44 protein-coding genes and 1 pseudogene (1 of these 45 running past the window's edge) are annotated in these 57671 nt (G+C 63.0%); 27 read left to right on the top strand and 18 right to left on the bottom strand.

Going from position 1 to position 57671, the window contains the following annotated elements; all coding sequences use genetic code 11:
- The first annotated feature begins 357 nt into the window (after positions 1–357).
- Positions 358–1047, top strand: coding sequence for a DNA-3-methyladenine glycosylase 2 family protein (locus tag JSS27_15465; protein MBS0210343.1), 690 nt, complete (start codon positions 358–360; stop codon positions 1045–1047).
- A gap of 10 nt (positions 1048–1057) precedes the next feature.
- On the opposite strand, the gene JSS27_15470 is transcribed toward JSS27_15465, so the two are convergent.
- Positions 1058–2092 carry a site-specific DNA-methyltransferase gene (locus tag JSS27_15470; protein MBS0210344.1) on the bottom strand — a complete coding sequence of 345 codons (1035 nt, stop codon included), beginning with the start codon at positions 2090–2092 and terminating at the stop codon, positions 1058–1060.
- Between the two features lie 139 nt (positions 2093–2231).
- Here JSS27_15470 and JSS27_15475 point away from each other — a divergent pair, with 139 nt between their 5' ends.
- From JSS27_15475 to JSS27_15485, 3 genes and pseudogenes are all read left to right on the top strand, one after another.
- Positions 2232–2441 (top strand): helix-turn-helix transcriptional regulator, encoded by a 210-nt coding sequence (locus JSS27_15475; protein ID MBS0210345.1) that lies wholly within the window; start codon positions 2232–2234, stop codon positions 2439–2441.
- 32 nt (positions 2442–2473) lie between these two features.
- A pseudogene (locus JSS27_15480) lies at positions 2474–2968 on the top strand (restriction endonuclease).
- 244 nt (positions 2969–3212) lie between these two features.
- Complete coding sequence (locus JSS27_15485; protein ID MBS0210346.1) at positions 3213–4091, top strand: enoyl-ACP reductase; 879 nt, start codon at positions 3213–3215, stop codon at positions 4089–4091.
- 272 nt (positions 4092–4363) lie between these two features.
- Here JSS27_15485 and JSS27_15490 read toward each other — a convergent pair whose 3' ends face one another.
- On the bottom strand, positions 4364–5281 hold the full coding sequence (locus JSS27_15490) for a bifunctional riboflavin kinase/FAD synthetase (GenBank protein MBS0210347.1): 918 nt from the start codon (positions 5279–5281) through the stop codon (positions 4364–4366).
- 268 nt (positions 5282–5549) lie between these two features.
- Between JSS27_15490 and JSS27_15495 the strand changes: the two genes are divergently transcribed.
- Positions 5550–7133 (top strand): Ppx/GppA family phosphatase, encoded by a 1584-nt coding sequence (locus JSS27_15495; protein ID MBS0210348.1) that lies wholly within the window; start codon positions 5550–5552, stop codon positions 7131–7133.
- A gap of 149 nt (positions 7134–7282) precedes the next feature.
- Here the strand turns inward: JSS27_15495 and JSS27_15500 are convergent, their stop codons facing one another.
- The 4 genes from JSS27_15500 to ltaE all read right to left on the bottom strand — a co-directional run bounded on the left by JSS27_15500 (position 7283) and on the right by ltaE (position 11522).
- Positions 7283–8155 carry an NAD(P)H-hydrate dehydratase gene (locus tag JSS27_15500; GenBank protein MBS0210349.1) on the bottom strand — a complete coding sequence of 291 codons (873 nt, stop codon included), beginning with the start codon at positions 8153–8155 and terminating at the stop codon, positions 7283–7285.
- Between the two features lie 14 nt (positions 8156–8169).
- Positions 8170–9552, bottom strand: coding sequence for a magnesium transporter (gene mgtE / locus JSS27_15505; GenBank protein MBS0210350.1), 1383 nt, complete (start codon positions 9550–9552; stop codon positions 8170–8172).
- A gap of 101 nt (positions 9553–9653) precedes the next feature.
- Complete coding sequence (locus JSS27_15510) at positions 9654–10433, bottom strand: class II glutamine amidotransferase (protein ID MBS0210351.1); 780 nt, start codon at positions 10431–10433, stop codon at positions 9654–9656.
- A 6-nt stretch (positions 10434–10439) separates the two neighbouring features.
- Positions 10440–11522, bottom strand: a complete 1083-nt coding sequence (gene ltaE, locus JSS27_15515; protein MBS0210352.1) for a low-specificity L-threonine aldolase — start codon at positions 11520–11522, stop codon at positions 10440–10442.
- 234 nt (positions 11523–11756) lie between these two features.
- On the opposite strand from ltaE, the gene hisD reads away from it, so the two are divergent.
- Entirely contained in the window at positions 11757–13154 is a 1398-nt protein-coding gene (hisD, locus tag JSS27_15520; protein ID MBS0210353.1) for a histidinol dehydrogenase, read from the top strand.
- A gap of 269 nt (positions 13155–13423) precedes the next feature.
- On the opposite strand, the gene JSS27_15525 is transcribed toward hisD, so the two are convergent.
- Positions 13424–15049 (bottom strand): GNAT family N-acetyltransferase, encoded by a 1626-nt coding sequence (locus JSS27_15525; protein ID MBS0210354.1) that lies wholly within the window; start codon positions 15047–15049, stop codon positions 13424–13426.
- 133 nt (positions 15050–15182) lie between these two features.
- Between JSS27_15525 and JSS27_15530 the strand changes: the two genes are divergently transcribed.
- The 3 genes from JSS27_15530 (at position 15183) to JSS27_15540 (ending at position 16621) form a co-directional block, all read left to right on the top strand.
- A complete protein-coding gene (locus JSS27_15530) occupies positions 15183–15782 on the top strand; it encodes a tyrosine-type recombinase/integrase (GenBank protein MBS0210355.1) in 600 nt (199 codons plus the stop codon).
- Positions 15779–16015, top strand: a complete 237-nt coding sequence (locus tag JSS27_15535) for a hypothetical protein (GenBank protein MBS0210356.1) — start codon at positions 15779–15781, stop codon at positions 16013–16015. Before JSS27_15530 ends, JSS27_15535 begins: the two co-directional genes overlap by 4 nt.
- A 156-nt stretch (positions 16016–16171) precedes the next feature.
- Entirely contained in the window at positions 16172–16621 is a 450-nt protein-coding gene (locus tag JSS27_15540) for a hypothetical protein (GenBank protein ID MBS0210357.1), read from the top strand.
- A gap of 701 nt (positions 16622–17322) precedes the next feature.
- On the opposite strand, the gene JSS27_15545 is transcribed toward JSS27_15540, so the two are convergent.
- The 4 genes from JSS27_15545 to pepT all read right to left on the bottom strand — a co-directional run bounded on the left by JSS27_15545 (position 17323) and on the right by pepT (position 22755).
- Positions 17323–18969, bottom strand: a complete 1647-nt coding sequence (locus JSS27_15545) for a hypothetical protein (protein MBS0210358.1) — start codon at positions 18967–18969, stop codon at positions 17323–17325.
- A 40-nt stretch (positions 18970–19009) separates the two neighbouring features.
- A complete protein-coding gene (locus JSS27_15550) occupies positions 19010–19771 on the bottom strand; it encodes a glycosyltransferase family 2 protein (GenBank protein ID MBS0210359.1) in 762 nt (253 codons plus the stop codon).
- Between the two features lie 393 nt (positions 19772–20164).
- On the bottom strand, positions 20165–21187 hold the full coding sequence (locus tag JSS27_15555) for a glycosyltransferase family 2 protein (protein ID MBS0210360.1): 1023 nt from the start codon (positions 21185–21187) through the stop codon (positions 20165–20167).
- A 329-nt stretch (positions 21188–21516) separates the two neighbouring features.
- Positions 21517–22755, bottom strand: a complete 1239-nt coding sequence (gene pepT, locus JSS27_15560; GenBank protein ID MBS0210361.1) for a peptidase T — start codon at positions 22753–22755, stop codon at positions 21517–21519.
- Between the two features lie 314 nt (positions 22756–23069).
- On the opposite strand from pepT, the gene JSS27_15565 reads away from it, so the two are divergent.
- The 6 genes from JSS27_15565 to JSS27_15590 all read left to right on the top strand — a co-directional run bounded on the left by JSS27_15565 (position 23070) and on the right by JSS27_15590 (position 34123).
- The gene (locus tag JSS27_15565; GenBank protein MBS0210362.1) at positions 23070–23924 is read left to right on the top strand and encodes a 3'-5' exonuclease; all 855 of its coding nucleotides are present in this window, start codon (positions 23070–23072) and stop codon (positions 23922–23924) included.
- 417 nt (positions 23925–24341) lie between these two features.
- Positions 24342–25853: a circularly permuted type 2 ATP-grasp protein gene (locus tag JSS27_15570; protein ID MBS0210363.1), complete on the top strand. Its 1512-nt coding sequence runs from the start codon at positions 24342–24344 to the stop codon at positions 25851–25853.
- Positions 25854–25891: 38 nt separating this feature from the next.
- Entirely contained in the window at positions 25892–26905 is a 1014-nt protein-coding gene (locus tag JSS27_15575; protein ID MBS0210364.1) for an alpha-E domain-containing protein, read from the top strand.
- 12 nt (positions 26906–26917) lie between these two features.
- On the top strand, positions 26918–30367 hold the full coding sequence (locus JSS27_15580; protein MBS0210365.1) for a transglutaminase family protein: 3450 nt from the start codon (positions 26918–26920) through the stop codon (positions 30365–30367).
- A gap of 298 nt (positions 30368–30665) precedes the next feature.
- Complete coding sequence (locus JSS27_15585) at positions 30666–33233, top strand: circularly permuted type 2 ATP-grasp protein (GenBank protein MBS0210366.1); 2568 nt, start codon at positions 30666–30668, stop codon at positions 33231–33233.
- On the top strand, positions 33230–34123 hold the full coding sequence (locus tag JSS27_15590) for a transglutaminase family protein (protein MBS0210367.1): 894 nt from the start codon (positions 33230–33232) through the stop codon (positions 34121–34123). Before JSS27_15585 ends, JSS27_15590 begins: the two co-directional genes overlap by 4 nt.
- 170 nt (positions 34124–34293) lie before the next feature.
- On the opposite strand, the gene JSS27_15595 is transcribed toward JSS27_15590, so the two are convergent.
- A complete protein-coding gene (locus JSS27_15595) occupies positions 34294–36423 on the bottom strand; it encodes a hypothetical protein (GenBank protein MBS0210368.1) in 2130 nt (709 codons plus the stop codon).
- A complete protein-coding gene (locus JSS27_15600) occupies positions 36395–37207 on the bottom strand; it encodes a hypothetical protein (protein ID MBS0210369.1) in 813 nt (270 codons plus the stop codon). Before JSS27_15600 ends, JSS27_15595 begins: the two co-directional genes overlap by 29 nt.
- A gap of 630 nt (positions 37208–37837) precedes the next feature.
- Here JSS27_15600 and JSS27_15605 point away from each other — a divergent pair.
- The 6 genes from JSS27_15605 (at position 37838) to JSS27_15630 (ending at position 42664) form a co-directional block, all read left to right on the top strand.
- The gene (locus JSS27_15605) at positions 37838–38824 is read left to right on the top strand and encodes a DoxX family membrane protein (protein MBS0210370.1); all 987 of its coding nucleotides are present in this window, start codon (positions 37838–37840) and stop codon (positions 38822–38824) included.
- Complete coding sequence (locus tag JSS27_15610; GenBank protein MBS0210371.1) at positions 38821–40476, top strand: Gfo/Idh/MocA family oxidoreductase; 1656 nt, start codon at positions 38821–38823, stop codon at positions 40474–40476. The genes JSS27_15605 and JSS27_15610 overlap by 4 nt, the downstream gene beginning before the upstream one ends.
- Positions 40477–40550: 74 nt before the next feature.
- On the top strand, positions 40551–40778 hold the full coding sequence (locus JSS27_15615; protein ID MBS0210372.1) for a hypothetical protein: 228 nt from the start codon (positions 40551–40553) through the stop codon (positions 40776–40778).
- Positions 40779–40789: 11 nt separating this feature from the next.
- Positions 40790–41314 (top strand): hypothetical protein, encoded by a 525-nt coding sequence (locus JSS27_15620; GenBank protein ID MBS0210373.1) that lies wholly within the window; start codon positions 40790–40792, stop codon positions 41312–41314.
- Between the two features lie 42 nt (positions 41315–41356).
- Positions 41357–42199 carry a sugar phosphate isomerase/epimerase gene (locus tag JSS27_15625; protein ID MBS0210374.1) on the top strand — a complete coding sequence of 281 codons (843 nt, stop codon included), beginning with the start codon at positions 41357–41359 and terminating at the stop codon, positions 42197–42199.
- Positions 42200–42346: 147 nt separating this feature from the next.
- Positions 42347–42664: a polyhydroxyalkanoic acid system family protein gene (locus JSS27_15630; GenBank protein MBS0210375.1), complete on the top strand. Its 318-nt coding sequence runs from the start codon at positions 42347–42349 to the stop codon at positions 42662–42664.
- A gap of 69 nt (positions 42665–42733) precedes the next feature.
- On the opposite strand, the gene JSS27_15635 is transcribed toward JSS27_15630, so the two are convergent.
- Positions 42734–43732, bottom strand: coding sequence for an STN domain-containing protein (locus JSS27_15635; protein ID MBS0210376.1), 999 nt, complete (start codon positions 43730–43732; stop codon positions 42734–42736).
- Between the two features lie 342 nt (positions 43733–44074).
- Here JSS27_15635 and JSS27_15640 point away from each other — a divergent pair, with 342 nt between their 5' ends.
- The 3 genes from JSS27_15640 to JSS27_15650 all read left to right on the top strand — a co-directional run bounded on the left by JSS27_15640 (position 44075) and on the right by JSS27_15650 (position 47468).
- Positions 44075–44737 carry a tetratricopeptide repeat protein gene (locus tag JSS27_15640; protein MBS0210377.1) on the top strand — a complete coding sequence of 221 codons (663 nt, stop codon included), beginning with the start codon at positions 44075–44077 and terminating at the stop codon, positions 44735–44737.
- Positions 44738–45011: 274 nt separating this feature from the next.
- Positions 45012–46163, top strand: coding sequence for a type II secretion system protein (locus JSS27_15645; GenBank protein ID MBS0210378.1), 1152 nt, complete (start codon positions 45012–45014; stop codon positions 46161–46163).
- A gap of 96 nt (positions 46164–46259) precedes the next feature.
- Positions 46260–47468 carry a type II secretion system protein gene (locus JSS27_15650; GenBank protein ID MBS0210379.1) on the top strand — a complete coding sequence of 403 codons (1209 nt, stop codon included), beginning with the start codon at positions 46260–46262 and terminating at the stop codon, positions 47466–47468.
- A 131-nt stretch (positions 47469–47599) separates the two neighbouring features.
- On the opposite strand, the gene JSS27_15655 is transcribed toward JSS27_15650, so the two are convergent.
- The 3 genes from JSS27_15655 to JSS27_15665 form a co-directional block, all read right to left on the bottom strand.
- On the bottom strand, positions 47600–48997 hold the full coding sequence (locus JSS27_15655; protein ID MBS0210380.1) for a DUF1501 domain-containing protein: 1398 nt from the start codon (positions 48995–48997) through the stop codon (positions 47600–47602).
- A gap of 501 nt (positions 48998–49498) precedes the next feature.
- Positions 49499–50974 carry an MATE family efflux transporter gene (locus JSS27_15660; GenBank protein MBS0210381.1) on the bottom strand — a complete coding sequence of 492 codons (1476 nt, stop codon included), beginning with the start codon at positions 50972–50974 and terminating at the stop codon, positions 49499–49501.
- A 231-nt stretch (positions 50975–51205) separates the two neighbouring features.
- Positions 51206–52111 carry a metallophosphoesterase gene (locus JSS27_15665; GenBank protein MBS0210382.1) on the bottom strand — a complete coding sequence of 302 codons (906 nt, stop codon included), beginning with the start codon at positions 52109–52111 and terminating at the stop codon, positions 51206–51208.
- Positions 52112–52144: 33 nt separating this feature from the next.
- Between JSS27_15665 and JSS27_15670 the strand changes: the two genes are divergently transcribed.
- The 3 genes from JSS27_15670 to JSS27_15680 all read left to right on the top strand — a co-directional run bounded on the left by JSS27_15670 (position 52145) and on the right by JSS27_15680 (position 56552).
- Positions 52145–53116 carry a D-2-hydroxyacid dehydrogenase gene (locus JSS27_15670; GenBank protein MBS0210383.1) on the top strand — a complete coding sequence of 324 codons (972 nt, stop codon included), beginning with the start codon at positions 52145–52147 and terminating at the stop codon, positions 53114–53116.
- A 348-nt stretch (positions 53117–53464) separates the two neighbouring features.
- The gene (locus JSS27_15675; protein MBS0210384.1) at positions 53465–54568 is read left to right on the top strand and encodes a serine/threonine protein kinase; all 1104 of its coding nucleotides are present in this window, start codon (positions 53465–53467) and stop codon (positions 54566–54568) included.
- Between the two features lie 448 nt (positions 54569–55016).
- Positions 55017–56552, top strand: coding sequence for a Gfo/Idh/MocA family oxidoreductase (locus tag JSS27_15680; GenBank protein MBS0210385.1), 1536 nt, complete (start codon positions 55017–55019; stop codon positions 56550–56552).
- A gap of 272 nt (positions 56553–56824) precedes the next feature.
- Here JSS27_15680 and JSS27_15685 read toward each other — a convergent pair whose 3' ends face one another.
- Positions 56825–57671: the 3' portion of a Gfo/Idh/MocA family oxidoreductase gene (locus JSS27_15685; protein ID MBS0210386.1), read on the bottom strand. Its footprint extends 164 nt past the window's final position; 847 of the gene's 1011 nt are visible here — the last part of the coding sequence; its start codon lies beyond the right edge, outside the window — the gene reads right to left on this strand; it ends in the stop codon at positions 56825–56827.

The raw sequence follows: 57671 nt of genomic DNA on the forward strand, positions 1-57671 counted from the left end.
TGACCCCCAGCTTGTCGAGCTGGTGCTCTAACCAACTGAGCTAATCGCCCGGGTCGTGTCTCAAAGGATACTGCGGCAAACGGCGGAAATCACACCCCGCGGTTGAATCCCGCCGGTGGGAGGAAATCGCTGCCGTCGTACCGTGGCACACCCAGCCCAGCGGCAAACTCGCCGCCGTGCCGGACATACCAGTCTGCCCCAGCATTCGCAGTCCGTCAAGGGCGTACCTCGCCAGGCGCGCGATTCATCGCAATTCCCGGCCGCCGGGGACGCTGTCACGACCGGCGCATTTGCTAGAGTAATCGTTCCGTGTCCTCCCATCCCGCACGATCCCACGCCGCCAGGTGCCTTTGACCGATGCCGCCGGCCTTTGACCCACAACACGCGACCGACCATCTTTCCGCCGTCGACCGGCGATTGGCCAAGCTGATCGAACGGGTCGGGCCGTTCACGCTGAAGCCGCAACGGCTGCACAACCCGTTTCAATCGCTGCTGCGGGCGATCGTCTATCAACAACTGTCGGGCAAGGCGGCCGCCACCATTCACGAACGATTGTCGAACATCGTGTCGAACGAGCGCGGGCCGCATCCCGAGCTGATCATGGCCGCGCCCGACGCCCAGTTGCGCGGGGCGGGCTTGTCGCGGAACAAGCTGCTGGCGATTCGCGATCTGTCGACCAAGACGCTCGATGGCACGGTGCCGTCGCTCGTGGCCATGCGCAAGATGACCGATCAGGAGATCGTCGATCGACTGGTCCAGGTGCGCGGCATTGGCCCGTGGACGGTCGAGATGATGTTGATCTTCCGGCTGGGGCGACCCGATGTGCTACCGGCTCACGACCTGGGCGTGCGCAAAGGGTTCATGTTGACCTACGGGCTGAAGGAGCTGCCGGCGCCGATGGAGTTGAAGCAGCGCGGCGAACGCTGGCGGCCGTACCGCTCGGTGGCCAGTTGGTACATGTGGCGGGCGTGCGAGGTGTATCAGAAGAAAGAACAGCCGGCCGTGAACCCGCTGGTGAATGGTGCTAAAAAAACGAAGCGCGGGTAGGGCGTGATTCTTAGAAGCCCGCCAAACTGCGCTGCGCTTCCATCGCGGCGACCCTAAGTCCATTAACGCCTGCTTTAGCGGCGTCGACAAACTCGGCAACCCTCTCGGTTGACCACCCCTCCATGAATCGGAAGGCCGAACCGATCGCATAATCACGTTCGCAATCAATGGCAATCCAGTGGCGTTTGGCGTCTTCCGCCGCTGCGCCGGTCGTGTTCGAACCGGCAAAAATATCCACGACCATATCGCCTTCATCGGTCAAGAAGTCGATGAAGAACTTAGGCAGTGCTTTCGGAAACCGGGCGGGGTGCGGTTCCAGTCCGAAAGCTTTGCAATTGCGGATATGCAACGAGTTGCTTTCGGTGTTCGAATATTGGAGCAAATTCGAACAGATGGCGCCGCCATTGTCCCGGCCGAACTTGGCGCTGATGTCGTGCCCCGAAGGTCGTCCTTTGGGCTTGTAGAACTTCTCGGGGTCTTCAATCAGCTTTTTCATTCGATCGCTATATGGCGTCAAGACGTTGCGCACATCGGCCTTTGGATTCTCGGACTTTGAAAGCCACCAGACAGTGTTGACCGAATCTTTTGCCCGAATCTTGCGCTTATTAACCCACTCAATCGGCGAAGGCAACTTCGCAGGGTTGTGCCAAAAGAACTCTTCGGCCAGATGAAAGCCGTGGCCATCGCACAGTCGCAAGAGGACGCGGAAGTTGTAGAGCGATCGAACGGGCTTGCCGCGCTGATATGCGCCGCCCAGGTCAATCACGAATGAGCCTGATTCTTTCAGCACGCGATGTACTTGTGGGCCAAACGAGACGAGCCAATCCACGTAATCGATTTGATTAAGGTTGCCGTACGACTTTTGCCGCAGCAACGCGAATGGCGGTGAGGTCATCACCAGATCGACGGACGCATCCGGCAAGGACGAAAGGTACTCTTCCGATCGCCCGACAATCATCTGGCCAAGATTGGTTCGATAGAGTTCAACCCATGACAGAGACACGCGACGAATTCTCCGGCGCTTGACCAGTGCTGCCTGCTTCATATCTGCCACCACCTTACCAGAGAAGTCTATCGCGGTATGTAGACCATCAGACACGTAACTCACAGTCTGTAGAGCTATGAATTACCCCCATTTAGACTGATTGTCAATCCGATCGGGCCGCAGTTGGTGGTAAATCAGCGTGAGCAGCCTCCATACACGATTCGGCGACAATTTGCGCAAGGTGCGAAAGAGCAGAGGCCTTTCGCAAGAGGGCTTGGCTGATAAAGCCGCGCTCCACCGCACTTACATTAGCAGCGTCGAACGCGGCGAGCGCAACGTCACCCTTGAGACGATCGAGAAGCTTGCCAAGGCATTGGGCGTGCCGATGACAAGACTCATTCCTGACTGAACGAGGGCTACGGCTTGTCTCCTCGACGGCGCATTCCCGCGTTTAAGCAGCACGCCGATAAGGCCCAACTCGACAAGATTTTTCCGCATTTGCGTCTGCTGCAGGTGCTCGCCAACAAGCATGGCATACGAGATATCTTCCAAGACAACGGGGGCAAATATCTTCAGTTGGCGCTAGTAACGGGCTTGACGCTATTGCAATCACGCGAAGGCAACGACGCGGTTGATGAGACGGGGCGAGAATATGAACTGAAAACGCTCAATGCAGACGTTGTTTCCAGCTTCACGACTCACCACCATCTCAACCCCGTCATTCTCGCCAAATATCGGCAGGTCGACTGGATCTTTGCGGTCTATCGTGGCATTGAATTGGAGGCGGTGTATTACATGCCGGTTTGAAAGCTCGAATCGCTGTTCGCTGCTTGGGAAATAAAATGGAATCGTGATCGCAAGGACATTAACAACCCCAAGATTCCGTTGAAGTTTGTGCTAGAACAAGGAAAGAAGATCTATCCTGCGCAAGAATAGCGATTTCGCAAATCTGGTTGAAGGTATGCTGCGACCCTGTTGTGCGTGCTACCCGCCAAGGTGCATCGATAGTTGAGTCCCCGGCTTTGGGCGGGTATTCTGCCGGTTTCGGCCGCTGGTCTGCCGGCGGTCGAAACCTTGTCAACCGGTCACTCGTTTCAGTCAGCGTTACACACGTCAGTCATCACGCGCCGCGCACGCCGCGCTGGCGGTTCGCGTTCATTGAGCCACGGAGATTTGGTCCATGGGATTGTTCGACGGCAAAAAGGGTTTGATTCTCGGCGTCGCTAACGATCGCTCGCTCGCTTGGGCCATCGCCGAATTCGTCATGCAGCAAGGAGCCGTCTGCGGCTTCTCGCACTTGCCCGACCGGCCAGACGACGAGAAGAAAAAGAATCGTCTCCGGGTTTCAAAGTGTACCGACAAGTACCCGCAGAACGCCAAGATTCTCGGGCCGATGGACGTGCAGCGCGACGACGACATCAAGGCGATCATGACCGCCGCCGCCGCCGAGTACGGCAAGATCGACTTTTTGGTCCACGCCATCGCTTATGCCAAGCTCGACGATCTGAAGGTCGACACCGTGCAAACTAGCCGCGATGGTTTCAACCTGGCCATGGAGATCAGCGCCTACAGCCTGATTGCCGTCGCGAACGCCGCGCGCGTGGCGGGGATCCTCAAGGAAGATCCTTACGACCGCGCTAGCAAGTCGGGTGGCAAGAACGGCACCTCGATCCTCACGCTGACTTACTTTGGTGGCGAGAAGGCGGTGCCGGGCTACAACGTAATGGGCGTTTGCAAAGCCGCGCTCGATTCGATCGTCAAGTACCTGGCCTACGATCTGGGCCCGCAAGGCGTGCGCGTCAACGCGGTCAGCGCCGGCCCAGTCCGCACGTTGGCCGGCAGCGCGGCCGGCGTGGACGATATGCAGAAGCTGTACGAGCTGATGGCGCCGATCGGCCGCAACATCGACCACGAAGAAGTCGGCAAGACCGGCGGGTTCCTGTTGTCGGACCTGTCGGCCGGCATCACCGGCGAGATTCTGCACCTCGACGGCGGCTACAACATCATGGGTTCGCCCGGCCGGCTGCTCGACGCGGCCAAGCCCGGGGCTCCGGCTTAGGTTTATTCACCACGGAGGCACAGAGGAATCGCAGAGGGGAAGTTGAACCGCAAAGACGCAAAGGGCGCGAAGAAGACAAAAGAGATTTTGAATCGCAGAGGACGCTGCGCGTCGCGGAGAAAAGAAGTCAAAATCCCACTCCGCGTTCCCTGCGCTCTCTGCGATTAAGTCTGCTGCTTTTCCTTTGCGATCTTTGCGTCTTTGCGGTTCAAAATTCTTCGCCATTTCCGACGTCGTGTCCGTCGTGCCGTCGTGGTCGAATTCATTGCATTCTATTTCTCCGCAATGCGCTTCGCCGTCGCTACATCCGCGGCGAGTTGCGCCTTTAGCTCTTCCACATTCTTGAACGAGCGGACGTCGCGCAGGCGTGCCAGGAAGTCGACCTCGAGTGGTTGCCCGTACAGCGGATCGCTCCAGCCGATCAGGTGGACCTCGACCTTCAACGCCTTTTCGCCGAACGTCGGGTTCGGGCCAATGTTGATCGCCGCTGGCCACGGCTCGCGATTCACGTAACCGATGCCGGCATACACGCCCGGCCCGGGCAGCAGCGTATCGATCGCCTCGAGGTTGGCCGTGCCAAAGCCGAGCTTCGTGCCGCGCCCCGCGCCGTGGGTGACCATGCCGCGGATGCGATAGGGATGGGTCAGCATCTGCCGGGCTTCGTCCAACTGGCCCGCGGCGATCAAGCTGCGAACGACCGAACTGGACACCATTCGCCCATCGAGCACCAGCGGCGGCACCACTTCCAGGATCATGCCTCGCTCGCTGGTCCATTGCGCCAACAAGTCGACCGTGCCGCGGCGATCGTGCCCGAAGTAGAAGTTCGGCCCCTCGACCAGCGCCTTGGCCCCCAGACGGCGACAGATCACGTCGTCGAAGAATTGCCGAGCTTCGAGCGCCAACAGCGCCTCGTCGGTCGGGTAGGCGATCATCGCGTCGACGCCCAGCTCGACCAGCAGTTCGGCCTTGCGATCGGTCCAGGTGAGCGGCGGCGGCGCATGTTCGGGGCGTAACAGCCGAACCGGATGCGGATCGAACGTAAACACCACGGCCGGGCCGCCGGCGCGATGGGCGTGGGCCACCAGCCGCTCGATCAGCGCCGCGTGGCCGCGGTGAACGCCGTCGAAGTTGCCAATGCTGACAGCGCCGCCGCGTAGCCGATCGGGCAGGACGTCAAAAGCGCGAATCAGTTCCACGGTGTTTTCGTTCGCCCGGGCTGCGCCGGGCCAAGGTTCGCGGCCGCAAAAAGTCGTTACGCTGACGCCGGTTTTAGCATACCACCGGCTGGCGCGGAACTAACGACACGGGGCCGAGTTTTGTGCTATTCTAGGAGGGCCTCAAGCGCGCCAAACATTCTGGCCTGGCAACGAATGAAAGCCGACGGTTTCGGCCGACGGTTTGCCGAGCGAGGGACGTGGCCGCGGCGCGCGTACTTGCCACCCTAGGTTGCGCTGGTCGATGGAAGACAAGCAGATATTCCTCTCGCCCGAGCTGAGCCATCGCCTGGCCGCGATCGATATTGGCACCAACAGCATCCGGCTGGTCATTGCCGAGGCGCTGCGTGGCGGCACCTACCGGATTCTGGACGAAGAAAAGACCACCAGCCGGCTGGGTCGTCAACTGGCCGAGACCAATCGCCTGGACCCGCAAGCGGTCGAACAATCGATCGAAGCCCTGCGGCGAATGAAGCAGATCGTGGCGGGCTTTCAGGTCGGCGACTTCCGCTGCATTGCCACTTGTGCGGTGCGCGAGGCGATTGACGGGCCCGAGTTTGTCGGCCGGGCCAAGAATGAACTCGACCTGGACATCGAAGTCATCAGCGGCGAGAAGGAAGCTCGGCTCGCGTTCCTGAGCGTGGCCCGCAGCTTCCCGCTGGAAGGCAAGCCCATCGCGGTGGCCGACATTGGGGGCGGCAGCACCGAGTTGATCCTGGCGTCGGGCTCGGCGATTGAAAGCTTGTGTACCACGCCACTGGGCGCGGTGCGGATGGCCGAGCGCTATGGCGCGGCCCAGGCGATGTCGCACGACCAGTTCGAAAAGATGGTCGAAGGGATCGACCGCGAGCTTCGCAAGCACACCAAGAAGGTGCTGCTCGAACCGCACCAACTGATCGGCTCGGGCGGCACATTCACAGCGCTGGCCGACATGGTCATGGCGTCCAAGGGGCAGCTTGGTCTGCCGCTGCGTGGCGCCGAAGTGACTCGGGCCGAGGTGCGGCACCTGCTCGATCGCCTGCGCAAGATTCCAGCCGAGGCGCGGCGCAGCATTCCGGGCCTGAGCCCCGATCGGGCCGACATCATCGTCTCGGGCATCACGATCATCGACCGGATCATGCACCGCTTTGACTTGAATCGCGTGGTGATCCACGACCGGGGCGTGCGCGACGGGCTGCTGCTGACGATGATCGATCAGTCGCTGGGCTCAGCCCCCAACGGCCAGGCCGAGCGCGACGTGGCGATCGAGCAATTCGCCGTCAACTGCGGCGTCGAGATGACCCACGCCCGGCATGTGGCGTTTCTGGCCGGACAGGTTTTCGATCAACTGGCCGAGCGCAAGCTGCTCGACCCGGCCGATCGCCCGCTGTTGATGGCGGCGGTGCGGCTGCAAGATGTCGGTTACTTGATCAATTACGAGAAGCACCACAAGCACAGCTATTATCTGATTCTCAACAGCCGCCTGCCGGGCTTTCAGCCGCAAGAACTCGAACTGGTGGCGAACATCGCCCGCTACCATCGCGGCTCGGAACCCAAGAAGAAGCACGCCAACTACTCGGTCCTGACGTCGCGCGATCAGCAGCGCGTGCGGCGGTTGTCGTCGATTCTGCGCCTGGCCGGTGGCCTGGACCGGGCCAACATGCAGCAAGTGCGCGGCGTGGCCCTCGAGACCGAAGGACGCCACTGGAAGCTGCACGTTGTGGCTGATCGCTTGCCCGAGGTCGATCTCTGGGCCGCGCGACGTCGCGCTGCCCCGCTAGAACGGGCGTTCGACGTGAAGCTGGACATCGAATGGCGCGAGACCGCGGCCGCCAGCGCCGCGTCGTAATCGCGTAGCCTTATTGAGCTGCGCATCTATCGGGTGGCCCAGCCGCTTGCCGGCTGGGTCGCGCAGCGACAAGAAGGACGCGCGACGCCACCGGTTCTTCTCGTTGCTTCGCAACCCGGCCGTCGAGCGGCCGGGCCACCCAGCACTCATCACGCGCGAGCAATGGCCGTGTGCAAGTAACGTACTACATCGCCAGCGGTCAGTGACACTTGTCCGAGCGCCGCGGCCGCCGCGTCGCCAGCCAAGCCGTGCAGGTGAACCGCCAGCCGCGCCGCATCGATCGGTGCCAGATGCTGCCCAACCAGCGCCGCGATCAACCCCGTCAGCACGTCCCCGGCGCCGCCGGTCGCCATGCCCGGATTGCCCGTCGTGTTGTGCGCGCTGCGCGTGCCGTCGGTCACGAGGGTGTGATGCCCCTTGAGGACGATCACCACGCCCCACTGGCCGGCCAACTGCTGTGCCGCCGCCTCGTGTTCGGCGCGTGAGTTCATGGCACTCGACAGTTTGTGCCCAACCGCACCAGCCAGACGTTGAAACTCGCCGGGGTGTGGCGTGAGAATCCGCGGGCCACCGGCGCGATTCAACAACTCGGGCTGCCGCGCCAGGGCATTCAACCCGTCGGCATCGACGACGATCGGCTGCGTCCAAGTGGTGAACAACTCGGCCACCACGCGATCGACGCCCACTGAACGACCTAGCCCGGGCCCCACGGCCACCACGTCGGGCCAGTCGCGAAGCGCTTCCAGTTCGGCGATCGCCGCCTCAGCCAGGCGTCCATCGTTGTCGGCGGTCAGGCCAACCGTCATGTACGCCGGCTCGAACCCGGCCACGACCGGCTGACACTCGCGCGGCGTGGCGACTTGCACCAGCCCCGCTCCGCCGCGCAGCATCGCCATGCCCGCCAGGGCCGGCGCGCCGTACATGCCGCGCGAGCCGCCGACGATCAGCACGCGACCGTAGTCCCCTTTGTGACTGTCGGCGGCGCGCGGGGGCAAGTGGGCCAGCGGCCAGGTGTCGGTCATCACGTCGTGCCCCCTTACATCGGGATGAACAGGCCGGCGATGGCAAAGTAGGTGACGATGCCCGTCGCGTCGACCAGGCTGGCGACTACCGGATTGCTCATCAACGCCGGGTCGAAGCCCAATCGCTTGAGCAGCAGTGGCAACAGCGCCCCGACCAGATTGCCCAGCACCACGACCACCGCCACGCCAATGGCCACGATCTTGGCGATCAACAACACGCCGATCTCCTCCCCCGTCGGGCCGCGAAAGGCGTTCTCGGGCGTCAGCCAGACGCGGGCAAAGCCGACCAGGCTGAGCGCGCAACCGAGCGACAGGCCCATCAGCACTTCATGCCACAAGACCCGGAACCAGGCCGCCGGGGTTAACTCGCCCAGGGCGAGCGCACGGGTAATCAGCGTGGTCGATTGCGAGCCGCAATTGCCGCCGGCCGAGAGGATGAGCTGCATGAACAGCACCAGCGGCGGCACCTTCTTGAAGAAGTCCTCGAAGTAGGTCAGGGCTGAGGTGGTCAGGAAGCCGCCGAGAAACAGAATCGTCAACCAAAAAGCTCTTTTGCTCCACAGCTCGAAGAACGACGACGCCAGGTAGCCTTCTGCCAACGGCGTCATACCACCCAGGCGCTGCACGTCCTCGGTCGCCTCGTCAACGATCACGTCCAGCACGTCGTCGTGCGTGACAATGCCCACGATCCGGTCGTCGGCGTCGATGATCGGCAAGGCGATCAAGTCGTACTCGCCCAGCTTGTGGGCGATCTGCTCGCGGTCCTCGTCGACGCGGCCATAGACCACGTCGCGCTGCATCACATCGGCCACGCGCCGCGCCGGTGGCGCCAAGATCAAGTCCTTGAGCGATACGAACCCGATCAGCCGCCGCTGCTCGTCGATGACGTAGCAGTAGTAGATCGTCTCGCGGTCGGGGGCTTCGTGGCGCAGCTTGTCAATCGCCGCGGCCGCGCTCAGGTCGGGGGACAGCGTCGCATAGTCGCTGGTCATCACCGCGCCGGCGGTCCCCTCGTCCTGGTCGGTGAGCAAGCGAATGTCTTCGCGCTCGGCCCGGGCCAACAGCGGCATGATCTGCTCGACGCGCTCGGGCGGCAGTCGCTCGACCAGGTCGGCCCGCTCGTCGTGCGACATATTCGTGATCAGCTTGGCCAGCGAGCCGCGCTCCATCAGCGCGGCCACGCCATCTTGCAGCGGCGGGTCCAGATACGAAAAGATCGCCGCCTGGGCCCGATCGTCCAGCAAGTTCAGGACGTACAGCGTCTCGTTCGGCTCCAAGTCATCAAGCAACTCGGCCGCTTCGGCCGGGTGATGCGGCGAAAAGAATTCGCGCAACGAGTCCGCGTCGCACTCTTGCACGAGCTCGCGCAAATCGGGAGCCAACAGCGGGTGACGCATCTGCGAAGCTTCGGAACGGGGAACGACGAGAAGAAAACGACGAGCGCGCAATCCCACGGTCGGGCGCGAACCCCTAGGGCCGATCGCGCGCGGCGGCAAGATTACAAGCGGACCAGCCGGGCTTGGCCCGCGCGGTCTATGCCCAGAATACTGTGTTCGGGGACTTCTTGCCATGCACCGATTCCGGTCGCTTCGCTGGCCACGACGGTGACTTCGGGCTCTTGACGCCAGTGCAGGTCGTGGTTCCAGCGGCTGGACGCCAGGACCACGCCGTCGGTGAGCAAGAAATTGAACTTGGTCTTTTCATTGGGCGGGAATTCTCGCGACCAACGATCCAAGTCGCGCAACGTCTCGACCAGCGCATCGACCAGCGGCCCCGCGTCTCCGACGGGCTGCGTCAGGTCGATGCCGAGTCGTTGCAAACGGGCCAGCACGTGGACAAAGATCAACTCGCTGTCAGTTGTGCCACCACGTAGGGCCAGCAACTCGTCCGGCACGATCGCCGCCAGCCGAGGACCGATCACGTCGAAGTTGGTGACCGTCCCGTTGTGCGAGAACAGCCAGGCACCATGGCGGAACGGGTGGCAGTTCGCTTCCGAAACGCTACCGACCGAACTATTCCGCACGTGGGCAATCCACGTCGGCGCGACGAGTTCACGTGCCCGGGCCGCGAACGACTGGTCCAATCGGGCATCGGCCGGGCGGCGAATGACCAGCGGGCCGACACGATCGGCCACGTAATAGCCGAGCCCCCAGCCGTCGCTGTGACAATCGCCATGCCGATCGCAAATACTCTGCACGCGCAGCGCGTTGGGATCGTCGAGCAGCAAACCAGCGGCCGGGTAAGGCCGCCGCGCGATCACGGCCAGATGACGACACATCGTGTGCTAACCGTACACCGAGACGGGGGTGCGCACGGTCGTCGAGCGGATGCCGCGGGCGGCGTTCCGCAGGGCGTGACAGGCGTGGTTCAAGTCGTCGTCCGAAATGTCCAAGTGGGTCACGGCCCGCAGCGTGCGCGAGTTCTCGACCATGATGAACACGCCCGCCTCGCGCATGGCGGCGGCAAATTCCAGCGCGGTTCCCAGCTTGGGATTGATTTCGATGAACACGATGTTCGTCTCGACCGGCCCCCCGCGGAGCGACAGCCCCTCGGTCTGCTCGACCACGCCGGCCAGTTGCTTGGCCCGGTAATGATCTTCGGCCAATCGCTCGACGTGATGTTCCAGGGCGTACAGCGCCCCGGCCGCCAAGATGCCCGCCTGGCGCATCGCCCCGCCGAACAACTTGCGATGCCGCACCGCTCGGGCGATCAGGTCGTGCGGGCCGCAGATGGCCGAACCGACCGGCGCGCCGAGCCCCTTGCTAAAGCACACGCTCACGGTGTCGAACGGCGCGGCCAATTGAGTGAGCGGCACGCCCGTGGCGACGTGCGCGTTGAACAATCGCGCTCCGTCCAGGTGGGTGGCCAACTTATGATCGTGAGCCCAGGCGCAAATCCGCTCGACCTCTTCGATCGGCTGCACGCGGCCGCCGCCGCGGTTGTGTGTGTTCTCGATGCAGATCAAGCGGGTGCGAACGTAGTGCTGATTGTCGGGGCGGATCAGCGATTGCAGTTGTTCGAGCCGCATCACCCCGCACTCGCCGTCGATGGTTCGCGTGGCCACGCCCGACAACTGGGCCACGCCCCCTTGCTCGTGGTTGTAGATGTGACAGCCGCTATCGAGGATCACCTCGTCGCCGGGGTGGCAGTGCAGTCGCACGCCGATCTGGTTCGACATGGTTCCCGACGGCACGTACAGCGCCGCCTCTTTCCCCAGCAGTTCGGCAATCCGTTGTTGCAGGCGAATGACCGTTGGGTCTTCCCCCCAGACATCGTCCCCCACCTCGGCGGCCGCCATCGCGGCGCGCATCCCTTGCGTCGGTCGGGTCGTGGTATCGCTCCGCAGATCGACGGGCAAGCGGACCATGTTCGTTGCCTGCGCTTTCTGAAGGATTCGAGGGGCAATGGGGCGGGACCGCACGTTCGAGCCGGCGCGACTCGGCGTACGACGTGTTGTCCCAGGTTTTTTCGCGGCCTGACATCGGTTCTAACCCAGCCGATTCCGGCGAACAAGAGCCCTAGCGAATTGGCCGATCGGTGGCGACAATAGAAGCTTTCGCACTTGTTAATCTTGGCGCCACCCGGCGGCGGAACACGCCCGATGACAGCGACGCTCAACATCCAGACGATTGACGCCAACCACGACGACCTGCGCTCGGCCATTGGCGATTTACGCCGCCGCTTGAGCCCGCAAGGGAACATTGTCAGCCAGGCGGGCCGCCAGCGGACGATCGACGTCTTTGGCGCGCCGCTGACCCCGGTCGAGGTGGTCGAGCGGATCTGTCACGACGTCCGTAACCGAGGTCTCGATGCGGTGCTCGACTACACGGCCAAGCTCGACGGCGCCAAGCTCACGCCCGAGACGCTGCGCGTGTCGGCCGACGAGCTGCAAGCCGCCTATCAGGCCGCGCCGCCGGGGCTGCTCGAAACCATCGCCAAGGTCGCCGACAACATCCGCACGTTCCAGCGGGCTATCCTGCACGGCGATGTCCGCGTGCCGACGATCGAAGGAGGCTACCTGCGGCAGCGTTATTTGCCGCTGGACCGCGTGGGAGTTTGCGTCCCCGGCGGAGCGGCGGCGTACCCCTCGACCGCGCTGATGACCGTGGTGCCGGCGCAAGTGGCTGGCGTGCGCGAGATCGCCGTCGTCGCGCCGCCAACCAAGTTCGGTTCCTACAGCCCGGTGTTGTTGGCCACCTGTCACGCGCTGGGCGTGACCGAGGTGTATCGAATGGGTGGCGCGCAGGCGATTGCCGCGCTGGCTTACGGTGTGTCGGGCGTGCCGCAGGTCGACAAGATCGTCGGCCCCGGCAACCTGTTCGTGGCGCTGGCCAAGAAATGCGTCTATGGCGACGTCGACATCGACTCGATCGCCGGTCCCAGCGAAGTGGTCCTGGTGGCTGACAAGAGCACGCCACCCGCCTTCGCGGCCGCCGACCTGATTGCCCAGGCCGAGCACGCCCCCGGCGCGAGCATTTTGATCACCTGGGAGCCGGAGTTGATTCCGGCCATCCGCGCGGAGCTTGAACAGCAATTGGCCCAGCTTGAGCGCGGACAATTGGCGAGGCAGTCGCTCGAAGACTTCGGCGCGTTGATTCTGGTGCGTGACCAGGACCAGGCCACGGCGCTGGCCGACGAGATCGCGCCCGAGCATTTGCACCTGGCCGTGAACAACGCGGCCGAAATGCTCGAACAAATCCGCCACGCCGGCGCGGCTTTCATTGGACAATGGAGCCCGGTGTCGGTCGGCGACTATGCCGCGGGGCCGTCACATGTCTTGCCGACGGGTGGAACGGCGCGGTTTGCCAGCGGGCTGTGCGCCAATGACTTTCTCCGCCGCACCAGTGTGATTCACTACACGCCGGCCGATTTGATCTGTGCCGCGCCGCTGGTGCAAAAGCTGGCCGACCTGGAAGGGCTGACCGCGCACCGAGCCAGCGTGGACGTGCGCCTGGTGGCGGCCAAGGCGGCCAGGAATGGCAAGAAGCCGACTCAGTAGGATTGGCCACTGAGACTAGGATTGGCCACTGAGACACGGAGGAGCGGAGGAGTTAGGCCTGGGCTACAGAAAAGTGCCTGGGCTGGCGGAAAAGGACCACGCCGCGCACTCTAGATCGCTTCTCACCACGTTCTAGCGTCTGAGTGGCACGCCCGTCCTGCGGGCGTGGAGAAGCATGTACCGACCCTGATATTTGGTTGGCGATTCTCCCCGCGCCCTGCGCTCCGCTTGGGACGCGCCACCCCTGCTAGAGCCTCTTGAGAGCTGCTCTAGCCAACGACGTCGTCCCACGGCGCGCGCCAGTACGGCACTTGCGGGAAGAGGACCGTGGCCAGCTTGGCCGCCGTGCGGTTCGAGGCCTTGAGCGCCCCCGATTCCCGATCCGCGTCGATATCGACGTGTCCCAGCAGCAGCCGGGTCAACTCGTCGCGCGACAGCCGCAGATAGTTCCGCCCCAATTGCCCGCGGCCAAAGCGGACGCCGCGGCGGCTGACGGCCAGCTTCAGCCGTTCGCCGTCAACCAGCAGCCCCAGTTCCACGGCCCGCGAACCCGCCGCCTCGGCCGCGCGCCGTTGCAGCACCGGGGCCAGCCGGCGCAGCAAGCCGGGCAGGTCAAACACCTTCATCATGTACGACTCGCCCTGGTGCTGCTCGCCAAAGTTCGTCTCGCCGCCGGCGGCGCGGAACAATTCGTGCAGCGAGTCATCGGCCGGCGAGTGCAACTGGACTGCGTAGTCGTCGCGCTCGATCGCCTCGGCACAAGCCCGGGCCAGCAACTGCTCGGCCACGCCGTGCCGCGCTTGTTCGAGCAGCGGTGACGTCGACGGCGCGCTCGGCGCGCCGACCAGCTCGATCACGCGATCTTCCTTCATCAGCATATAACCAACGATCGGCAGCGTGGCCGCTTGCCAATCGAACTTGTCGGGCCCTTCGATGGCGACGAACAAGTGATCGACATTCTGCCGGCTGACCAGCCAACGCCAGGTGGCTTCCGTGCGCAACAGCGGCCCGGCGGCGCGCGAGATCCGCTCGCTGTACAACCGCATCAGCGCTGGCAGCTCGACTTGCCGCCAGGGACGAATGACCAGTTGATCGTCCGACGCGGCCAGGCCCCGCGCCGAAAGCTGCGCCAGCACCTCGCGCGGGTTGGCCCGGCTGTGACTGTGGCGGCCACAGACGGCCCAGCCTTCCGAAGCGAAGAACGCTGGGAAGCGCGTCCGGGTCAGGCCGATCACCGCGCCGTCGGCGGCCATCGCTCGCTCGGCACGTCGCACGAGCGCGCCAGCCATTCCCAGATTGCGATACTCGGGCAGCGTGCCCAGGCAGGTCAGACCCGAGACCGGCAGATCGACCTGGTCGAAGCGCATCTCGCGCCGCACGGTTTGCACGTGGGCCAGCACTTGCGTGCCGCGGCGAACCAACCAGCGGTCGCAAGGTTCGTACAACGGGTCGTCAAGCGACGAAGCAAAGCCATCGCGCTGTGGCGAGGGGAACGCCGACTTGAAGAACTCGGCAATCGCCAGATGATCGGAAGCGGTGGCCGAAATCAGCCGCAGGCCTTCCCTCGCCTGCGCGTTGTCAGACGGCGAATGCGCCTTGGCGCGGCGGCGCGAGCTGCGCCGTGGGCGGGTTGCTTCGCGCGCGGCCGGAGCGGGCGTCTCGACAACCGCGGGCTTGGTTTCGACGGCCGGCTGGTCCGCTGCTTCCGTCGCCGTGCGCGATTCCGTCGTGGCGCGCTTGGCCGTGGAACGCGCTTCCTTGGCCGGTTCGGCCGATTTGCCCAGTTCGGCCGATTTGCCTGACGCCAGCCGCTTCGCCTGCCCCGGCTTGCCCCGAGAGGCGGCGCTGCGTTTGACCGTTCGACGGACGCTGGCGGGCGAAATGGTCGTGCTCATGGCATCGAGTCCTTTCCATCCTTGCGTTTTCGCTCCCTCAAAGCCCACAACTTAGGGTTTGAGTAAATGAAAATCCAGCAAAAAGTTTGAAGGATGGAAATTATCTGACGCTGCGTAACTGAGGAAAGCTGCGATGGCCGGTCCCGTCCCGACATTTCTGCTGCCACAGTTGGAAGCGTGGATCGCGAGTCAGTGGCGGCACACCACGCAACGGACGCGACGGCGTGGCTTGTTCATCGGTCTGTGTTACCACGGGCTTCGTTCGGTCGAGGTCATCCGCATGAGGGCGGATCAGTTTTGCCCGCTGGGACCGAGCCTGTATTTCAAGAGTGCCAAGCGTGGGAGATACCGCACGGTGCAGTTGGAACCGGAGTTCGCTCGGGTGTTGCACGGATTCCATACCCGCTATTGGCCGGATCACGTGCTGCTGTTCCCGAGTGAACGCGGCACGCCGATTGATCGCAAGCAGTATTTCTTGTACGGACTCGCGATGCGTCGTGTGATCGGCGGCAAGTTCTCACTTCACTCGTTGCGGCACAACTCGGCTCTGCGAGTCTGGTATGCGACGCGAGATTTGCTCGCGGTGCAGTCGCACCTGGGGCACAAGTCGGTGGCGATGACCGCCAACTATTTGCATCGCATCATGCCGTTGCCGCCCGAGACGCTGCCCAGTTGGCCGAACGTCAGTCCCCGTTTCCATCCCCACCTTCAACTGAGAAAGTTTGCTCCATGAGTGACGACAGTTTTGAGTCAAGACATTTTTCCAGGATGCAGGAACTGCAACGCCTGGTCGTTGAATCGCGACTGCTTCGCAGTCGCGGTCAGCACGTGCGTGCCAACGACACGCTTCGCTTGGCGTGCGACGTGCTGTTGGTGGATGAGTGCGACAGCCACGGTCGCAACATCGAGTTCGATGAGTGTCCGTTATGTGCCGAACGTCTCAAGCCGTGGAGTTCCCGTCGATGAGTCGCAAAAGTCTCAAAGGGCAACGAAATATTTTCGACGACAGCACGCACGTTCCCGCGTCGCGGGAAGTGCGTGCCCGTGACCATCGTCTCGGCGAGCATGGCAAACGCTCGCACACGCGGAAGCGGAGTTTTGCTGCCCTCGTCAAGACGCTCGATGCCGATGATCGTCGGCGTCGTGCCGCACGCACTGAAACGGAGAATAACCGTGCCTGAACCCGATTCCAAACGGCCGCGGCCACGAGCGGATGGTGACACGTTCAAACGCACGGCTCGCGGTACGTTCGCCCCGGGCACCAGGCCCGGTCCTGGTCGCAAAGGTGGCGACACCGCCGCCGAGCGTGCCATACGGAAGCAACACGAACACCTCTCGGAGCTCGCCACCGAGTTGGCCAACCGTGCCAGTCGCGGAAACGTCTACGACGCCGCGTTGCTGCTGCGGGTCGTGTCGATCGTGTTTCACACCCTCGGCAAAAACTCCTGCACGCGGGACAATTTCGAGGACGTCTTGCAACGCATCGTCGCCTCACCGTTCGTGTACGAGCCTGATGACCCGCCAGAGAGGCAAGCCACCACCCCACGTTCCGCCGACGATCACACCGACTGAGGCTCGCCACCTTCAAAGGTCACCACCCATCCTTGGGTGGTGCGGATTTTTGCGGGCCTCCCTGCCCGCGTTCGCCCCGCCCGGTGTGTCGCGTCACGTCACCCGCACTTCGTTGCTCTTGCCCGCGACGTGGTGCGGGACGCACCACCGGGCGGGTCTCACACGCCGCGTGGGCTCCATCCGGTCGCCACCGGCGGCGGTTCGGCGGACCATCCGTGGTCCGCCGTCACAACTCCTGCTGCCCACTCGCTCATTCCCGCACCGACCCCGCCGCGTCGGTTCGGCGTCGGCCGCGTGCGACGTGCGTGGCGTCGCACCCGCCGCCGCCGCCGCCGCTCATCGCTCGAAGTTCTGGTCGCATCCTGCTCTGCCAATTCCGTCGGCATCCTGCCGACGGTCGCACCGCGAATGTCTCGACACCTCGCCCGGGGCGACGGTCTCTCTCTCTCGTCGCGTGGTTCCAGGTCGCTCCCAAGTCGAAAGACGCGGAGTGCGGCGGGTGCGACAGTGAACGGTTGTACAGTTGAAAATCCAGCAAAAAGTTCACAAGAAGTGCAAGGAAGTATCCGAGCAAGCGCCGCCGTGTGGTGCGAGGCGACGATCAAGCGCGCTTTCGCGCCGCACGGGAGCGAACATGCGCCGCGCATCTCAAAATGAGAAGCACAGCCCGCCGCGCGATGCTCCAAATCGACGTCACGCGGTCAAACTTGCCCCGCGCGCGGCATGCCCTCGACCAGAAAACCGCGCAGCGTCGGCTCGGGATACCACGCGAACGGATACTCGCGCCAGCTCAGCACTTGCCGCCGCGCCAATGCCGCGCGGAGCCGCGTTCGTTCGGCCAATAGCTCGCGTCGCCGCTCGGCCACGGCGGGTTGTAACTCGTCGTTAAGCTGGGAAATCTCGCGAGCGCGACGTTTGGCGTTCGACGGCTCGAACGGATCATCGATCCAGGCGCGCTTTCGTTCGATCAGCTCGCGAACCTGGCCATCGGCGCCGGCCAGAAACCGTTCAGGCTGAAATTCGAGCGAACGGAGCTGGTGTTCAAGCCGCCGCATCTGGTCGATTGCGACGTTCTCCTTCGCCACGGGCAGATGCAATGTGCCCGAGACGACCCCATCGGCCGGCAACGGCGCGGCGGCGAAGCGTGCGGCCAATAGCTGGGTAACTTCGTCATATTTGCCGCCGCCAATCCCGTGCAGAAACAGATCGCTGGCCACTAGGCGGCAAAACAGCGTCGTGGTCAGCGCTCGGCTACGCAGCCGGATGCCTTGGCTTTTGAGCGCCGTGATGGCCGCGACGGTGGCCGCCGCGCGACCCGTTCCAGGGGCCGGCAGCGCGACACGGATCGTTTGGCGGTCGGTCAGGATCAGTTCGCCAGCTTGCCGGGTGACGAAAGCCGCCCGGCGTCGCGGCGACGCGCCGGTCCACAGCCAGAAGGGGGCTTCGAGCGCCGGCCCGTCGGCGGCCAGTTTCGGCGCGGGATGGTTCGCGCTGCGCAAATGGTAGACCTGGCGATACTCGTCGATCGCGCCATTATAGATGTCACGAAACCGCGGCAGCCCGTCGAGCACCCAGGCCGCGAACCAGGCGAAGCTCTCGGTTTCGCACAACGCGCTTTGCGGCAGTTCGAGCGTCGCCAGCCCCCAGTCGGCTTCCAAGGCATGGCGCGCTTGCGCCATGGCCAGTCCGGCGCGGTCAGTGGCGCGAGCGCGCTCGACAACGCGCGGCCACAAGGTGCCAATCAACGGCTGCGCGAGCAAACCTTTGAGCAAGTCACTCGCCCGGCGATCGACACTGGTCCACAACGCCTCGTCCAGCACCGCACGTTCTTCCCACGGCAGCTCCGGGCCGTCGGCGTCGAGCGGCATGGCGCCGCGGTGCGGATGCTCAGGCGTGCCCGTGGCGATCGGCACGAGCGACGATTTGATCGTGTCGCCGTCAACGACCAGGTTCAACGCGGCCGCGCCGGCGCGCCGCGCCAAAGCGTCGAGCGAGAAGTTCTTCAGCCAGACGCCGGGATGAAACAGTTGCGGCTGATGGCCGGCCGCGACGAGTGGCTGCTCGGGCGAAAATGCGGGCGCGGCGCGATACGCCGAGGTGTAGCGAGTGGCTGCCGTTAGCAATTCACCGCGCGCCTGCGCGGCCAGCTCGACCAGCGGTCGATCCAGGATCAGCCGCGTGTCGATCCGACGAGCCGCGACATTTCGAGCCAGCAGCCCGGGCAGGGTTTCCCAGGCGGGTTCGACGAGCACGCTCCGGTCGGCCTGCGGCGCGCGGAGCTTGCGCTTCACGAGCGAATGCTGCGACGCGGCGGCGAGTGAGATCGAATCGCTGGTCGCCGCTTGCATGGAAATACAATTCGCCGAGCGTCAGGAAGAACAGCCGTGCTCAAGAGCCGGCACACGGGCCGCACAACGTGCCCGACCAAAGCTGCGGTTCTTGCTCGACCCGCGCAACGGCATGATTGTCCATGCTCCGGTCCAGCACCAGATGGTAATACTGCAAACGCGTGTCGCCGTTGTCGAGCGCCCCGCCGAACGAACGCTTCTCGTCCAGGTAGATCAGCGGGACGGGCAGTTCGGTGATCCGCAAGCCGGCCTTGGCGGCGCGAACCCACAGTTCCAGCGGCATGGCGTAGCCCGCTTCGGTCACGTGCAGGTGCTTGAGCGACGCAACGCGATAGGCCTTGAAGCCGCAAAACGCGTCAGTGATGTTCAGGCAGAGCCGGCGGTTCAACTCGGCGGTCAGTTGTTCGTTGATCCGGCGGCGCTCGGCCGGCGGCTCGCTTTGGCCGTCGAACTTCTGCAAGTAGCGACTTCCCGAGACGATGTCACAATCGGCGGCCGCGGCCACGAACTTGGGAATCCGACAGGGCTGATGCTGGCCGTCACAGTCGATCGTGACGAGCACATCGTAGCCGTGCTGCTCGGCATAGCGAAACGCTGACTGCAGCGCGGCGCCGTAGCCTTGGTTCTTGGCATGGGTGACGACGTGCAGGCCGGGCTCTTGCTTCAGCAATTCCGCCGTCCCGTCGGTCGAGCCGTCATCGACGACGAGAATCTCGGGGCTGAAGCGCCGCACCTCGGCCAGCACTTTTTGAACGTGCTTGGCTTCGTTAAACACGGGGAGCGCGGTCAAGTAACGCGTCATCGTCGAGCCCTTTGCAAAAGACCGTCCTATGCCAGCGGCAATATTACTGACCCGCGGCTGGCGGTAGCGAGGCGGCCGGCTAAGAGCCCACCAATTCCCCGAACAACCGACCTATTGTAGGTGGCCCCCGGGGGCAGTCAACGCACGCCGCCGGAACCACCGTCGAGCGCAACAGTTACGCTGCTTGCAGCGAAGGGGAAAGCTTCGCGGACACCCCGGCTCGATTGGGGATGAGGTTGCTTACTTCAGTCGCATTGGTAGGGTGCTCTGTGAGCACCAAATCATCGCGTTACAAGCCGAAAGGTTTGGAGCGATTGTTTTCGGCCAGTAGCGTGAAAATATGGTGCTCACAGAGCACCCTACGAACGAGGGACGCCCTCGCGCCAATTGTGTTCACTCGGCCTGGCGCTTGGCGCGGGTCGAGGATGCGTCGCGGCGGCTGCGAACATGGGGCGCGTCGATCCGCGCGGCCGAGCCGGCTTCTGACTCGTGGCCCAGCGTGCCGGCGGCCAATTCGTCGAGCAACTGCCAATGGCGACGGCAACCGACGATCGATGGCAGGGCGCTGAGGCGACCCAACGTGTGCATCGCGCCTGACAGACTCGTCACCGTGCCGATCGCTTCGCCCAGACAGCACGCCGCATGGGCCAGCAGCGCGCGCCGCCAGCCCCACAGCCGAGCATTGCGCCAGAACAACTGTTCGGCCTGGCGACCTTGGCCGAAACTCGAACCCAGGTCGGCGTGATTGGGCGTCGGCAGTGCAACGCGGGCCGATGGCTCGAAGACCGTCGCGTAACCAGCCGCGTGAAGTTGCAGTCCCAGGTCGATGTCGGCAAAGCCGGCCCCCAAGCGCCGCTCGAGTTGCAGCCCGAGCGCGTCGAGCGCCGAGCGGCGATAAAACGCGGCTTCGACGCTGGTGGCGATCACGTCGCACGCTTCGTTGGGAACTTCGGCGGCGGCCAGGTGTTGATGCCGCGCGCGGCGAATGCCGCCGACACCGTACTCCAAGCCGGCCGAGCGAACCTCGGCGTCGCTAGCCAGGTGATGCACAATTAAGGGCGCGACCGCCGCCACCTGGGCCGTTTGGAAATGAGAGAGCGCCATATCGATGGTTGCTGGCGCTAACTCGGCGCCGCTGGCCAGCAGCAGGACGATGTCGCCGTGGCTGGCGGCCAGGCCCTGGTTCAGGCATTCGATCAGCGACGCGCGACGGGGCGCGTCGACGAACTCGACCTCGTCGCGCAGATGGTAAGGATCGTCGTAAGGACGATTCAGGACGATCACCACCTGGGAGTCCGCGGTCCGGTTTTCCAGCACCGAGACGAGGCCGTTTTCCAGCGCAGCCGTCGGCCCCGTGGCGGCGATCACCACCGACAGGCTTAACGACTTGCGAGAAGAGGCCGAGGACTTGGGCATGCTAGCACCCGATACATTCGCCCCAGGCAGACAGGCCGGGGCTCTTCGGATACTTCGACCAGCGCAGGCAGCCAAGTTTATTCTGGCTGCGCCGATTGGGCCGCGTGACATGCTAGCAACCCTAGAGGACTAGCCGCGGAGGCACGGAGACACGGAGGTGAGCACGGAGTAGGGGGGACAGCAGGGAGTCGAAGTCTCAATGACCAAATCCCAATGACCAAAAAAGGCAACCGGCTTCTTCGCATTATTGGTCATTGGTACTTGGGCATTGGTCATTCGCATTTACTCCGTGCCAACCTCCGTGCCTCTGTGCCTCCGTGGTTAGCGATTTACGTTTGCTCTGACCAGACTTTGCAAAGCTCGATGACGACTTCAGCGGCTTGTCCCATTTCTTCCAGGCAAGTCCATTCCAACGGCGAGTGAATCTGGTGTTCGCCGCACGACAGATTCGGTGTTGGCAGCCCCAGTTCAGTTAAACGCGAGCCATCGGTGCCGCCGCGAACGATCGTCAATCGGGCCTCGCGTCCCAAGCGGCGGTGGGCCTCGACGGCCAGCGCCACGGCGCGTGGCTCGGCCACCAGGCCGTCGGCCATGTTGCGGTACTGCTCGATGATCTTCACGTCGATCGCAAGGCCAGGGAACTGAGCCTGCGCCTCGGCGGCGGTCTTGCGCAACAGTGCCGCCTGATCGGTCAGCGCCGGCGTCTGGAAATCGCGCAGCAAGATCAATAGCTCCGCCTCGGCCACGCCGGCGCGTAGATCGTAAGGGTGCAAAAAGCCTTGCCGACCATCGGTCACCTCGGGGGCCAATTGATCGCGCGGCAACAAGTCGACGAACATGCCGGCGGCCCGCAGCGCGCTGACCATCTTTCCCTTGGCGATCGACGGATGAATGTTCACGCCGCGGAACGTGACGGTCGCCTGGTCGGCCGAGAAGGTCTCGTTGTCGATCTCGTTGGCTCCCGCGCCGTCGAGCGTGTAACAGACCGTGGCGCCGAGCGCCGCCACGTCGACGTGATCGACCCCGTGGCCGATCTCCTCGTCGCAGGTAAAGCAGACCTTGACCGGCCCGTGAGGAACCTTGGAATGCTCGGTCAGCCATTCGATGGCTTCCATGATGACGGCCACGCCGGATTTGTCGTCCGAGCCGAGCAGCGTGGTCCCGTCCGAAGTGATGATCGTTTGGCCTTTGAACTGGGCCAGGGCCGGACACTCGCTGGGGCGCACGACGCGCGTCGGGTCGCCCGGCAAGCGCAGGTCGCCGCCGTCGTAGCTGCGCCACACCTGCGGCTTGACGTTCTTGCCCGAGGTGCTGGGCTCGGTGTCGACGTGGGCGCAAAAGGCGATGGTCGGCGCGGCATGGCGAACCGTGGCGGGAAGCGTGGCGGTGACGATGCCGTGCTCGCTTTGCTGGGCATCGGCCAGCCCGATCGCGCGCAGCTCGTCGGCCAGCAAGCGGCCCAGGACCAACTGGCCCGGCGAACTGGGATAGGTCGACGACCGCGCATCGGCCGTGGTGTCGACTTGCACATAGCGGACAAACCGGGCGAGCAATCGTTCGAGGTTCATGTCGAGTCTTTCAGAGAAGGTTTGAACCGCAAAGACGCAAAGGACGCAAAGAAAATACGGCAGCATTAAATCGCGGAGAGCGCAGAGGATCGCGGAGAATTCCAATTAGGTCTCCTTGGTTCCGCGAATCTCCGCGATTCATCTCCTGATGGCATTCCTTTGCGATCTTTGCGTCTTTGCGGTTCAATGCTTCGGCGTCGAAATCATTGTGTAATGGGGATGTGTCACGCCAACTGGAAAAGTTATAACCAGCGGCGCGGGATTTTCGCAGTGGCGATCGTTTCGGCGGCTGATTCGATTTCGGAGAGCGCGCGATGGCAACGCCGGCGGTGCGGTATCTGGTGTTCGACGTCGAAGGCGTGGCCGACATGGCGCTGGTGGCCCGGCAACGGTACGCCGGCCAGGCGCTCGACGACCGAGCCGCGCTCGAACGCTTTCGCCGCGAGCTGTTCGAGCGCTATGAAAACGATCTGGTGCCATACACGTACCAGATTCCCGCCGCGGTCGGCGTGGCCAAGGTAGCCGCCGATTTCACCTTGCTCGACGTGGCGGTGCTCGACGAGCCCGAGTACCGGCCGCACGTGATGACCGAGCAATTCTGGCGCGGCTGGACCAAGTACAAGCAGCCCACGCTAGTCAGCTTTCATGGCCGCGCGTTCGATCTGCCGGTGCTCGAGCTGGCGGCGTTTCGCTATGGGCTGCGCTTGCCGACCTGGTTTCAAGGGGGCAAGGGGAACTCGCGCGGGCGGTTCAATTCGGAATCGCACTTCGACGTGGAGGAGTTCCTAACCAACTTTGGCGCCACGCGATTCACCGGCGGGTTGAACCTGTCGGCGAACTTGCTGGGGAAGCCGGGCCGCATGATCGGCCAGGACGATCGCGTGCAGGATATGTGGCTGGCCGGCCGGCGCGACGAGATCAGTCAGCTCTGCCGCTGGGACGTGCTGGATACGTACTTTGTTTTTCTGCGCTCGCGCGTGCTGGTCGGGCAGATGACGCTGGATGACGAGCGCGAACGGGTACAGGGGGCGCGCACCTGGCTTGAAGCCCGGGCCGAGCAACAGGCGGCCTATCGCCAATACCTGGAACATTGGGGCGACTGGGCGAATCCTTGGGCCGAGCCCGAGGCGGCCGAGAAGTCGAAAAGTGGGAAAAAGGGCGCACGATAGCCGGGCCGATAATTTGGGAAGCACGTTTGCCGCGGAGACTGCCAGCGTCCGGCGCGCAAATTGCCATAGGTCACAAGTGCTTGAAATCAGGCACGGTAATGATGTTGCTTTGCCCAAAAAAGCGGCCGCGCGCGCCGCGCGAGCGCGCAGCACGCCCAAACGGTCACCGTGCGCACCCAGGCGGCCTACCAGAATTCTTGTCAAAAACTTTTGCATTCCGCCGAAGTTTTTTCTCTGCTTTCTGGAGCGTCGCCGCGGGGGTCAAGCTGCGGAGCGAGCGCCCGTATGGACTCAGCGCCCTGTACCTACCAAGACTCGGCGCACACTTGTGCCCCGAAATAAGTCGGCGTCGAACGTGTTGACCCCTGCGGCCCCCACTGGGTAGGCGAACCGATGGCCACGGCGAATTCAACTGCGATGAACTTGAACCTGCTGCGAAGCGCGACGGAGTTGGCGTTCCCCGACTATGACGTCGACGGCTTCTTCGACGAGATGTTCGACAGCGAGCGCCGCCCGTGGCCGCGGGCCGAGCTGCTGGCCTGGCGGTTGAAGTCGCTGTCCGATGGCGAGCTGCAGCGGCGTCAGCGGCTGGCCGAGATGGCGCTGTTGAACATGGGCATCACGTTCAACGTCTATGGCCACGAAGCCGGCACCGAAAAGATTTGGCCGTTTGACCTGATCCCCCGCATCATCGAAGCCGCCGAGTGGCAGTCGATCGAGGCTGGGCTCAAGCAGCGCATCCGCGCGCTGAACCTGTTCATCGACGACATGTACCACGAGCAGCGGATCGTCAAGGACGGCGTGTTCCCCGAGTTCATGGCCCTGTCGAGCAAGTGCTTCATGAATCGCTGCGCCGGGCTGAACCCGCCCAAGGGGGTCTGGTGCCACATCACCGGCACCGACCTGGTGCGCAACAGCGACGGACAGATTTACGTGCTCGAGGACAATCTGCGCTGCCCGTCGGGTGTGTCGTACGTGCTCGAGAACCGCGAGGTGATGAAGCGAACCTTCCCCCAGATGTTCGACGGCTTGCCGGTCACGCCGGTCGAGGACTATCCCGAGCAGTTGTTGAAGATGTTGCAGTACATCGCCCCGCCCACGGCGCGCACGCCGACGGTCGTGGTGCTGACGCCGGGCATCTATAACTCGGCCTATTTCGAGCACTGCTTCCTGGCGCAACAGATGGGGGTCGAATTGGTGCAAGGTTCGGACCTGGTCGTCTCGAACGGCTTTGTTCACATGCAGACCACGCGGGGCCTGAAACGCGTCGACGTGATCTATCGCCGCATCGACGACGACTTCTTGGACCCACAGTGTTTCCGCCCTGATTCAACCCTGGGGGTGCCGGGGCTGATGGATGTCTATCGCGCCGGCCGCGTGGCGCTGGCCAACGCGCCGGGCACGGGCATTGCCGACGACAAGGCGGTTTACGCCTATGTCCCGCAGATGATCAAGTATTACCTGAACGAAGAGATCAAGCTGCCGAACGTGCCGACGTACATCTGTGCCGACGAAGAGCAGCGCAAGTACGTCCTCGAGCACTTGGACGAGCTGGTCATCAAGCCGACGAACGAATCCGGGGGCTACGGCATTTTGCTGGGCCCGCGTTCGACCAAGGAACAACGTGAAAAGTACCGCGAGCTGATCGGCGCGAACCCGCGCAACTACGTGGCCCAGCCGATGCTGTCGCTGTCGCGCGTGCCGACGATCGTCGGCGACCGGCTGGAAGGACGGCACGTCGACCTGCGGCCTTATATTTTGTATGGCGAAGACATTTATGTATTGCCCGGCGGGCTCACACGCGTGGCGCTGGTCAAAGGTTCGCTGGTGGTCAATTCGTCCCAGGGGGGCGGCAGCAAGGACACTTGGGTCTTGAAGCACGCGCCGACAGGCTCGCCGTCGTCGGCTCCGCTGGCGCGTACGTTGTAGGCTAGCTGTTGATCGATGACCGAAAGGCGGGAACGAAGATGTTGAGTCGGGTTGCCAATTCGATCTACTGGATGAGCCGCTACGTCGAGCGGGCCGAGAACGTGGCCCGCTTTATCGACGTCACGCTGAACTTGTCGCTCGACGCGGCGGCCCATCTGGCTCATCAATGGTCGCCGTTGATCTACATCACCGGCGACCACGAGCCGTTTCTGGAACATTACGGCGAGGCCAACCAGGCGAACGTGATCCAGTTCCTGACGTTCGACGATCAGAACCCGAACTCGATCATCAATTGCCTGCGCTATGCGCGGGAAAACGCTCGCACGATTCGCGAGATCATCAGCTCGCAGATGTGGGAAGAGCTGAACAAGTTCTTCCTGCTGGTGCAAAGCGCCAAGAGCGAAGGAACCGCGCTCGAATCGCCCTATGAGTTCTTCGAGCGGATCAAGCTCTGCGGCGCGCTGCTGGAAGGAGTGGCCGAGTCGACCATGTCGCGCGGCGAAGCCTGGCACTTCCGTCGCCTGGGACGCCTGATCGAACGGGCCGACAAGACGTCGCGGATTCTGGACGTGAAATACTACTTGCTGTTGCCCAGCGCCGCCGACGTCGGCACGCCGCTTGACACCAACCACTGGGCCGCGCTGCTAAAAAGCGCCAGCGCCCTGGAAATGTACCGCAAGGTGCATGGTTCGATCACGCCGGCGCGGGTGGTCGAGTTCTTGGTGCTGGACCGGGACTTTCCTCGGGCCATGCACTTCTGCCTGTTGCGCGCGGAACAATCGTTGCTTTCGATCACCGGCGGCTCGATGGGGACGTACAACACCGTGGTCGAGCAGCGGCTGGGACGCCTGCGCTCGGAACTCGACTACGCCATGGTCAACGAGATCATTTTGGGCGGACTGCACCAGTTTATCGATGGTTTTCAAACGAAGTTGAATCAAGTGGGCGAGGCCATCAGTGAGACCTTCCTGGCTTCGCATCCAGCTCACGCGACGGCCGCGGAACCGGTCGCAGCGGCGGTGGGCGCCTCGGTTCAACAACAAACCGCCTGAGTGTGATCGAACATGTCGCTGCGAGTCGCTCTGAATCACGTTACGCGCTACAAGTACGACCGGCCGGTGATGCTGGGGCCCCAGGTGGTCCGCCTGCGCCCGGCGCCTTCTGGCCGCACACCGGTCAAAAGTTATTCGTTGAAGGTCACGCCGGACGAGCACTTCATCAATTGGCAACAAGATCCGTTCGGCAACTTCCTGGCCCGGCTGGTGTTCTCCAGGCCGACCACCGAGTTCTGTCTGGAAGTCGATCTGGTGGCCGAGATGACGGTCATCAATCCGTTCGACTTCTTTCTGGAGGCCGACGCGACCAAGTACCCGTTCCAATACGGCGAGCAGGTCAGCGAAGAGCTGCGTCCCTACCTGGCCACGTCGCCGGTCGGGCCGCGCCTGCGACAATTGATCGACAGCGTCCCGCGCGACATCGAAGGGACCGTCGACTTTCTGGTGGCCCTGAACCAGATCGTCCACAAGGCGGTTCGCTATGTGATTCGCCTGGAGCCCGGCGTGCAGTCGCCGGAGCAGACGCTGGAATCGGCCAGCGGCTCGTGTCGCGATTCGGCTTGGCTGATGGTGCAATTGTTGCGCAACCTGGGACTGGCCGCGCGATTTGTCTCGGGCTACCTCATTCAACTCACCCCCGATGTCAAGTCGCTTGATGGGCCGTCGGGCACGCCGCACGACTTTACCGATCTGCACGCCTGGACCGAGGTCTATCTGCCGGGCGCGGGCTGGATGGGGCTCGATCCCACCTCGGGCTTGCTGGCGGGCGAGGGGCACTTGCCGCTGGCGGCTACGCCCCACTACACCTCGGCCGCGCCCATCGTCGGCACGCGGGACGACTGCCAGTCCGAGTTCGAGTTCCACATGGGACTACAGCGGATCCACGAAGACCAGCGCGTCACCAAGCCATACACCGAAGCACAGTGGAAGCGGATCGAAGCACTCGGCCATCGCGTGGACGAAAAGCTCGCGCAAGGAGATGTCCGCCTGACCATGGGTGGCGAGCCGACCTTCGTATCGATCGACGACATGGACGCGCCCGAGTGGAACACAGCGGCCATGGGGCCGAACAAGCGCCGGCTGGCCGACACGCTGTTCCGCCGCTTGGGCGACCGGTTTGCCGTCGGGCCGCTGTTGCACTTTGGAGAAGGCAAGTGGTATCCCGGCGAGCAGTTACCGCGCTGGGCGCTGGGTTGCTACTGGCGCAAGGATGGCGAGGCGATCTGGCACGACTCCGAGCTGATCGCGGCGGACCAGATCAACACCAACTACGGCCCGCGCGAGGCCGAATCGTTCATTCACGCCCTGGCCGACCGGTTGCAGGTCGGTGGCGATCACATCGAAGCCGGCTATGAAGATAGCTGGTACTACCTGTGGCGCGAGCGTCGGCTGCCCACGAACGTCGACCCGCTGAAGTCCAATTTGGACGACGTCGAGGAACGGGCCCGGCTGGCGCGCGTCTTTGAGCAAGGTTTGAATCACGTGGTGGGGTACGCGCTGCCGCTGCGTCCGCGCGGCGACACCGGCGCGAAGCGCTGGGAGACGGGCCCCTGGTTCTTGCGCCAGGAGCACATGTTCCTGATTCCTGGCGACTCGGCGATGGGGCTGCGACTGCCGCTCGATTCGCTGCCGTGGTCCGCGCCGGGCGATCTGCACCAGGATCCTTCGCGCGACCCGTGGACCGATCGTCCGTCGCTGCCGCAGTACTTCAACAATGGTTTGCCGCCGACCCAAGGGGGGCACTACGGCAACGGCTTGTCGCGCAGCGTCGCTTCGCAGCTCCGGCTGCTGCGCCGCGCGGCTAGCGGCAATCCCTACACCGATTACGGCGACCCAGCGTCGCTGGCGCTGGACGATGAAATGGAAGCCGAGCTGCGGGCCAACCCCGCCGCGCGGATCGCGCCGGCCCTGCACCAATCGGCCAAGTGGCAGGTCCGCACGGCCCTGTGCGTCGAAGCCCGCAAGGGGCGACTGCACATCTTCATGCCGCCGCTTGGCATGTTGGAAGATTACCTGGCGCTGGTCGAGAGCATTGAAGACACGGCCGAAGCGCTCGGCTTGCCAGTGATGATCGAAGGCTACACCCCGCCGCACGACCCGCGGTTGCAGCACCTGAAGGTCACTCCGGACCCGGGCGTGATCGAAGTGAACCTGCAACCGGCCCAGAACTGGAACGAGCTGGTCCACTTCACGACGACGCTGTACGACGAAGCACGACAGTCGCGATTGGGGACGGAGAAGTTCATGCTCGACGGCCGCCACACCGGGACCGGCGGCGGCAACCACCTGGTCATCGGCGGCGCGACGCCGGCCGATAGCCCGATTTTGCGCCGGCCCGACCTGCTGCGCAGCCTGGTCACCTATTGGAACAACCGGCCGAGCTTGTCGTACTTGTTCTCGGGCTTGTTCATCGGGCCGACCAGCCAGGCGCCGCGCGTGGACGAAGCGCGACACGAAGCGGTCTACGAGCTGGAGACCGCGTGCAGCTTGCTGCCCGAGAGCAGTCCTTGCCCGCCGTGGCTGGTCGATCGGCTGTTCCGCAACTTGCTGGTCGATTTGACCGGCAACACCCATCGCGCGGAATTCTGCATCGACAAGTTATACTCGCCCGACAGCAGCACGGGTCGCCTGGGCTTGGTCGAGTTCCGGGCGTTTGAGATGCCGCCCCACGCGCGGATGAGCCTGACGCAACAGTTGCTCCTGCGCTCGCTCATCGCGCGGTTCTGGCAACAGCCTTACCGCGAGCCGATGGTCCGCTGGGAGACGTCGCTGCACGACAAGTTCATGTTGCCTCACTTCGTGGCGCAGGATTTTTCGGAAGTGCTGGCCGACCTGCAAGAGCATGGCTACGCGATGGAGCAGGACTGGTTCGCGACACACTTCGAGTTCCGCTTCCCGGTCTGTGGCGAGGTGACGCAACAGAACATCCAGGTCGAGCTGCGCCAGGCGATCGAGCCTTGGCACGTGCTGGGCGAAGAAGGTGTCACCGGCGGCACGGCCCGCTATGTCGATTCGTCGGTCGAACGGTTGCAGGTCAAAGTCCGCGGCATGACCAATCCGCGGCACACGATCATCTGCAACGGGCGGCAAGTGCCGCTGCACCCGACCGGCGTGCCGGGAGAGTTCGTGGCCGGCGTCCGCTATCGGGCGTGGCAGCCGCCGAACTGTCTGCACCCGACGGTCGGCGTTCACTCGCCGTTGGTGTTCGACATCTACGACAACTGGTCCGAGCGTTCGATCGGTGGCTGCACCTGGTACGTGGCTCACCCGGGCGGGCGCAACTTCGAACGCTTCCCGATCAACGCGCTGGAAGCCGAGGGGCGGCGCATCGCCCGGTTCTTTGCCACGGGCCATACGGCGGGTCGACGCACGCGGCCGCCGCGCGAGCAGAACCGCGACTTCCCCATGACGCTCGATCTGCGCCGGCCCATCGAGCAGGAGTCGCTGGGCCGAAGTTAAGAGCCTCTTGATTCAGGGTAGTGTTGGCTTAGCTTCCAAGCCGGTGGCTTTGCCACCGAGATCGGCGGCAGAGCCGCCGGCTTGGGTGAGCAACTGATGCATGGTCCAAAGTATTGGCCAACCCACGGATCGCAGCAGTTTTGGCCACAGCATCCCAGACCGCTGTGTAAGATAAAGGTGCCCTGGCAAGCCGGGCGGGCGGCTCGACTTGATCGTTTTGCCCACGTCGGGCTAAGCTGCCGCTCGGCGCTCATGAGGGGCGCCCTCGCTTGTTGATCGACAAGGATTGGCCTACGGAATGAGTTCGGCATCGCCACCAGTCGATTCGTCGCTGCCCGACGGGCCGTTCCGGCAGTACACGCCGCCGGCTGGTGGCTACGACGAAGTTCTGAGCGCCGACGGCCGCTTGCGTGGACCGTGGGCTCGGTTCGTCGGCCGACTCAGCGAACTGGGGCCGTCGGGACTGGCGCAGCGCAGCGATTATGCCCGGCGGTTGCTCCGCGAGAACGGCGTCACCTACAACGTCTTTGGCGCGCCCGAGGGGCCCGATCGCCCTTGGGAACTCGACCCGATCCCGCTGTTGATCGAGAAGCGCGAGTGGGATCCGCTGGCGGCCGGCCTGGCCCAGCGCGCCATGCTGCTCAACTCGATCCTAGCCGACATCTACGGATCGCAGCAACTTGTCCGCTCGGGCTTGCTGCCGCCGGAGTTGGTGTTTGGGCACTCGGGCTTCTTGTATCCGTGCCACGGGTTGAACGTGGCCCAGAACATCTGGCTGCACTTGTACGCCAGCCACCTGGCGCGCGGACCTGACGGACGTTGGGTCGTGCTGGCCGATCGCACCCAGGGCCCCTCGGGCGCCGGCTATGCGGTCGAAAACCGAATCATCATCTCGCGCACGTTGCCCAACGACTTCCATTCGCTGCACGTCGAGCGACTGGCCGGGTTCTTTTCGCAGTTGCGCGAGACGCTCCATTCGCTGGCCCCGAACCATCGCGACAATCCGCGCGTGGTGCTGCTGTCGCCGGGGCCGCGCAGCTCGACGTATTTTGAAGACGCCTACCTGGCGCGCTACCTGGGTTACACGCTGGCCGAAGGGGGCGATCTGACGGTTCGCGACACGAGCGTCTACTTGAAAACGCTCGGCGGCTTGTTGCCGGTCGATGTGATCTTGCGCCGCCTGTCGGACGAGGATTGCGATCCGTTGGAGCTGCGCCCTGATTCAGCGCTGGGCGTGTCGGGTCTGGTCCAGGCGGCGCGCTCGGGCCAGGTCTCGATCGCCAACTCGTTGGGGAGCGGCTACCTCGAAGCGCCGGCCCTGATGGCGCTGCTGCCCGAGATTTGCCAACACCTGCTTGGCGAGGAGCTGAAGCTGCCGTCGGTCCCCACGTGGTGGTGCGCTCGGGAAGAAGACCGGCTGTACGTGGAGTCGCACCTGGAAGAGCTGACCATCCGGCCGGCGATCCTGCACCGTGGTTCCGGGCCGATCTTTGGCTCGCGACTGACCCGGCAACAGCGGATCGAATTGCTCGAAGTGATCCGACAGTCGCCCGCCCAGTATGTCGCCCAGCCGCAGGTGGCGCGCTCGACCGCGCCGGTCTGGGCCTGCGGCGGGTTGCAACCCTGGCAGGTCGGTGTCCGCGTCTTTGCCGCGGCCGTGCCCGACGGCAGCTACTTGGTCATGCCGGGCGGGCTGCTGCGCGCCAGCTCGGGCAACGAGGCGATGGGCGAGTCGATCTCCGGCGGGCAATTGAGCAAAGACCTCTGGGTGTTGGCCGAAGGGCCGGTCAAAACGGTCACGCTGTTGAAGCCGCCGGGCACGGCCGTCGAGCTGCGCCGCAGCACCAACGACCTGCCCAGCCGCGTGGCCGACCATTTGTACTGGCTGGGTCGACAAGTCGAACGGGCCGAAGGGATGGTCCGCCATTTGCGCAGCATCGTCGTCCGCATGACCAATGAACTCGACCCCGGCGGGCTCCCCGAGTTGGTCGCGCTGGTGCAATCGCTGACCGAGTTTGGCCAAGCGCCGGTCAGCCAACGAGTGGAGGCGGAAGAGGTCTTCGACGCGCTACAGACCGAGGTGATTTCGTTCATCTTCGACGCCCAGCGCAACAACGGGCTGTACGCCACGATCATGGCCGTGCATCGCAGCGCCAGCGCTGTGCGCGACCGGATTTCGATCGACAGTTGGCGGATCGTCAACCAGCTTGATATCGACATGCTCTTTCCCCGCACGGCCAGCATGGGACGGATGGGGGAAGTGCTGCTGGGGCTGAACCAGATGTTGAATCTGCTGGCCGCGCTGAGCGGGTTGGGAACCGAGAGCATGACGCGCGGCCCAGGCTGGCGATTCCTGGACATGGGACGGCGCATCGAGCGCGGGCGGCACACGGCGCAACTGTTGCAGCGGACGCTGGTCCGCTGGCAGGGGGACTTGCTGCCGCTGCTCGAATCGCTGCTCGAAATCGCCGATAGCTCGATGACCTATCGCTATCGGTATCTGGCGGCGCTGCAACCGGCGCCGGTGCTGGACTTGCTGTTGACCGACGAGACGAATCCACGCTCGGTTGGGTTTCAATTGTGCGCGCTATTCGATCACGTGCGGCAGTTGCCGGCCCAGCATTCCGACCCGCTGCGCAATCCCGAGCAGCGGATCACCCTGGCGGCCCAGGCGGCGTCGCGACTGGCCGACGTCGAAGCCCTGGTCGAGCCCGACGAGCACGGCGTGCGCAAGCGGTTGGAAGATTTCCTCGAACAGACGGCCCATCAACTGTCCCAGTTGTCGGACAGCATGACCCACACCTACCTGGCCCATACGGGACCGTCGCGGCAGTTGGGCTCGGCTAGCATTACCTCGACCGTATGAAGTATCACGTCTCGCACATCACGACGTTCATCTACGGCGAACCAGTGCCGCTGGGTCACAACGAGGCCCACCTCACACCGCGGACGTTCGGCCCGCAGACCTGTCTGGTCAGCCAGTTGAACATCCGCCCGGTGCCGATCGCGGTGCATCACTGGACCGACTTGTTCGGCAATCAGGTCAGCTACTTCAGCATGGAGCAAGAGCACCGCGATTTGTCGGTGTCGGCGTCGAGCGTGGTCGAGCTGAACGAGCGACCGGTCCCCGATCCCAATGCGACCATGCCGTGGGAAGAGGTGCGAGCGATGTGCGAGCGGCCGACCGACGCGGCGGCGCTGGCGGCCGCGCCGTTCCGGTTCGAGTCGCCTTTGGTGAAAAAGAGCCACGAACTCGGGTTCTATGCTCGCGATTCATTCCGCCCGGGTCGGCCGATCCTGGCGGCGGCGCTTGAGCTGACCGAGCGGATCTTTCGCGAGTTCAAATACGACCCGGCCGCGACCGTCATCAACACGCCGACGGCCGAAGTGTTTCAGCAGCGGCGCGGCGTCTGTCAGGACTTCGCCCATCTGGAGATCGCCTGCCTACGTTCGCTGGGATTGCCCATTCGTTACGTCAGCGGCTATTTGATGACCACACCGCCGCCGGGCAAGGCCAAGCTGATCGGCGCCGACGCTTCGCACGCCTGGGTGAGCATTTTCTGTCCGGGGGCGGGGTGGATCGATCTGGACCCGACCAACAACCAGATTCCCCAGTTGCAGCACGTGACGTTGGCCTGGGGTCGCGACTACGGCGACGTCTGCCCGGTGAAAGGGGTTTTCCTCGGCGGCGGCAGCCACCACACGATGAGCGTGGCCGTGGACGTCGAGCCGTACGAGCAACCGCTGGTGGGGTGATTTCCCCCTTCTCGCGATTCATCGAGCGGCACGAAGCGCGCGAGATGAACATCCCTCCCTTCCAGGGAGGGACTGAGGGAGGGTCAAAACGTCGCCGGGCGAAATGCCTTCAGTCTCAGATTTCACTCGTGCGAACAAGGCCGGTTTTTTCGCGCCTTGTGTATGCGATCTTAGAAGAGCGACATTTGTGCAGTTACACGGACAGCGGGCGCAGGTGAAAAGGCGTCGTCGTCTAACGCTCGCTCTACTAACAGATCCAGGTCGTCAACATTGCCACCTGGTTCAAGGGCGCACAGAAGTTGCCCTACGAGTGTGATGCGCCGATCGTTGCGAGATAATGTGAACCCCGCGTTTGCCAGTCGCTGCAATTTCGCCTTCGCGCGTTCGAGAGCATCAACAGAATCGCCAATCAGCCTGTCCGCCGGCGTTTGCTTGCGGCAGACAAGAATCACATCCAATTGGATCGGTTCCTTTGCTTGAAACTTGGGCGTGGCCACGGACATCTCGGCCTTGACGGGATGAGCATTCACGAAGCGAAACCCAGCGCCCCAAACGGCGGTCGCAAGCGATCGCCACCCTTCGGGCCGCGAGTGGTGGTACGTGAAAACGAGCATGCCGTCGTCGCGCAGCACGCGGTGGCACTCGGCGAATACCGCGCACAGTTTGTGAGCGAAGTGATCGGCGTCGGCGTCCTGTACTTCACCAGGCTGGCGCGTCGAGAAAGGGGGCGCACCCGAGTCAGCCTCGCAAGCCGACACTTGCCAAGCGTGGAAAAAGTCAGCAAGTTCCGAATAATGCACGTTGTCGAAGAACGGTGGGTCGGTAGCGACGACATCGACTGATTGGTCTGTCAGGCCCGTGCAGGACGAGTCTCCCGCCGCCAGATAAATACCCCGAGGTAACAAGGCCCCATCCGTCGGCCAGTTTGGTTCGACGCGGCCCGAAAAAGGCGGCGAACAGACCCTGGCGGTCGAGGACGAGCCATTCAGCTCGGTTGGCGATTCGCGATAATTGATGGCACGGAGCAAGCGACTTCGCAGGAGATTCGAAAAACCACCGGAACTCTTAGGTGTGCCCCAAACATTTGCCTCGATCGGCATTCGCTCGGGCTTGAGAATGTGGTGCGAGAACATATGGCGCACTGCGCCAGTACCCTCGCCTTTGTAGGAAGCAAAGAGGTTGTTGAATTCCAGCGTGCCAGAGAACAGCGTGAACAACGCATCGCGGGCATCGACATCATCGAGATCGAGGATTGCGCGCCGCAGCCAGCCGAGCGCGAGCAGTTGGCGATTGTTGAAGAAGTCCGCCCAGCGACGGAAGTTGTAGTTCAGCGCCTGTCGGGTGTTGTGCCCATCGGTCAGGCAAAGCGAAGGGAGCACTAGTCGCCCACTCTTTAGCTCGACTTCTAGTATCTCGCTACATTGGCGGAAGCTGGCGAGATCGCTGTCGGTGACCGACAGATATTCCTTGTTGCCATCACTGCGCAGGACGAGTTTTCCGTAGAGTCGGAAACGCGGGTGAGCGTCGCCGATTGCCTTAAGGATCACAAAATGCGACTTGCACTCCGTGCATGTTGCCTTCGCGCCGGAGGTGTTTCCCTTCGTCGCGTCGAAATGAAAACCACAATCGCCGCAGGTCACATTTTCCGGCGATTGCATGATCTGGAAAATATCGGCACAGGCGGGGCAACGAACTCGCACGTGGGTTTTGCGTTTCGGGTGTGCGTTCCGGGCCACAATATGGGATGGAAAAAGGTCCACCGTTGATGAGCAATCTGGGCACTGGGCTTGCATCACCCAGAAGTAATAAAGCACTTCGCAGGGGAGTCCGCGGCTGTCGGACGTCTGATACAGCGCTCGGATACGTTGTTCCACACTGTCGGCTAGCGCATCGTACGCCGCCAAGACTCGGCGTCGATCGAGAGGCCCCATCGCGGTGCGGACGTTGCGAACCGCTACGGGGTTAATGTCGCGTCCGATCGCCGTCATTCCGAGCTTGTGCGCCTCGCCAATGGTCGTACCGGACCCCATGAACGGGTCGAATACATTGACGTTTGCGAGGTGGTGCGGTTGGAAAAACAGCGCGCGAAGGTCGCCTTCCGGCGGCAACGTGGCACCGAGGAGAATACCTCGAAACACCGAGCCGAGCCGCTGTGCCCACCACTTGTGGACGTGATAGACGGGCCGGTGGAGCTCTTTCCGCCAGCTCTCGCGCTCGGCCAGTTTCGACAGGAACTCGAAGGCGAAAGCGTCAGCCTCGATAAGACGGGCGTCAGGGGGAGTCGTCGTCGGATTCGTCATCTTCGACTTCGACCTTTCCGCCTTCGAGGCTCTTCATAGATACCTGGTTCTTGGGTCCACTCTTTACGCGCCATGCGGTAAAATGATGCTCCTTGCCTGCGTTCGGGTTGGCAATCAGCTTGGGAGATAGGTCGTCGGTGGGGCGGTCGTATGTGTAACCGATGACCAATTGTTCGCATTCACGTCGGCAAAGGTCGCCGACCTTGACCAGGCCAGGCGCACTCATGTCCGACGGCAGGATGAGCGTTTGGTGGTGGGCGAGTCCTTCCGCAAGATGGAATGGCGTCGGAGCAACGTACATCCGCCTAGCGCGAATCAGGATGTCGCCATAGCTGCCGAAGTTCTTGACGCTCTTATTCCGTCGGTGTGGTTCGCGATCGGCGTTCAGGAAATCGCCGTGGCAGATCACCAGGTCAAGAACTGGATACGAATCCCCATCCGGCTCCTTCGGATAGCGACCGAAGACGTAGAAAATCGTCCGCCCGTTGTGCTGCCCAGTTGGCAGCTGGCTGTTGCTGTCGAAGCTCGCTTCGCGCCCAGGATAGGCGAGGCCCTTTACCTCGAACCCGTCAGTATGCGCGACCATCCGAAAGTCGGGATAACTGTTCCGCCCCCCGGTCTCAATGTGCTCAACGACGGCTCGGAGTCGATCGTGGAACCAGTTTTGAAAGTGAAACTCTTTGTCTGACGAGCTGACTCGCTGGATCATGGCCCCGTCGCCAATGGCCTTCACGCATTGAATGAACACGCGCACCGGAATGGAGGGCGAGGGACGGCTCGGCATGCCACGATCTTATGCGAATTTGGGTCGTCCAGCAACGATGACAATCACCCGATAGAATGGGCTTGCTTTAACTCTCGATCCGTTTGCAAGAGAGCTATAGAGCAATTTAGCAACAGTCTCGCCCGGCGTGGAGCAAAGGACCAAGAGGACACTCAGGGGGCGCTAATCGGCTTTCCTTCTCGAAACGCTGCTGAGAATATCTGTTGTCTTGTCCGCCGCTGCTCGCAAGAGAATTGTTTCTCTTGGTGGACTAATTCTTATGGAACGGCAAGGAAAGAGCGAAGAGGTGAGTGAAGGCCAAGGAGAGGGCTTTGGCTGGCCACGCATTGACCCTCCCTCAATCCCTCCCTTCCAGGGAGGGACGTTGATCGTTCGCCATTCGCCACCGAAAGGCAGTGGTCGCCCTGGAAACGCCACGTTTCTCCCGCCGAAAAAGTGGTGGCGGACGGCCGGTTGACCGTCTAAAATCGGTCGTTTACGCCGATGCGTCGCGCACGCTCCATCAACTTCGCGCGTGGCCTCGGTTCGCACGCCGTCCCACCCTGCACATCTGTTCTTCCTCTGGGAGAACGCGGTACTTCACCGGTACCGACGAATTCTCGACGCTATCGTTTCAGGAGCTTGCCTCGCGTGGCTTGTTGTCGCACTTCGATCAGCGGCCTCTCGGTCGCCATGTTGGTCCTCTTGCGGATCACCGTGGGCTGGCACTTTTTCTATGCGGGCATCGACAAGCTGACGAGCCCGAACTTCACGGCCACCGGTTTTCTGGGCCAGGCCAAGGGCCCGCTGGCCGAGCAGATTCATGATCTGATTCCCGACTGGGACGGCCGCGAAAAGTTTGGCGCCCTGGAAGTCAAAGCCGGCGACAAGGCCGAAGACGCCAAACGCCGCACCGAAGCCCGGGAAAAGACGTTCGCCAAGCTGGGCGAGCCGTGGGGCAACTACGTCAAGCTGTTCCTGTCGCACTACCAGTTGAACAAGGAACAAGAAGCGTCGGCCCAGAAGTTCTTTGAACGTCGCCAGGCGATGCTCCAGGAATGGGTCGGAGACAATCAACTGGCGATCGAAGATTACTTCCACGAACTGCACCGTCTGGAAGCGGCCCGCAAGCAGCGTGACGCGATGGTCCCCTTTCAACAGAAGCGGAACTGGGAAGCCCAGACCAAGCTGCGCGGGCAACTGGCCGGTTGGAACCTGCAACTGGGCCAGTTGGAAACCGATCTGCACTACGATCTGCGTTCGCTACTGACCGAGGCGCAAGTCAAACGCGGCACCGTGCCCGAGCCGGTCAGCAGCATGTTCACGCAAGACAAGATTGTGATCTACAGCAACCTGGCGATCGGCATGTGTCTGATGCTGGGGTTGTTCACGCGCCTGGCCGCGTTGGGCGGGGCGCTGTTCCTGTTGCCGGTGGTGCTGGCCCAGCCCGATTGGCCGGGCCTTTATCCACCACCGCCGCCGTCGGCGGGGCGGACGTTCATCGTGGGGAAAGAGTTTGTCGAGATGATGGTCCTTGCGACCCTGGCGACCTTGCCGGTCGGCCGTTGGGCGGGCCTTGATTTTCTGGTTTACCATTTGCTTGTGCGGCCGGTCTACCGCCAGAGGAAAGAGTCATGAACCTGAGTCCTGAAGAACGTGCCATTGGCAAAGGCAACTTCAAAACCGTCATCAACAGCGACCTGACGCGCCGCGAGTTTCTGGCCGGCAGCGCCGCCGCCATCGCCGCCGGCGGCGCCGGCTTGGGCGCGTACTACTTTGGTTACGCCAAGGTCGACAACCCGGTTCGCGTCGGCTTTATCGGCACGGGTGACGAAGGGAACGTGTTGATCAACAACATCACGCCCGACTACATCCAGGTCGTCGCCATCTCGGACATTCGACCTTACAACATCTTCCGCACCTTCTACGGCGATCACAGCAGCCCGAGCGCCGCGGCCAACCGTTGCGGCCTGATGAAGAAGTACGGCTGGAAGAGCGAGGACGAAGCCCGCAAGCAGGTCAAAGTCTATAACGACTACAAAGAGCTGCTGGCCAACCCGGACATCGAAGGGGTGATCATCGCGTTGCCGTTGCACCTGCACGACGTGGTGGCCATTGAGGCCATGCGCGCCGGCAAGCACGTGCTGACCGAAAAGCTGATGGCCCATAGCATTGGCCAGTGCAAGGACATGGGGCGCGTCTCGAAGCAGACCAAGAAGATTCTGGCCACCGGCCACCAACGACATTACAGCATTCTGTACGCCAACGCGGTCGACACGATTCAGCGCGGGCTGCTGGGCAGCGTCCATTGCATTCGCGCCCAGTGGCACCGGGGCAACCTGCCGGGCAAAGACAGTTGGCAGCCGCCGATGCCGGCCGATTTGGTGGCCAAGCTGGCCGCGCTGGATGAAAAGCTGAACAAAGATCCCAGCAACGAAACGCTGCAGAAGCAGTTGCGGATCATGCAGCAGCAAATCCTGGACAAGGATGTCGACGCCGGCAAGTACGGCTATCAGTCCAAGAAGCTGGCCTCGGGCTACGAGGTGTCGCCGCTCGAAGAGCTAATTCGCTGGCGGTTGTGGAACCGAACCGGCGGCGGCTTGATGGCCGAGTTGGGCAGCCACCAGTTGGACGCGGCCGGCATCTTCAGCAGCGCCCAGCGCAAGGACGGCAAAAAAGCCCGACCGCTGGTGGTCGACGCCGTCGGCGTGCGGTCGTTGTTCCCCGAGGACCGTGAAGTGGACGACCACGTTCACTGCATGTACGAGTTCGAAGGGCCCGACTACGATCCCAAGGACGAAGCCAAGAAACAGAAGAAGATCGTCGTCACCTACTCGTCGATCAACGGCAACGGCTACGGCGGGTACGGCGAAGTGGTGATGGCCACCGGCGGCACGCTGATCTTGGAGAACGAACAGGAAGTGATGTTGTTCAAGGACGCCGCCACCTCGACCAGTGTCGGCGTCGCCAAGAGCAAGGGTGGCGCTGCGGTTCTCGACACCACGGCCAGCGGGCCGCCGACCGCGGCCGCGTCCAAGGCCGTCGCCGAAGGGCCAGTGAGCCGCGGCTATACCGAGGAGATGGAGCACTGGGCCTGGTGCATTCGCAACTATGACTACGAGCAGAACCAGCCCAAGTGCAAGCCGGCGGTGGCGTTGGCCGATGCGGTGATTGCGCTGACGACGAACATCGCGATCCGCGAAGGGAAGCGGTACGAGTTCAAGGACTCGTGGTTCGACATCGACAGCGACGAGACCCCCGACGGCCGCTCACCGTCGATCAAGGTCTAGTCGTTGGTCAATTAACCATGTCGGCTAAGCAGATGCGTGGACGCTTTGTTCGGCGCTAGAAATTCGAGCATCGCATGCCGCGGCCTGAGTTGCCCAGCGTCGGCGCGCCGAACAGTTCGGTGACGCTGAAAGATGACGCTGGCGCGCCGCTCCGGCGGCGCTTCTTCGGCAGCGACGGTCGGGCGGTCAAGGATATTGACTACGACCACGATCATGGGGCGGGAGTGCCCCACGCGCACGATTGGGACTATACTAAGACTCCGCCGCGACAGCCCGGCCGACCCGTTAGGCCGGGCGAGTGAGTGAGTTCACGATGCTGAAGTATAAGACCTTCCTGGCCGGTTCGATGGCCGGTTCAATTCGCGACTTTCTCGACGCGCTCCCCGCGCGTCGGACCAGCACCAGGTACGCGCTGATTGCCGCGCTCGACAGCAACCTAGCGCCGGCGACTTTGTTGGAGTCGAGCACCGAGTTGCGACGGCTGGGGCGGAAGGTCAAGCCGCTGGGGCAAGGGCTGCTGTTGGCCACCGATCTGCTGGCCGAAGTCCATGAGCAAGTGTTGTTCGGCTTTGACGAAGTCTGGTTCTTTCCCAGTAGAGACATCAGCGACAAGCCGGCCTCGCCCACAATCGTTGGTCCCGGGCGGATCGAACAAGAAACGCTCAAGAAGCTGGAGCGGTGGATGACGAAGAACGGCTGCACGCTGGGGCTGGGGGACGGGGACGGCTTGAACTTCATCATCCGCGCGCAAGGGGCCGTGGAAGACTTGTTGTCATTTACGATTACTCACGCGGCCGAAAATGCTCCGTTGGCGCCCCCGCAACTTGGCGTGGGTTGAACGACCGCACTCATCACGACTCTGATATTGAGGATGCTTCCCATGAATCAATGGCCGATCGGCGTGTTTGCCAGCATTGACGCTGGCCTGGGCGTACAGTTGGACGTGGCCCGCGAATTGGGCGTGCCGACCATTCAGTTGCACGCGCCGTCGCCGGCTTCGCGCACGCCCCAGCACGCCGAGGAGTTTCTCAAGCGGCTGGCCAGTTACGGCATCACCGTGACGGCGGTGTTTAGCGGCTTTGAAGGGGAAAGTTACGCCGACATTCCCACCGTGGTTCGCACCGTGGGGCTGGTGCCGCCGGGGCCGCGGGCCGAGCGCCTGGCCGAGTTGAAGGCCAACGCCGACTTTGCCAAGCTGCTGAAGTGCAACGTGATTGGGCTGCACATTGGTTTCGTGCCGCACGACCGGAACGAGCCGTTGTACCAGGAAGTGATCGCGGTGGCCCGCGAGGCCTGCGATCACTTGAAAAAGAACGGGCAGAGCTTGCATCTCGAAACGGGACAAGAGCCGGCCGACACGCTATTGCAATTCATCGGCGACGTCCAGCGTGACAATCTGTTCATCAACTTCGACCCGGCCAACATGATCCTGTACGGCTCGGGCGAGCCGATCGAAGCGCTGGAAAAGGTGGGGCGCTACGTTCGCAGCGTTCACTGCAAGGACGGCCGCTGGGCCAAGAACCCGGGCCAGGAATGGGGTCAGGAAGTCCCGCTGGGCGAAGGCGATGTCGGCATCGAGCGCTACCTGCGGACGCTGCAGAAGATCGGCTACACCGGCCCGCTGACCATCGAGCGCGAAATCCCGCAGGAACCCGCGCGGCAAAAGGCCGAAATCGGCCACGCGGTTCGCTTGCTTACTGAATTGAAGCGGAAAATCCTGTAAGATCGCTCGTCGGCTCGCGGCCTGTCGGGCCGACGAGCAGCGTCCGTTGATTTCCCGCGCGCGAAGTGTCGACGCGCTTGGTTGGACTTTTTCAGCGCGCGAGCCCGCGATGGGTCGCGCCGCCAGCAACAGACAAGGATTCGCTTCATGCCCAAGATCACGTTCAGCGTTCCGCACGAGATGTCTGCCACCGAGGCCCGCGAGCGCGTCGAGACGTTTCTGCCCCGCGTCGAAGAGCAGTACAAGGACATGATCAAGGACATGTCGCGGCAGTGGAACGGCGACGTGCTGGAATACTCGTTCAAGACGCTGGGCTTTGTCTTCAAAGGGACGATCGCGCTCGAAGAGAAGCAGGTCACGGTGAACATGGACGTGCCGCTGGCGGCCATGATGGTCAAGGGGCGCATCGAGCAGGAGTTCAAGGCCGGCCTTGAACGCTTGCTGCTTGGGAAGAAGAGGGGTTAGGGGCTAGGGAAGGCGCGACTTGCCGCTTCTCCCGCTTAGCCGCAACTCCATAGGAGTGCGCCCGCGCTTTCAACGCGCCGCCGGCGCGTGAATCGTGATCGTCTTTCCCTCGCGTTGTGCCGCTAGTTTCAGCGGGACGAGCAGTTCTCGGAACAACTCGTCGGCGGTCGCGCGCTTGACGCTCAGCGAGACGAGCTGATCGAGCTTCACGCCAGCGGCCGTGCAGGAGGCCCGGTCGATTTCGACGGTCAGTTCCATCCGCTTCCCCAGGGTCATTAGCAGTGGCTCCAGCGGCACCTGCTCGACGGCCAGCGTGAACCGCTCTTCACCTCCTGGGGCGATGGCAGGAGGCTTGCCCGTGGGGGCTTTCGGCGTCAGCGCGATCCCCGATCCTGATTTCGACGATGGCCCGGTGCTTCCGCTGCCGGCTAATTGATCGCCGATTGGTATCAGTCGGAGCGAGCGTCCTTCATCCTCGAACGCCCAAGTCAGATCGAATTGATTGAGCGTCACGGTCAAACGCTCGACGGCAGATGAACCAGGCCAGGTAGCGCCGGCCCAGAGATCGTGTGGAATCAGCTCGGGATTGCGCGGCGTGGCTCCGGCGCCCTCGGCGATGGCGTCGGCCAATGCGCGTGGCAGCGTTAGATCGGAATAACTCCAGCGGCTGGTCGTTAGCCAGCCCTTGCGCGCGACCAAGGGCAACTTTTGCACGTCGGCCTTGCGCTGGGCTACGAGCGTTGACAACCGCTCGGTCTTGGCCGGCGGGCCAATGTAAACAAGCGTGCCGAGCTTCACCGCTTGCAAGCCTCGGCTGCCGGCGGCGCGTGCGAACACTTCGTCAACGGTTAGGGAAGGCAACGCCACATCAAGCGGCTGGCCCGGGTCGACGCGGCGGTCAATGATCAGGCCGCGCCCGTAGCGCTCGGCCAGATCACTTACCGCGGCGCGCAAAGGGACACCGGACCAGCGAGCCTCGAGCGTCGGTTCCGCCGCCGGGGGCGCGGCCAGCAACGACGTCGCCAGCGCCGACAACAAGCAAACCAGCAGCAGTCGCCGCCAATTCAAGAGACATCTCCGAACGATTGATGAAGGCCTCGGCCAGGTGGCCCCGCAGGCTGTGTCCGCCGGTGCGCGACTTGCATTATAACCCGGCGGCGCCGTGGCGCTCCCCGGCGAAATCGCCGGCGTGGCTGCAAATCGGCCGGCAATTCCCGGCGAAAAACCGGTGGTCCGGTTGTAACGATCGTTCGGTCGACCGTTCATGAGAATCTGCGCGCACCGACTCTGGCAAGTCGAACCGCGCGGATTAGGCTGAGACCTAAGTGACCAGCGCGAGGCGTGGCCAAGGGCTCGTTTCGCGAGGCACAGGGGCCTTGGTTTCGGCTGGCTTTTTGGCGGGATTAGACTGTGAGTGAACCGATCTTTCGCGTCGCCCTGCTCGAACGCATCTATCATGGCTACCTGGTCGACCAGGATGCCACGTCGTTCATGCGCCAGGTCTCGGCCAAGTACGTTCCGGCGACGCTCGAACGGCTGTTGCAGTTCGGCCCGCGGCTGACCCGTCGCGCCGCGGCCTTGGCGATCGGATTGTTAGGAGATTATCGCTCCAATGCCCCCTTGGGCCAGGCCTTGCACGACGAAGATCGGGGCGTGCGGACCCTGGCCGAAAACAGCTTGCGCACCGTCTGGTGCCGCGATGGCAGCGAATCACAGCGCGGCCTGCTCGAGCAGGTCATCCGGCTGAACTCGGCCCAGAACTATCGCGACGCGAACCAGCGCGCCACCGAGTTGATCGATCAATGCGCCAGCTTTGCCGAAGCCTGGAATCAACGGGCGATTTCCCACTATGGCCAAGCCCGATACGTCGAAAGCATTCACGATTGTCGCCAGGCTGCCGAGCTAAACCCGTTTCACTTCGGGGCGGTGGCCGGCCTGGGGCAGTGCTATCTACAACTGGGAAACCAGCTCTGGGCGTTGGAAAGCTTTCGCCGGGCGCTGGAATTGAACCCGGATTTGGAAGGGATTCGCGCCCAGGTCAACGCCCTGGAACGCCGGCTGAAGCAGAACTAGCCCGGTTGGTCGCAAAGCCAAGCGGTACAGGGGAGTAGCCTTCATCCCAGCTCATTTTTTGCTGGCCCCGTCGCGCGCAATTGCTATCATAAACTAGCGCGGACCAAGCGCCGGTGGGTTCGCGCGCCGGCTTCGTTCTGGTGTCCACGGCGCATGCCTCATCGGCTTGTCGCTGGTCTCGTTCCACGGCGCTACGGCATCGATGGCGCGGCGGTGCGTCGGACGAATGCATGGCAGGCGGCGGCAGCTTCCTTTTGTTCAAGGCGATCGTTCCATGACTACTCACCATCGCGCCAGTTTCCCTCACGCCATTCGCAACCGCGCGGGCTATACGCTGATCGAAGTCATGGTCGTGATGGCGATCATCGCCACGATCTCCAGCCTGGGCGCCTGGGGCGCCAATCGCGCCTATAACTCGATGGTTCAGAGGGGAGTAATCGTCGAGTTGGAGGGCATTAGCCAGAGTCTCGAGAAGTACCGAACCGAGAACAAACTCTATCCGCCCTGCATGGGCGCCAATCCCGACGCCACGATTACCGGGGCCGCGTTGCAAATGGGGCTGAAGGGGCGCGAGACGATGTTCGATTTGCACATTCGCTCGCGTTGGACTCGCGCCACGCAGATCAACTACAACACGCTGCAGCAATACCTGACGATCGGCGCGGCGCCGTACAACTATAACTACAAGTCCCCGTCGGGGGGCACGGCCAAGCTGAACTTGAACACCATGGACCAGGCCGAGGCGCTGGTCTTCTGGCTGGGAGGCTTTCCCTCGCCGGTCGATGCGTCGGGTGTCCCTTATTCGTCAAACCGACTCATCGGGTTCCACCGAGATGATAGAAATCCGTTCCGGCTCAACGTCAAGCCGGCGACGCCGTCGGCCCTGGTCGAAAATCGGTCTCCCGCCGGAGAGTACTTCTTGTTTGATCAGACTCGATTGCAGGACGTTGACGGGGACGGCTGGCTCGAGTATCGCCCCGCGATGACTCAGGGAGACGGCACGGCCGCCGCGCCGCCGATCGTGTACTTTGACTCGGGCACTTATTCGACCACCCGCTCGCAGTCGGGCCTGGTGACGTTCACTTCCTATCCGCCCCTGGGCAATCAGCACCCTTTCTCGCCGGCGCTGGGTGGGTTGGCGGCCCAATGGGGCATTGCCATGCCCTATGCCGTCGAAGTGGAATCGAACGGGGCCATCATTTGGCAACGGAGCCAGTCGTACCAGTTGATCGCCGCCGGATTTGACGGCTGTTACAGCAAGCCAGCCGCCAGCAAGCTCTATATTCCGGAATTTCCCTCCGGCGAACAATTCAACTCGGCAGGCAGCGGTGGTTTTACGCAGCAAGGATTCGTTGACGCCGAAGGGGAAGACAACCTGACGAGTTTTGTTCCGTCCAAGCTGGGCGACAGCTTCATCAATCGGTAACCAGCCAGGGCCGCCAAGTGGCACGCAGCCACCCTGCGGCGATTGCCCTGGTGGCTGCCACGCCCGCCAGCGCGACATTTTACAAGGTTGAAGATCATGAATCGTAACGGACTGACCGCGGTTATTCCGCATCGCCTGGCCGGCGCGCCATCGCCTGGTTCCCAGTGCTCGTCTCGGCGCGGCGGCGTAACGCTTGTCGAGTTGCTGGTGGTGATCACCATCATGCTGATCCTGATGTCGATGGGAAGCTATGCGGCGTGGCGGGCCTATCGCGGCTCAATTGAAAAGAGCATGCGCGTCAGCCTAGCCGAGTTGCATGGCGCCATGACCAAGCTGACCACGGACGGGGGGGGGAAAGTCCCGCCGAGCAATGGGGGCCTGAGCACCGCGACCAAGAATGCCATCAACCGCAGCGATCGGTTCATGGACTATGTGCGCACGCGCTGGCCCAAGCAGAAAATGCCGGCCACCTATTCGGCATTGCGGACGTTTGTTCTGGGAAAATACGTTTTCGTGCCGCGCAATTGCTTTCCGCTCCCTGGCAGCTCGGAGCGGCAAGGACTGGACATCGATACCATGGACCAGGCCGAAGCGCTAGTCTTTTGGCTGGGGGGCTTTCCCAACGTCCTGAACGGCACCTCATCGAACTATGTCTCGAATACCAAGCTGATCGGCTTCAGCAATGATCCGAGCTATCCGTTCAGACTGGACTCGGGAGTGGGCAACCAGGTGTTACGCGGCCTCAGCGGCAGAGGTGATTATATGGGCCGCAATTCGCCCGACGAATACGTCAGATTCGACGAGGCGAAGCTGGTCGACTATGACCAGGACGGCTGGCTGGAATATGCGCAGGAGACTCCCAAGGACTCGAACGATTGGGTTCCGCCATACGCATACTTCGATGGGCCACTCTATTCTGCCTGGCTCCAATCCTCGACCACGGCCTCGTTCAACAGCTACCCGTCGATGTCGGCCGTGCCCCCCTGGACCGGTCTGACCGCCAGCCAAGGAGCGGTCCTGGCCGGCCAATGGGGAGTCGCTTGCCCGTACGCCACTTCGATCGAGCAGAACAACAACCCGATCAAGTGGGTCAATGCCTTTACGTTTCAGATCATCTGCGCGGGGCTCGATCGGCAATACGGCGACCCGTCCAGTCCGCAGATGCGCATTCCCCTGGTGCCGGCGGGCAATACCGTCGTCGGCGGCAAGGTGACCCCAGGGCTTTCCGACGCCGATAACGACAACCTGACCAACTTCGCCGACCAGAGAATTCAGCTTTACAACCAGGTCAGCACCGGACAGTAGAACCGCGGCGGCTCACGACTAGTTTTGGAAGCGCATGTCGATTGTCCGCCCAAGCCGGCGGCTCTGCCGCCGAGAACGGTGGCAAAGCCACCGGCTTGGAAGAGACGGCATCGATTGAATCGAGAATCGCCTTAGCCCAGGCCCTCGATCGGGTCGCCGTGATAGACGAAGTGGGGCCGGCCCGTGGCGTCGTGCCAGGCCAGCTCGCGCGGAATGCCCAGGGCGCGATAGATCGTGGCCCCCAAGTTCTCGGGCGTCTGCAAGTCCGACGCCGGCAGCGCGCCGATCTTGTCGGTCGAGCCGACCACCGTGCCGCCGCGCACGCCACCACCGGCCAGGAACACGGTTTGAGTTCCCCAATGGTCGCGCCCGGGGCCGGCGTAAAACTGGGCGAGCGTCGATATCTTCGGCGTGCGACCCATCTCGCCGGCCATCACGATTAGCGTCTGGTCCAGCAATCCGCGCTCGTGCAGATCGTCGAGCAAGGCCGACACCGCGCGATCGGTCGGCGGGAACAAATAGTCCTTCAAGGTCGGGAAGGCGTTGCCGTGCGTGTCCCAGGTTTCGTTGTTCCCCAGGTTCACCTGCACCAGGTTCACGCCCGCCTCGACCAGTTGCCGCGCGATCAGCAATGACCAGCCGAACGTATTGCGGCCATAGCGATCGAGCGACCGGTCGTCGGCGTGCGAGACGTCGAAAGCGCGGCGGACGCGCGGGTCGGTGACCAGCGAGATGGCCCGCTGGCGGTAATCGTCAAAGGCCGAGACGCTGGCCATCTTTTCCAGCTCGGCGCGTTGTCGGTTCAAATCGGCCAGCAGCTCAAAGCGATCGGCTGCCCGTTCGCCGCCAAATTCGGTCGGCAAGGTCAGATTCGGCGCTTGGAACTTGAAGTCTTCGAGTTTCTGCGGACCTTTGGCATGATGAAAGGCGTAGCCCGGCTTGGCGCCGTAGGCCGTGCTGCTGAACGGCGACAGCGAGAGGAACATCGGATCCCGATGTCGTCCCATCTCGCCGGCGAATTGTCCCGGGATCACGCGCCCTTCGCGGTGGACCAACACCTCGGGCAAGACGACCGCCGGCGGCAAGTTGTTGCGCGGCTGGGTGACGGCCTGGGCAATGGCCGCGATCGACGGCCAGTCGCTCGGCTTGGGTTCCGTGCGACTGAAACCCGGCGGCATCATCGACCGCCCGGTCAACATCGCCAGGTGTCCCATCGAATGGTCGGGAAACGGGTGCCGTAGCGACCGGACCAGCGCCCAGTGCTCGCTGCGCGCGGCCAGCAGGGGCAAGTGTTCGCAAATCTGGATGCCGGGCGTCGCCGTGGCGATCGGGTTGAACTCGCCGCGGATATTATCCGGGGCGTCGGGCTTCATATCGAAGCTGTCGTGCTGCCCCAACCCGCCCGACAGAAAGATGTAGATCACCGACTTGGCCCGGGCCTTGGGTGCCGTACCAGCGGCCAGGGCGCGCAGGCCCTCGACGTGGTTGATCCCCAGACCCAACAGTCCGATCGCGCCGGCTTCGAGCATCGAGCGTCGCGGCAAGCGCGCAGGCCGAGGAATCGGTTGAGCCGAAGGCTGCATGGCCGAGTGCTCCTGGCGGGAAGAACTTGCGGGAGACGGAACGGTCGAACCTTCACGCGCGGCAAATCATGTCGGCCGCGTCATTCGTGGGCGGGCGTCAAACCGGTGGGCTCGGCACGCATCAAGTAATGCCGATAAATCAGATTATCGGCAGGCCGAGACCCCGTCAAGAAAAGTTGCCGAGGCGTTTTGGGGTCATTTTTGTAACGTCCTAAGCAAGCCCCACTTGCGGCAACGCCGCAACACCTCTCCCTTTCAGGGAGAGGTCGCGAGCGCAGCGAAGCGGGTGAGGGTAGATGGGTCACTGGCCGACAGACATCGCGCTCAACGGGTCTCCCTCGGCGCAATCTCCAATGGCCCTCGACGTCCTTACCCTCCCCCAGCCCCTCCCTGGCAGGGAGGGGTGTTTATCACGCGCGACTGCAGTATTGTCCAGAGCGCGGAGCATTATTCCAACGCCTCGGCCTTTTCGATCACTTCCATCGTGCGCCAGCGGCCACCGAGGAAGCGGCCCAGCAGCACAAACCCTTGCAGCGTGATCACCGCGCTCATCAGCGTCCAAAGCAAGTGCAGGCTGCCTTGGCCACTCTGCAGGATCAGCCAGGCCGCGCCGGCGAAGACCGCGCCGACGATCCAGGCCAGATGGAACACGAACCAGGTATCGCCGGCCCCTTTGATGGCCGACGAAAAGACGACCGCCATCGCGTCGGCCAGGCTGTAGATGGCCAAGAACACCAATAGCTCGCGCGTCGTATCGCGCAGCGCGCCAGTCGGCTGTTCTTCGGCGGCGACCCATTGAAAGAACAGCACCGCGTCGGGAAAGAACAGGTAGATCACCGTAAACGCCAGCATGTAGCCGCTGGCCAGCGCGAACGCCGACCAGGCCGACCGCGCGGCCCGCTCGACGTGGCGATGGCCCATGTGCCGGCCGACCAGCGTCATCGTTGCCAGGCCGATCCCGACCACGGGCATGAAGGCCAGGTTGTTGACGTTGAACGCCAAGGTCGTGGCCGCGAGCGCTTCTTGGCTGACCTTGCCGATGACCATGATGAAGAACGTATACGCCACCGCCTCGAACATCAGTTGCAGACCGCTGGCCAGGCCGAACTTGGACAGCCGGCCGAGCATGGCCAGTTGCGGTCGCCAGCCAGCGAGCGTGTGGTATTCGCTACGGTACGCCTTCGGCACGAGGAACAGCGCGGCATAGACCACGGTCTTGAACCAGATGGCGATCACGGTGGCCCAGGCGGCGCCGGCGATGCCCGCTTCGGGAAAGCCGTAATAGCCATAAATCCAGCAGTAATCGAGCCCGATGTTCAACAGCGCGCCGGCAATATCGACGATCATCACCACCAGCACGCGGCCACGACCCGTGAAGAAGGCGCTGAGCGCCGTCGTGGCGATCATGCCCGGCGCGCCCCAGGCGTTGATCTCGAAGTAAATCACCTCCAACGGGCGCACCGCGTCGCCGTGGTCCACCAGCTCGAACAGGCCGGGCGCGAACGGCACCAGCGCAAACATCACCGGCGCCGCGGCCACGCCGATCCAAATGCCCTGCCAGACGGCAGGTCCGATCTGCTGGGGCCGCCCGGCGCCGTAGTATTGCGAGACGAAGGTGTTGGCGTATGACGCGATGCCGATCGGAAAGCAGACCAGGCTCCAGAAGAGCATGGCCGCGGGCAGCGCCGCCGCCACCGCGTCGTGCGAGTAGCCCAGCAGCAACACCCGATCGATGAAGTTCATGATGGTCCACGACAGGGTCGAGATCATCAACGGCAGCGCCACGCGCCACACCTGGGCCATCGCCACGCGCCACAATCGCCACTGTTGCCGGCGCCATTGCTGTCGTCGCGCGCGCAGCGGGTCGGGCGTGCCAGCAGCGCTGGTCGACACGGGCTCGGCTATCGGCGCGGCAGTGGGCATAGGTTCAGGAGCGCGGAAGGTACAAATCGGTTCGCAGGACTAGCCACGGCACAGAGACACGGAGGATTGCACGAAGTGTGGAGGAGCGATTGCTAAGCCCCAATGACCAAATCTCAATGACCAATGCGGAATTGACGCATCTTTGGACATTGGGCATTGGTGCTTGGTCATTGGAACTTCCCTAATCCCCCCTCCGTGCAATCCTCCGTGTCTCTGCGACTCCGTGGCAAATCAGACCCGCCAGACCAGTTCGCGCTTCTCGCCGTGGGCCGGGTGTTTCGGGTCCAGCGCTCGCAGCTCGAACGTCGCGCCGCCGTCGGTCAGGGTCACATCGACCCAGCCGTTCGGGTCGGTCTGGTTGAACACATAGGCCGTCGGCGGCAGGTTGAGGAAGTGAATCCCTTCATGGTCGGCCAGGCCCCAGTGGTGCGTATGACCGAAAATGTAAGCCTTCACTTGCCGGCGCGGCGCCAGCACTTTGAGCAACTCGACCGTGTCCAACAGCCCCGTGATCTTGCCGACCGTGACCAGCACCGGGTTGTGATGGCCGAGCACGATGGCCGGCTTGTCGGTTCGAGCATCTAGCGCCGTGGCCAGCCATTCGAGCTGATCGGCCCCCAATTGCCCTGGCGTGGCGTTGACCACGTCCAGCGAGTCGACCACGAACCAGTTCACGTGCGACGTCTCGACGACCGAAACCTGTTTTGATTCGAGCAGCCGGCGGGTGTCGCTGGGGACGAGGGCCGCGCGGAAGTTGTCGCGGTGGTCGTGGTTGCCCAAGGCCATGTGGACCGGCACGCCGGCCTGGCGCACCGGCGCGAGCTGTTCGACGAGCGTGGCATAATCGCCGGGCGCCCCCGTCAACATGGCACAGTCGCCGTCGATGAATAGTCCCGCCGGCCGCTCGTCGAGCGCTAGTACTTGGGTTAGCACGTTGCGCAGGTTGTCGGCCATGCAGACGTCGCGAAGCACGCGGGCCGCGTCGGCCGCGATGTGCGTATCGCTCAGCAGCGCGAACCGGCGCGGGTTGGTGCCCCGCTCGGCGGCGCACAGATCGCGGATCGCCAACGCGCCCAGCGCGGCGGTCGAGCCTTGCAAGAAACGACGTCGGTTCAGCGGTGGGAGATGCCAGGGCATGAAATTGCTCGCCTGTGATGCTATATAAGGAACATGCGAATTGTACTCTGTTATCCCGTCGAGCCGAAGCACCTCGCCCAGATCGCCGCCGTCGCGCCGCAAGCGGAACTCGTCGATGCGGGGCAGGAAGGCGTCGCGCGCGAGATTCTGGAAGCTGACATCTATTGCGGCCACGCTAAGGTCCATCCCATTCCTTGGGGACAGGTGGTCGAGCGAGGCCGCTTGCGCTGGATTCAATCGTCGGCTGCTGGCACCGATCATTGCTTGACCCGCGAGGTGATCGAGTCGGACATTCCCGTCACCAGCGCTAGCGGCGTGTTAGCCGACCAGGTGGCCGAACATACGTTGGCGCTCATGACTGGCTTGTCGCGCAACTTGCCCGTCTTTTTCCATCAGCAGCAAGCCAAGATGTTCGTGCGCCAGCCGACCCGCGACGTGCATCACGGCACGGTCGGCATTGTCGGCTTTGGCGGCAACGGCCGGCGCATTGCAGAGGTGTTGCGGCCGCTGCGCGTGCGGATCGTCGCCACCGATTACTATCCGGTCGGCAAACCCGATTACGTCGAGCGGCTGCTGCCGCCCGAAGGGCTTGATGAGTTGCTGCCGGAGATCGACTTCCTGGTACTGGCTGCGCCGCTCAATGCACACACCCGCGGCATGATTAACGCCGACACATTCGCGCGACTCAAGCCAGGCGCGTTTTTGATCAACATGGCGCGGGGCAAGCTGGTGGTGGAAGATGACCTGGTTGCGGCGCTCGAGAGTCGTCGATTGGAAGGGGCTGGGCTCGACGTGACCTGGGACGAGCCATTGCCCGAGTCGAGCCGGTTGTGGGACCAGCCGACCGTGATCATCACGCCTCACGTCGGTGGGCAAGCGGCCACGCGGATCGACGACATGACGAACTTCTTCTGCGAGAACCTGCGCCGGTATCAGGCCGGCGAGCCGCTGTTGAACCTGTTGGTCGACAAGCGGCTGGGCTTCCCGCCGCCACGCATGGGGTAGGAAGTCACCAAGCGGGTCTGGTCAGGCCCCCGCGGCTTCGTTTGTGCGAGATCCGCGAACCTAACCTTGCCGAACCTTAATCCTTGCGCCGGCGTCCTAAGTCGGGGTCCAACAATGGCCCAATTGCCGTAAATTGCCTCGGCGGCGTGTCGACACGGCTTGGCCTATTCCTGAGCTGGCGGCGTAAGTCATGGCAAGTTAGAACTTTGCGAAGGTTGTCTACCGGTCACTTCGGGGGCCCGGTATAGACGCATTTCGACGACTCGAACTAGAATATTCGCACCGATCGCATCAATGGAATTAGATCGTTTTCACGGATGATTTTCCAAGGCCCAGGCGTAGTTCCGGATGTCCAATACAACATTTCTTACCGGCTCGGCGACCCTCCTGTTTAACGGTCAGCGGAGCACCCGCTGCCCGGAATTATTATTGGAGCGGTATCGCGAGCTGATTCAGCAACAGCGGTTGAACTGGACCGAACACTTGCGTTTCTCCCGGCTGCTCGGTTCGGGCGGCCAGGGGATGGTCTATTTGACCGAGCGTCGCGGCACCGACAACTTTACCTTGCCGGTCGCGGTCAAGGTCTTTTCGCCCGACCCGTACGATGACGTGCGGGCGTATGAAGAGGCGATGAGCCGTATTGCGCACGTCGCGGCGCGCGTCGCGCAGATTCAGCAGGACAACCTGCTCGACGTCCACAACTTCGTCGAACGCAATCGCATCCGCATCATGGAAATGGAGTGGATCGACGGCTACGACTTGAGCCGATTGTTGAGCAACGAAAAGTTCAAGGAAGTTCAAAGTCGCGTTTCGACGCGCCGCTGGGAATACATCAATAACGTCATCGTCACCGACGGGCCGGTGCAGCCGCGCTTGAAGCCGGGCATTGCCATCGCCGTGTTGCGTGAATGCTTGGGCGGCCTGGGCGCGCTCCACCGCGAAGGAATCGTTCACGGCGACATGAAGCCGTCGAACATCATGCTCAAGCGAACCGGCAACGCCAAGATCATCGACATCGGTTCGGCGATCGACCTGGAGAACATGCCGACGCGGCGCAGTTGCACGCCGGCTTACTCGGCCCCCGAGGTGCTCGAAGGGAACGGTACGTCGCCGCGGGCTGACTTGTGCAGCCTGGGCTATGTGCTGATCGAAATGCTGTCGGGAGTCCCGTGCTTCGCGGGCGTGGTGACCTATCGCGATCTGATGGAAGCCAAGCGACTGTTGGTGCAGAAGCTGCCCGAGCGGTTGCCCAAGGAAGTGGTTCGCAACGAGTTGTTGATGAACTTGATCCGCAACCTGATCGCGCCGGACCCGATGTGCCGGTTCACCAGCGCCGAGGCGGCGGACCTGGCCAAGGAAGGGGCGGCCAACTTCCAGCGTCAATTGGTCAAGGGCGACCTGGCCAGCGAGTACGAAAACGAGATTCGCCTCTGGCTTGAAGAGCTCGAGTAAGCGAATTGACCGATAGCGACGCTACTACAAGCCCAGGGGTTCTATCCCCTGGGCTTTTTCATGCGCTCGCAGGTTCGATTTTCACCGCAGAGACGCAGAGGGCGCAGAGAAGACGGCAGAGAGAAATACGGAAGGAGTGCGATATCTGCTATCGGGGTCGCGGTAAGGTAAAAGTCGCAGAACATCATTTCTTCTCCTGGTTTTCCTCTGTGACCTCTGTGTCTCTGTGGTGAAACCTCGTCCTTTTGTCTTTGCAACGCCCGCTGAGCCCTGACTTTTTCGCAAAACTTGGCTGCAAACGTCCTGGCGGCGGGCTAAGATAATCGTTCGTCGCCCGGCGGCCTGGCTGCCCCCCAAGGTGGCGCCCGCCCCAAGCTTTCCCATCCTTCGACTCGTAGTTCCTCTCGAAATACTCGTTCCCCTCGAAATATTCAGGAGACGCGCGCCCATGGAACCGCAAAACGTATCCCGTCGTTCGTTTGTCAAAACGGCGGCCGTCACTGCCGCCGCTTCGAGCTTGCTGGCCGCGCCGGCCCCGGCTCGCGCCCTGGGCGCGAACGACCGGCTGCGCATCGGCTTCATCGGCCCCGGCGGTCGCGGCTTTGGCGCTCACGTGGTCAAGCTGGCCGAGCTACGCAAGGCCGGCGTGAACGTCGACCTGGTCGCGGTCTCGGAAGTTTACAAGGTCCAGGAAGACAAGGTCTGCGACTACATCAAGAAGGAAACCGGGGTCGAACCGAAGCGCTATGAAGACTATCGCGACATGCTGGCCGACGGCTCGATCGACGCCGTCTGCATCGGTACGCCCGACCACTGGCACCATCGGCAAACGATCGATGCCTTGAAGGCTGGCAAGCACGTCTACTGCGAAAAGCCAATGACCAAGACGGTCGAAGAAGCCATCGACGTCATGCGCACCTGGAAGTCTAGCGGCAAGGTCATGCAGGTCGGCGTGCAATCGACCAGCTTGCCGGTCTGGAACGCTACCCGCGAGTTGCTCAACGACGGCAAGCTTGGCAAGGTGCTCGGCTATCAGACCGAGTACAACCGCAACTCGAGCACCGGCCAGTGGCGGACCTACAAGCTGATGAAGGAAATGACTCCCAAGACGATCAATTGGGAGCGCTGGCTGGGGAGCAAGGAAGGGCTCGCGCCGGCGATTGACTTTGACCGGACGATCTATGCCCAGTGGCGCTGCTACTGGCCGTACGGGTCGGGCATGTTCACCGATCTGTTCGTGCATCGCACCACGGCCATGTTGAAGGCCACGGGTCTGCGGTTCCCGGCTCGTGTTACTGGCGCCGGCGGCATTTACCTGGAACTCGATAGCCGCGAAGTGCCCGACGTGGCGACGGTGGTGGCCGACTTCAACGAAGGTTGCCAGGGGATCATCACCTCGACGATGTGCAACGAGAACGCCCGGATTTCGCAAATGATCCGCGGGCATTTCGGCGCGTTCGACTTTGGCAACGGCGAAGAGTTCTCCGAGTTCGCTTTCCGCGCCGAGCGTCCGCAAGTCACCTTGGACAGCAAGGTGGTCGACGACACCATCAAGGTCGATTTCCCGGCCGACTACAAGTACTCGCTGCGCAAGAAGGGGAAGTCGGAGGAAAAGGTGCCCGACACCAGCTACATGCACTTCAAGAACTGGGTCGAAGCCATGCAAAGTGGCAAGCCCGAGATGTGCAACAACACGCCGGAACTTGGCGCGGCCGCGGTCACCACGGTGATTCTCGGCGCGATGAGCTACCGAACCGGCAAGATCTACCACTTCGACGGCCAGCACGGCACGTACAGCGACGCCGACAACAGTTGGGCCAAGCGGTGGGAAGCCTTGTCCAAGTCGCACGGCAAGCCGACGCAGATTCCCGGCTGGCGTGCGGGCGACAAGGGCTCGACGCTGCAACCGCCCGAGCACATGGCGCTGGGTGGCCCGTGGAAGAACGGCATTCCGCCGGAAGGATCCGACAAGGTCGCCGGCTAATCGCGGCGGTCGCCGGTGACAACTCGATCGACTTCAAAAGCCCAGGGGTTCCGCCCCCTGGGTTTTTTGTTGCGCAGAAGAAGTATTCACCACGGAGGCACGGAGGTCACAGAGAAAGCACGGAGAACGCGCCGATGACAAAGCGCTAATGACCAATGAGAGGAGCACCGTCAGCTGCTTGCATTTGGTCGAAAGAAGTTGGTCACTACGGCTTTGCTCTGTGACCTCTGTGCCTTGTGGTGAATTCCCTCTGCGAGAGCGAGAAGGTCCGCTCAGAATTCGAGCGTCTCGCGGCGCCCGTGAGCGTGGCTGGCGCGGGCTTGTAGCACGACGGCTAGCGCCCGGTAGGCGTCCTCCAGGCTCGACGTACTGCGGATCAGGCTGGTGACGTGGCGATAGAACTGGCTCAGCAGTTGTTCGCCGACCGGGCGTTCGTTGTCGAGTGATTCCTGATGACGCCCCGCGCCGTCGAACCAGACTAGCGTGGACGGCAGATCGATGAACGCGATCCCGTTCTCACAGGCCACCTGCAGCGCGGCCGGCGGGCGGTAAGCCATCGCCTCTTGCCAAGCCGACGGCATGTATCGGCCGCAACTGATCTGGGCCGTGGCCGAGGTTCCCGGGCCGCAGGCCGGCTCCGAGAAGTCCAGGCTCATCATCTGGTAGTCGTCTTCGGTCGGATTCGCGGCCGCGGCGTGACGCAGGCCGAGCACGCTGGTCGGCTCGTGTCCCACAACGTATCGGCACCAATCGACTAGTTCGACTAGATCGTGCAGCGGCGACGTGTTGGCCAGCTTGGCCGCCGGTGTCGGTTCGGCCGCCACTCGGGCGTGACAGAACAGCAACCGCGGCTGTCCTAGCCGGGTGGCAATCAGCTCTTTCAGCCGCAACGTGGCGGGCATTTGCCGCCGCGGCAGCTCGGTCATGAACGCCACGCCCGATTGTTCGACCCGTTGCTTGAACTGCCGGGCCTGTTCGATGTCGAGTTCCAGGCTGTTGATGCAGTAGACCGCCTTGCCGGCGTCACAGGCCGCCAGTACCGGCAGATAGCCGAACCATTGCGGCGCCAGGATCATGACGACATCAACGTCGGGTCGCTGCGCCAAGGCGCGGAACCCG

This window comes from Planctomycetota bacterium (assembly GCA_018242585.1).
GTDB lineage: Bacteria > Planctomycetota > Planctomycetia > Pirellulales > PNKZ01 > JAFEBQ01.

Excerpts from the sequence above, each read along its gene's own strand:
- JSS27_15555 (MBS0210360.1), bottom strand. The coding sequence starts at position 21,187 with ATGCCCAAGTCCTCGGCCTCTTCTCGCAAGTCGTTAAGCCTGTCGGTG.
- JSS27_15495 (MBS0210348.1), top strand. The coding sequence starts at position 5,550 with ATGGAAGACAAGCAGATATTCCTCTCGCCCGAGCTGAGCCATCGCCTG.
- JSS27_15630 (MBS0210375.1), top strand. The coding sequence starts at position 42,347 with ATGCCCAAGATCACGTTCAGCGTTCCGCACGAGATGTCTGCCACCGAG.
- JSS27_15545 (MBS0210358.1), bottom strand. The coding sequence starts at position 18,969 with ATGCAAGCGGCGACCAGCGATTCGATCTCACTCGCCGCCGCGTCGCAG.
- JSS27_15570 (MBS0210363.1), top strand. The coding sequence starts at position 24,342 with ATGAACTTGAACCTGCTGCGAAGCGCGACGGAGTTGGCGTTCCCCGAC.
- JSS27_15540 (MBS0210357.1), top strand. The coding sequence starts at position 16,172 with ATGCCGATGATCGTCGGCGTCGTGCCGCACGCACTGAAACGGAGAATA.
- JSS27_15620 (MBS0210373.1), top strand. The coding sequence starts at position 40,790 with ATGCTGAAGTATAAGACCTTCCTGGCCGGTTCGATGGCCGGTTCAATT.
- JSS27_15660 (MBS0210381.1), bottom strand. The coding sequence starts at position 50,974 with ATGCCCACTGCCGCGCCGATAGCCGAGCCCGTGTCGACCAGCGCTGCT.
- JSS27_15650 (MBS0210379.1), top strand. The coding sequence starts at position 46,260 with ATGAATCGTAACGGACTGACCGCGGTTATTCCGCATCGCCTGGCCGGC.
- mgtE (MBS0210350.1), bottom strand. The coding sequence starts at position 9,552 with ATGCGTCACCCGCTGTTGGCTCCCGATTTGCGCGAGCTCGTGCAAGAG.
- JSS27_15680 (MBS0210385.1), top strand. The coding sequence starts at position 55,017 with ATGGAACCGCAAAACGTATCCCGTCGTTCGTTTGTCAAAACGGCGGCC.
- pepT (MBS0210361.1), bottom strand. The coding sequence starts at position 22,755 with ATGAACCTCGAACGATTGCTCGCCCGGTTTGTCCGCTATGTGCAAGTC.
- JSS27_15575 (MBS0210364.1), top strand. The coding sequence starts at position 25,892 with ATGTTGAGTCGGGTTGCCAATTCGATCTACTGGATGAGCCGCTACGTC.
- JSS27_15655 (MBS0210380.1), bottom strand. The coding sequence starts at position 48,997 with ATGCTCGAAGCCGGCGCGATCGGACTGTTGGGTCTGGGGATCAACCAC.
- JSS27_15535 (MBS0210356.1), top strand. The coding sequence starts at position 15,779 with ATGAGTGACGACAGTTTTGAGTCAAGACATTTTTCCAGGATGCAGGAA.
- JSS27_15670 (MBS0210383.1), top strand. The coding sequence starts at position 52,145 with ATGCGAATTGTACTCTGTTATCCCGTCGAGCCGAAGCACCTCGCCCAG.
- JSS27_15595 (MBS0210368.1), bottom strand. The coding sequence starts at position 36,423 with ATGACGAATCCGACGACGACTCCCCCTGACGCCCGTCTTATCGAGGCT.
- JSS27_15530 (MBS0210355.1), top strand. The coding sequence starts at position 15,183 with ATGGCCGGTCCCGTCCCGACATTTCTGCTGCCACAGTTGGAAGCGTGG.
- JSS27_15500 (MBS0210349.1), bottom strand. The coding sequence starts at position 8,155 with ATGACCGACACCTGGCCGCTGGCCCACTTGCCCCCGCGCGCCGCCGAC.
- JSS27_15470 (MBS0210344.1), bottom strand. The coding sequence starts at position 2,092 with ATGAAGCAGGCAGCACTGGTCAAGCGCCGGAGAATTCGTCGCGTGTCT.
- JSS27_15580 (MBS0210365.1), top strand. The coding sequence starts at position 26,918 with ATGTCGCTGCGAGTCGCTCTGAATCACGTTACGCGCTACAAGTACGAC.
- JSS27_15625 (MBS0210374.1), top strand. The coding sequence starts at position 41,357 with ATGAATCAATGGCCGATCGGCGTGTTTGCCAGCATTGACGCTGGCCTG.
- JSS27_15525 (MBS0210354.1), bottom strand. The coding sequence starts at position 15,049 with ATGAGCACGACCATTTCGCCCGCCAGCGTCCGTCGAACGGTCAAACGC.
- JSS27_15465 (MBS0210343.1), top strand. The coding sequence starts at position 358 with ATGCCGCCGGCCTTTGACCCACAACACGCGACCGACCATCTTTCCGCC.
- JSS27_15510 (MBS0210351.1), bottom strand. The coding sequence starts at position 10,433 with ATGTGTCGTCATCTGGCCGTGATCGCGCGGCGGCCTTACCCGGCCGCT.
- hisD (MBS0210353.1), top strand. The coding sequence starts at position 11,757 with ATGACAGCGACGCTCAACATCCAGACGATTGACGCCAACCACGACGAC.
- JSS27_15675 (MBS0210384.1), top strand. The coding sequence starts at position 53,465 with ATGTCCAATACAACATTTCTTACCGGCTCGGCGACCCTCCTGTTTAAC.
- JSS27_15600 (MBS0210369.1), bottom strand. The coding sequence starts at position 37,207 with ATGCCGAGCCGTCCCTCGCCCTCCATTCCGGTGCGCGTGTTCATTCAA.
- JSS27_15585 (MBS0210366.1), top strand. The coding sequence starts at position 30,666 with ATGAGTTCGGCATCGCCACCAGTCGATTCGTCGCTGCCCGACGGGCCG.
- JSS27_15485 (MBS0210346.1), top strand. The coding sequence starts at position 3,213 with ATGGGATTGTTCGACGGCAAAAAGGGTTTGATTCTCGGCGTCGCTAAC.
- JSS27_15645 (MBS0210378.1), top strand. The coding sequence starts at position 45,012 with ATGACTACTCACCATCGCGCCAGTTTCCCTCACGCCATTCGCAACCGC.
- JSS27_15610 (MBS0210371.1), top strand. The coding sequence starts at position 38,821 with ATGAACCTGAGTCCTGAAGAACGTGCCATTGGCAAAGGCAACTTCAAA.
- JSS27_15565 (MBS0210362.1), top strand. The coding sequence starts at position 23,070 with ATGGCAACGCCGGCGGTGCGGTATCTGGTGTTCGACGTCGAAGGCGTG.
- JSS27_15615 (MBS0210372.1), top strand. The coding sequence starts at position 40,551 with ATGCCGCGGCCTGAGTTGCCCAGCGTCGGCGCGCCGAACAGTTCGGTG.
- JSS27_15550 (MBS0210359.1), bottom strand. The coding sequence starts at position 19,771 with ATGACGCGTTACTTGACCGCGCTCCCCGTGTTTAACGAAGCCAAGCAC.
- JSS27_15590 (MBS0210367.1), top strand. The coding sequence starts at position 33,230 with ATGAAGTATCACGTCTCGCACATCACGACGTTCATCTACGGCGAACCA.
- JSS27_15665 (MBS0210382.1), bottom strand. The coding sequence starts at position 52,111 with ATGCCCTGGCATCTCCCACCGCTGAACCGACGTCGTTTCTTGCAAGGC.
- ltaE (MBS0210352.1), bottom strand. The coding sequence starts at position 11,522 with ATGGTCCGCTTGCCCGTCGATCTGCGGAGCGATACCACGACCCGACCG.